The following is a 56,025-nucleotide window of genomic DNA, read 5'->3' as shown; positions in this document are numbered from 1 at the left end:
GGCCCGGCCGCAGCGCGCCCAGGTGGCGGCAGAGGAACACCCCCAGGCACCACGCCGGCAGCAGCATCAGCACGGCCGGCCCCATGAAGACCAGCACCACCAAGAGCAAGGGCCAGCGCCACCAGCCCCGCGCGTACACGAACACGCCGAACAGCGCGTAGTACCAGACCTCGTAGGCCAGCGACCAGTACGGCTCCATGCTGAAGGGCTGCCAGGAACCGAACCAGCCCTCACCCAGGAACAGCCAGTGGTACGGCGGCACCAGCGCCGCGTGGGGGTACTGCCAGGCATAGCCCGCGTAGGCCTCGGGCCCGATGCGCAGGCCGATGGAGTCCAGCAGCAGCGCCAGCAACACGGCGGGAATCGCCACGGAGTAAATGCGCGAGAGGCGCGCCAGCGCGTAGTGCCCGGCGCTGCCATGGCGCGAAAGCGTGCTGTAGGCGATGACGAAGCCCGAGATGACGAAAAAGGCGATCACCGCGTCATCGGCCGAGCGGTGCCAGGTGAGCGACAGCGCCTCGGGCGCCAGGCCCAGCACCACCGAATGGCCCACGTAGACCGCGAGCGCGGCCAGCACGCGGCACAGGTCGAGCCAGATCGACAGGGATGGGGAGAGCGTGGTGGCGGCGGCGGGTGGGCTGGCGGCAGACATGCGCTCAGTATCCACGCCAGCCAGCCCAGGTGCGCCAGGCTTTGGCTTTCAGCGCGTCGCGGCCGGGGTTCACGCCCACCGGGCCCGGGCCCATGCCCACGCGCCGCAGCACCTTGCGCGCCCGCTGGTTGAAGTTGAGCGCGTCGCGCCAGTCCACGGTCTGCGGTGTGTTGAAGATGATGGACATGGAGATCGACACGTCGTCGGGCCCGTTGTGCACGTGGTGGCCGGACACGAACGGGATGTGCAGCGCCTGCCCGGGCTCGAACCAGTAGCGCGTGCTGATGGCGTCCTTGTCGGGCGTCCAGGGCAGCTGCGTGCTCACGTAGGAGACGTAGTTCTCGCGGTCGGGCGAGGTCACCACACGCTCATCCCAGGGGTCGGACACGGTGACCCACTTGCTGCCGCGAAACTGCATCAGGAAGGTGGAATAGCGGTCGATGTGGAACGGCGTGACGCTGTTCGGCGATGCGATGAAGAGGTAGAGCTTGGGCGAGATGGCCTTGTCGCCCACACCGCGTTCCCACATGAGGGACTGCACGTCGTGGATGAGGTCCTGGTAGATCTCCGCGAAGCTCTCGTCCACCTGCGGCGAGTTGACCATGATGTAGCTGTCGGACTCGCGGATGGTCTCGATGGTTTCCGCGACCGAGCGGTCCAGCGGCCGCTGCTTGAAGGTCTTCTCGAAGTTGTCTTCGGTGGCCAGGCGCCGCGTGGCGTACATCACCTGCCCTGGCGGCAGCCGCGGCAGCACGCGGCACAGGCTCTCCAGCGACAGGGCCGGATGCCCCATCAGCTTGTGCCCGCAGACGAACGATCCGCGGTCGACGAGTGACGCGTCGACACTGTCATCGAAACAGCGCAGCATGCCGAATCCTCCTGCGGCCCGATGGCCACATTCCCCTCCAAGCCCTGGCTCCGTCGCATCCGCGCCTCTGTGGACGCGTGTTTTGCGGCATTCTGCTCGCCACCCCGGTGGCTGCCAAGGGGTACCGCCCCGGGTTCCCGCAGAATGCCGGGTTTCGCATCCTTCCAAGGCAGCGCGTGAACTCCACCCGCAAGAAATTCGGTTTCCAGCTGATCTTCAGCAACGCGGAAGTCGCCGGGCACCTGGTGCTGAGCATGGTGCTGGCCCGTCTGCTGGACCCGGACGACATCGGCGTCTATTCCATGAGCGCCGTGCTGGTGGCCGTGGCCCACCTGTTCCGGGACTTCGGCGTCACCGCCTTCATCAAGCGGCAGAAGGAACTGAGCGAGGACACCCTGCGCTCCGCCCTGGGCGTGGTGATGTGCACCTCATGGACCATGGCGCTGGTCATGTTCCTGAGCGCGCCGCTGTGGTCGGGGTTCTTTGGCGAGCCGCGCGTGGAAAACGTGGTGAAGGTGCTGGCCATGGGCTTCGTGCTCATCCCCTTCGGGGCCCTGCCCGGCGCCATCCTGGTGCGCAACATGGAGGTGGTGCGCACCGCCAAGGCCGGGATGATCGCGCTCAGCGTCTATTTCACCGTGTCCATCGTGCTCGCGCTCAAGGGCTTTGGCCACATGACCATGGCCTGGGCCAGCCTGATCAACATCGCCACCCACATCACCGCCGTGCGCCTGCTGTCGACCACGAAGACGCCCTGGATCCCGGGGTTCCACAACTGGGGCCGCGTGGCCAACTTCGGCGTCGGCGCCATGATCACCTCGGCCCTGACGGCGATCGACAACGCCATCCCCGACATCGCGCTGGGCCGACTCAGCACGCCCGCCAACGTGGGTTTCTTCAGCAAGGCCAACTCCACCATCAACATCGCCAGCAGCGGCGTGATGCCGGCGGTGAACTACTTCGCCCTGCCCTACATGGCGCGCCTGCACCACGGCCAGGGCGACGTGGCGGCCGAGGTCTGCCGCGTCACCTCCTACCTGGCCACGCTGCTGCTGCCGGCCATGGCCATGACGGCGCTGCTGGCCAACGAGGTGATCTACCTGCTCTATGGCGCCAAGTGGCTGCCCAGTGCCGTGGCCGTGCCGTGGCTGTGCATCTCGGCCGGCCTGGGGGTGCTGTTCTCCTTCGTGCCGGCGGCGCTCATGGGCATCGGCAAACCCTACGTGGCCGGCCTGCCCATGCTGCTGTTGCTGGGTCTCAAGGCCGTGTTCATCGTCCTGCTCTTCGACGGAACCCTGCAGAGCTTTGCGGAGGCGATGGTGGCGGCGCAGGTGCTCACCCTGCCCTTGGGCCTGTGGATCCAGTACCGCTACCTGGGCATCGCGCCCCGGCGCTGGCTGGCCATGGCCGCGCCGGTCGTGGGTCTGACGCTCACGCTGCTGATCAGCATGCTCGCGCTGAAATGGGCGCTGCCGCCCCTGCCGGCCTGGGCCATGCTGTTGGCGCTGGGCCTGCCGGCGGCGATCGGCTGGGCGCTGCTGCTGCGGCTGTTCGGCCTGCCGGTGTACGAGGAGCTGCGCACGCTGTATGTGCGCTGGCGCCAGAGCCGCGTCTGAGCGCCGCTCGCCGCTCCCCAGGCGCTCAGCTGCGCTCGATGGGGCTGGGCGCCGCGGTGACGCGGCGCAGGCGCTTGAGCTGGCTCAGCATCCAGAACGCAGCCGCCCGGTGCATCAGGCAGCCGCGACGGAAGGCTTGGGCGAACTCGCGCGCCGCGACGGCGGGGTCGCCCGACCAGTAGTGGGTGTAGCCATGGTCGAAATGCGCGCGGCCTAAGCGGTAGCGGTAGTGCAGCCGGGGCAGCCGGTGCCCGTCGGGGTCGCTCAGGCCCCAGCGTTCGCGGGCGCGCTCCAGCAGCTCGGCCAGGTGGTTGCGTTCGATCATCTTGTGCATCGCGCTGGCGGGGTGGATGCGGTAGATCGCCATCACGGCCGAGAAGCCCTGGATGCGCGCGTGGCGCGAGCAACGCAGCCAGAAATCGTAGTCCTCGCCGCGCTCCATGCTTTCGTCGAAGCCGCCGGCCGCCTGGTACACCTCGCGGCGCATCAGCGGCGTGATCATGCCCAGGGTGCAGCCCATCAGGATCTGCGTGTACATCCAGCCGTGCCAGTCCGGGTTGGGCCGCGCCAGGGTCTGCGCATCGGGAAAGTGCGCGGACGGGTCGGGCCAGGTGCCATCGGGGCCGGGTCGCCAGCGATGGATCTCACCGAACACGATGCCGAGGTCCGGGTGGGCCTCCAGGTACTCCACCTGCATCTGCAACTTGCCCGGCACCCACAGATCGTCGGCGTCGATGAAGGCGAAGTAACGCCCGCGCGCCTGCGCCATGCCGAGGTTGCGCGCGCGCGAGACGCCACCGCGCGCGCCCTCGATCACGCGCACGCGCGGGTCGATGCGCTCCAGCGCGGCGTAGTCACCGTCGCTGGAGCCGTCGTTGATGACGACGAGTTCCAGGTCCTCGTACGACTGCGAGAGCACGCTGTCGATGGCGGCGTGGATGTAGCGCATGGCGTTCCACGCCGGCATGATCACCGAGACCGTCGGCTCCCGCAGGGCAAGGCTCACGCGGCGCCCCCCACGTACGTGGCGCGACTGGCGCGGGCCTGCGCCCGCTCATGTTCGCTCAGGCGCTGGCGCAGGTGCACCTGCAGCACGGCCATCAGCATGACCATGAGGTAGGCCACCTCGAGGTAGGCCACGCTCACGGCAGCGCCGCCCACGAGGTACGCCATGACAGCGAGCATCAGCATGTCACCCAGGTCACGCGCCCAGACGAAGTCGGGGCCCAGGCGGGTCGCCATGCGCTTGACCGAGAAGCGGGCCAGCAGCGGCATGGAGAAGATCAGGAGGTAGAGGAACAGGCCGAGGAAGCCCAGGTCGCCCATGACTTCGAAGTACACGCTGTGGGCGGCCTTGGCCAGCACGAACTCGGGCGGCGGCATGTTGAGGAAGTCCAGCAGGCTGGGGGCGGTCTTGAACTGCTCCCACACGTACTGCACCTGCACGGCGTGAAAGCCTCCGCCGAAGAAGGGGTGCTCCAGCGCCAGTGCCGAGCTGATCTTCCAGGCGTGCACGCGGCCCATGAAGGAGTCGTCCTCGTTCGCCTCTCCGATGGTCTCCAGGCGGCTCACCACCGAATCGGGCACGAACTGCCACAGCAGCAGGCCCAGGGCGGCCACGATGAACAGCGTGCGCCAGCGGTGGCGCGAGGTGAGGATGAGCCAGAAGGCCACCACCGCCAGCGCCACGAAGCCACCACGCGAACCGCCGCCCATGATGGCCAGCACGATGATCACGAACAGCGCCAGGAAACCCCAGCGCGCGAAGCGGTGCACGGAGTGCAGGTAGAGGTAGTAGGCGATGGGCAGCACCATGGCCAGCGCCGTGGACAGGTGGTTGCGGTCGTACAGCATGCTGCCGGCCGGGCCATACATGTTGTGCGAGCCGCCCGAGACCACGGTCTTGAGCCCTTCGATCATGCCGTGCAGGCCCAGGCCGAAGACCACCACCAGCAGCATCATGTGCATGTGCATGCGCGACTGCACGAACATCGGCATCAGCATGCTGAAGATCAGCCCCTTCATGAGGATGTCGTAGTACTTGGCGTTGTTGCCGTTGCCACCGTAGCCCGTGAGCCAGGCGATGGTGGCGTGCAGCAGGAAGACCAGGTAGAGCGCGACCGCCCAGTTGAAGCGGTACTGGCTCCAGTCCACGCGCCGCAGCACCACCAGCAACAGCGTGATACCGGCAAAGATGAAGTTCACGCGCGCGCTGGCCATGAAGCCGAACAGAAAGCCCGTGGGGATCATCGCGGACGTCCAGCCCCAGAGCATGTAGGCGTTGAAGGGGCGCAGGAAGGCCAGCGGCACCAGGGCCAGCATGGCCAGGGCGAAGAACAGGTCACGCACCGGAACGCCCCTTGCGCGGTCCATTGCCTTTGCCCTGCGGCGGTTCGGCCGGGGCCTGGGCGTCGTGCACGCGGTACGGTACTGGAAATAGCCCAGGTCATCGGGCCTGGGGTGTTTGGGGTCGAGCTTGTAGACGCGCCAGCACAGGTAGGTCATGCAGGCCACGTCGAACATGAAGATGAGGGCTTCCATGCGGTGGTGCTTCAGTTGACGGTGATCGTGCGGTCGATCATCTTGAGTTCGATTTCCAGCGGCCGGGGGTTCGGGTTCACGGGGCCCTTGTTGCGCAGGATCACGAGTTCGGTCTCGTGGGCGCGGTGATTGGCGGGCGTAGGGATGCGCGCCACCTCTTCGAACTGCGGACCGGCCATGAGGTGCTCGAACCGGCGCATGGCCTCCAGGTCGGACCAGAAGCCGGGTTGCATCACGACATAGTGCACGCCTTGATCGTTGATCAGTTGGCCGAGTTCCGCCTCGTCCAGGGATTTTTCCTCGACGCCGAGTTCGCGCCGCACGGCCACGCGCAGCAGGATCTTGTCGGCACGCATCACGCTCAGGTCGCGTCGGTCCTCGCGCGCGCGCAGGTTGAAGATGAAGGAGCCATCGCGGTAGCCCGAGAACAGCACCACGCTGTGGCGCGGCGCCAGGCGAGCGATCTGGTCCACCACACGCGCGTAGCCGTCCACGTAGGGGACCGGGCGCCACCACAGGGTGATGGCGCCAGTGGACAGCACCAGCGCCGCCAGGGCCCCGTGGCCCGCCAGATGCGGCAGCGCGTCCTGCACAGCCCAGACGGCGACGAAGGCCACGGGCATGAGGAGGAAGACGCTGTGGCGCGCCTCCTTCAGGTCGATCAGCGAAAAAAACACGTAAGCCACCACGAACCAGCTCAGCCACAGGCCCCACCAGGCCAGCGCGGCGCGCTGGCGCCAGGCGTGCCAGGCGCCCCATCCCGCCGCCACCAGCAGGGGCCAGCCGATCTGCGCAGGCAACTGCTTCAGGTACCACAGCCAGCCCTCGACGCTCCAGCGCGGGGCCACGGCGTCGGCCACACCGGAGAGGGACTGCACGTTCGCCTGCCCGAATTTCAGGGTCATGACGATGACCGGGGCAAGGCCAATGAGCGTGAGCGCGGCGATGGACCAGTGGTGGCGGCTGCGCAGCAGACCCGGGCCCTGTTCCCGCGCCAGCACGAACAGGTACACCAGGCCCACGAAACCCACCGTGATCTTGGTGGTCATGGCCAGCACCAGCAGGGCCGCGGCCAGGTACAGCAGGCCGATGCGCCCGCTGCGCCGGTGCTCGACGAAAGCCACCGCGCTCCACACCAGGAAGGCGTAGGCCGGCACCTCGGTCATCACCTGTCGGCCCCACAGCGCGATCTCCGGCAGCAGCACCATGAGCAGCGCGAAGGCGAGCGCCGGCAGCGGATCGAGCCAGCAGCGTGCCAGGCGCCAGCAACCCAGGCCGAAGGCGAAGTAATGAAGGAAGACCACCCCCAGCGCCACCTCGTGCGAGACGCCGAACAGCGCGTAGAACGGCGCGGTCAGCAGGTACAGCAGCGGCGGGTAGAACAGGATGGTGAGCGCGGGGTATTGCGCGTAGTAACGATAGGCGTAGCCCGTCGGGTCCTGCCAGGGGAGATCGCGCAGCAGGTCGGTCACGAAGGCGGCGTTGAGCGCGTGGCGCGGGGCGTCGCTCCACCAGAAGGCCCCGCCGCGCGGCGACTGCCACCACAGCAGCGCCAGCACCGCGATCAGCACGGCGCTCGCGAGCACCCAGGAACTACGCGATTTCATGTCCTTGTCCTCGCGCCACGGGAGGTTCGTGCCTGATCACCGAGCGGAACAGATCGAGCTGCCCCTGGGTCGTCTCCTCCCAGGAGAACCGCTCCGCGTGCCGGCGCACCGCCTCACGCGCCGGCAGTGCCGCCATGAGCGCCTGCCACGCCTCGACCAGGGAGGCGGCGTCGCGCGCGCGCATCAGGCGGCCGGCGTCCGGCGTGCTCACCACCTCGGGCGTGCCCCAGATGTTCGTGGCGATCACGGGTGTACCGCAGGCCATGGCTTCAAGCAAGACGTTGGCCCAGCCCTCGCGGCTGCTGCACAGGGTCAGCACGTCGGCGGCGGCGTACCACCACTTCAGCTCGGCCTGCGGCACCACGCCGGCGAAGCGCACGCGCTCGGCCACGCCCAGTCGCGCGGCCAGGGCCTCCAGCTTCGCCCGGTCAGGGCCCGAGCCGGCAATCAGCAGCGTGACGCCGGGCAGTTGCGTGAGCGCCTCGATGGCGATGTGGTGGCCCTTGCGTTCGATCAGCAGGCCCACGGAGAGCAGGTAGCGCCCGTCCACCGGCAGGCCCAGGCGCTCGCGCGCGAGTTCGCGCGGCTCGGGCACGAAGCGCTCCAGGTCGACGCCATTGCGCAGCACGTGCAGCTTGGACGGCTCGCCGCCCAGATCGCGCAGCGAATCCATGAGCGCCTGGCAGACGCCGATGGAGCCGCTGGCGCGCGCGGCGGTGTCCAGGATCAGGCGGCGCGGGTAGGCGTATTGGGGGATGAGGTTGAGGTCGGTGCCGCGGGCCGTCACCACGAAGGGCTTGCCCAGCCACTTGGCCAGCAGGCCGGCGGCCACGCCGTCGGGGTAGTAGTAGTGGGCGTCGATGAGGTCGAAGTCAAAGCCCTCGCGCTGGATGCGCTTGAGCAGCGGCAGCGCCGCGAGCGCCATGGCCCAGGGCGCCAGGTTCATGCCCACCTTGGGCAGCAGCAGGTAGCGCGGGTGGAACACCTCCAGCCCGTTGCGCTGCTCATGCCGGGGGGTGGCGGCGAACTGCGCGTATTCGCCGAAGCGTTTGGCGGTGGACGGGAACCAGGGCACGGGCGCGACCACCTTGGCCTCGACCTGGCCGCTCTTCACCAGCTCGCGCAAGCGCGTCTCGACGAAGATGCCGTGAATGGGACGCACGCTGCTGGGAAACAGCGAGGAGAAGAGCAAGACCTTGATCGGCTTCATGCGACCGCCCTGCCCTGCGCCGTTCGGGCCGCCTGCGCCAGCGCCACCGCGCGCCGCGCGTTGCCCACCCAGGTGAGCTGCAGGCGCTCGATGGTGTGGGCCGAGCCCTCGCCCAGGCGCTCGCGCAGCGCGGCGTCGCGGCACACGCGGGTGAGCGCGGCCTCCAGCGCGCCTGCGCCCCGCTCTTCGAACAGCAGCGCGTTGAGTTCGTGCGTCAGCACTTCCATGAGGTTGGGCGTGGCCGGCGCCACCACGGCCTTGCCCAGGGCCAGGTACTCCATCAGTTTGAGGGGCGAGGCGTAGGACGTGACGGCGGGCTGCAGCGCGATGTCGAAGGCCGCCACGTGCGCGGGCACGGCGTCGCGGTGCACCACGCCGGTGAAGGTGACGCGGCTGGAGAGCCCGAGGCGCGCGGCCTGCGCCTCCAGCGCGCCGCGCACCGGGCCGTCGCCCACCATCAGCAGGTGGGACTCGGGCGGCGCGTCGGGCGTGGCCATCCAGTCGATGATGCGGTCCACGCCGTGCCATTCGCGCACGAAACCGGTGAAACCCAGCACCAGGCGGCCTTGCAGGTTCAGGCGGCGCTTGGCCTCGTCGCGCGCGGGCGCTTCGTCGAAGTGGGCGCGGTTGATGCCGTTGGGCACCACGTGGATGCGCTCGGCCGGTACGCCATAGGCCTTCACGTGGCCCGCGAGCACGGCCGTCACCGGCAGCACGGCGTCGGCCCCGCGCCAGGCGGTGCCCTCGGCCCAGCGCGCCAGGCGCTTGAGCGACAGGCCGCCGCTGTGCTGTTCGCGCTCGTATACCAGCGGGGCGTTCACCTCCAGCAGCAGCGGCAGGCCCAGTTTGCGCTTGGCCATGAGGCCGGCCAGCAGGAACAGGTTGTAGCGTTCGTAGATGACGTCGGGCCGGAACTCGCGCGCGGCGGCCACGAGCTTGCGGTAGGCCACCACGCTGTAGCCCAGTTCCATGAGCTCGTAGAGCGCGCGCGGCAGCACGGCCTTGAGGCGGTGCACCCAGCCCACATCGTCGCCCATGCGGCCTTCGTCGCCGCCGACCGCGGGGGCGACGATGCGCACCTCGTGGCCCAGGCCGCGCAGGGCCTCGATCATTTCCTCGATGTGCACGGCCTGGCCGTCCTTGCTGGCGGTGCGGTGGTGGTAGAGGATGCGCATGGGGCGTCGGGCGATCAGGCGATCTGCAGGCGCGGCGCCGCATCGCGCGCGAACAGCGCGGCGTAGGCGTCGACCATGCGGTCGATGGAATAGTGTTGCTCGGCGCGCTCGCGAGCGGCGCGGGCCAGCCGCTGGGCGAAGGCGCTGTCGTCGTGCAGGCGGCTCAGCGCGCTGGCCATGGCGCCCTCGTCGTCCGACGGCACCAGCAGGCCGCTCACGCCGTCGTCGAACACGTCGGGCGTGCCGCCCACGGCGGTGGCGAGCACGGGCTTGCCGCTGGCCATGGCCTCCTGCAGGGTGCAGGAGGTGCCTTCGGCCTGCGACGGCAAAACGAAGACATCCAACGCGCGCAGGATGTCGGCCACGTCGCTGCGCGCACCGGGCAACCAGGCCAGTTCGCGCAGGCCGGCCCCGTCGAGCTCGCGCTCGACCTCGGCGCGCAGGGGGCCCTCGCCCACGATCACCAGGCGCGCATGGGCGGCCAGCTCGGGCCGCTCGCGCAGCCAGCGCACGAAGGCGCGAGCCAGCAGCGGCTGGTTCTTCACGGTCATGAGGCGGCCCACGGTGCCCACCAGCCAGTGGCGGCCGGGCTCGAAGGGGCAGCCGTCGATGGCGGGGGCGGGACCGGGCGAAAAGCGCCGCGTATCCACGCCGTTGCCGACGAGCCGGCGTTTCGACGCCGGCACACCCACCGCCTCGCCCAGGTAGCGGTCCAGGTCGGCCGACACCGAGACGAAGCGGCTCACGAAGGGCGCGTAGGCGCGGCGCAGCCAGCGGTACTTGGGGTTGCGGCCTTGCGGGTCGTGCGCGTCCCAGCCGTGTTCGACGTGGATGCGCCAGGGCACGCCCGCGGCCCAGGCCACGGGCACCACCTCCAGCGGCGCCAGATTGCAGGTGTGCAGCACGTCGGGGCGGATCTCGCGCAGCAGGCGCCAGATCGCCGGGTACTGCCTGAGCGCGTGGCCGGGCGGTTTGTCGAGCGCGATGAAGCGCACGCCCTCGCGCTCCACGCGCTGGCGGAAGTCGCTCACCGTGGTCAGCGAGAGCACCACGTGCTCGAAGCGGTCGGCCGGCAGGCGGTTGATGAGCTGCACGATGACGTTCTCCAGTCCACCGATGTCGAAGCGGTAGACCACGTGAAGGACGCGCAAACGCTTCACACACTTACCTCATGCCGGCGCAGGAAGGCCTCGAACATCATCAGCATCCACAGCGGCGTGGCGTGGTCGCTGGTGCCGCGCTGGTGCTCGTCCACCAGGCGCTGCAGGCGGCCGGCCTCGAAGTAGCCGGCGTCGCGCAGGCGCTCGCCCAGCACGGCTTCCTTCACGCGGCCGGCCAGCGGGCCGCGCAGCCAGTCGGCCAGCGGCACCGAAAAGCCCATCTTCGGGCGGTACAGCACGTCGTGCGGCAGCATGGGCTCCATGGCGCGCTTGAGCAGGGCCTTGCCTTCGCTGCCATCGATCTTGAGGTGGCTGGGCAAGGTGGCCAGCCACTCGATGAGTTCGTGGTCCATCAGCGGCTCGCGCACCTCCAGCGAATGCGCCATGCTCGCGCGGTCCACCTTGGTGTTGATGTCGCCGACCAGCCAGGTCTTGTAGTCCAGGTACTGGATGAGCGCCAGCGGGTCGTCGGTCTGCGCGTGCTCGGCGTGGTGCGTGAAGACGTCGAGCGCGCTGTAGCCGTCGAGCTGGCGCTTGAAGCCCGCGTTGAAGAGCGCGCTGCGCTGATCGGCGCGCAGGTGCGACATGCTGTGGTGGTAGGCCTCCACACTGTCCATGGCCAGGGCCTGGAAGGTGGTCTTGGCGCGCAGCGGGCGCGGCGCCCAGTCGGCCTTGGGGTAGATCTGGCCGAGCGGGCCGAAGACCGGGCGGCGCAGGCCCAGCGGCAGGCGCCGGCGCAGGGCCTCTTCGCCCAGGTGCAGGCGGTAGCGGCGGTAGCCACCGAAGCTCTCGTCGCCACCGTCGCCCGACAGGGCCACGGTCACGTGCTTGCGGGCCATCTGGCACACGCGGTAGGTGGGAATGGCCGAGCTGTCGGCGAAGGGTTCGTCGTACAGCCAGGCCAGGGTGTCGATGAGGTCGAAGTCTTCGCTGCCCACCACGTCGAGCGTGTGGTCGGTGCGGTAGCGCTCGGCCACCATCTTCGCGAAGTCCGACTCGTTGAAGCGCGGGTCGTCGAAGCCGATGGCGCAGGTGTGCACCGGCGACTCGGACAGCCCGGCCATGCTGGCCACCACGGCACTCGAATCCACACCGCCCGAGAGGAAGGCGCCCAGCGGCACGTCGGCGATCATGCGCAGGCGCACCGATTCCTTCAGGCGTTCGCGCAGCTCGGCCTGGGCGTCGGCCTCGCTGATGGGGTTGTCGGTGGTGAAGCGCACGTCCCAGTACGGCTGGGGCTCGGGGCGCGCCGGGCCGCCGCGGCGCAGCGTGAGGGTGTGGGCCGAAGGCAGCTTGTGCACGCCCTGGTAGATGCAGCGCGGATCGGCCACGTAGCCGAGCGAGAAGTACTCCTCCACCGCCAGCGGGTCGATGCGGCGCTGGAAGGCGGGGTGCGAGGTGACGACCTTCAGTTCGGAGCCGAAGACGAAGCTGCCGTCGGGCAGCCAGGCGTAGTGCAGCGGCTTGACGCCCAGGCGGTCGCGCGCAAGGAAGAGCGTCTGCTGGTGCCGGTCCCACAGGGCAAAGGCGAACATGCCGCGCAGGCGCTGCACGCAGGCCGGGCCCCAGGCGCGCCAGGCGTTGACGATGACCTCGGTGTCGCTGCGGGTGCGGAACTTCAGACCCAGCGAGCGCAGCTCGGGCACGAGCTGCTGGTAGTTGTAGATCTCGCCGTTGAAGACGATGGCGACGCTGCCGTCTTCGCTGAACAGGGGCTGGTCGCCGGTGGACAGGTCGATCACCGCCAGGCGGCGGTGGCCGAAGGCCAGGCCGGGTTCCAGGTGCAGGCCGTCGCCGTCGGGCCCGCGGTGCGACTGCACGTCGTTGATGCGGCGCATCAGCGCGGGGTCGAAGGGGCGCAGACCCACGGGGTCGAACAGGCCGGCGATGCCGCACATATCAGTGTTTCTCCCCGGTGTTGGGCAGCCAGGCCGTCAAGCGGTCGAGGTTGGCCTGCCAGCTGAAGTGCTGGACGACGTGCTCGCGCGCCGCCGCCCCCAGGCGCTCGCGCCGCGCGGGATCGGCCAGCCAGGCGAGCACGCCCTGCACGAAGCAATCGGCCTCGTCGCAGCGCCACAGGCCCTGCTCGGCCGTGGCGCCGATGGGCTCGGCGCAGGAGGAGACCGTGATCACGGGCTGCCCCATGGCCATGGCCTCCAGGATCTTGTTCTGGATGCCCCGCGCCACGCGCAGCGGTGCGACCACGGCGGCGGCGTGCTGGAGGTAGGGCTCCACCTGGGGCACGGTGCCGGTGATGCGCACCGCGTCGCTGGCCAGCGCCTGCACGGCCGGCGTGGGGTTGCGGCCCACGATCCAGAAACTGGCGCGTGGCTCGCGCTCGCGGATGCGCGGCAGCACCTCGGTGGCGAACCACTGCACCGCGTCCACATTGGGCCAGTAGTCCATGGCGCCGGTGAAGACGATGGCGCGCTCGTCCGCGGCGAAAGGCGACGGCAGCGCCGGGTTCGGACGGAAGCGCTCGGCGTCCACGCCGTTGCCCGCGGCTTCCACGCGGCCGCGGCAGTCGGGCGCGAGCGAGTCGAAGAGATCCACCTCCTGCTGCGTGACGAGAAAGCTGCGGCGCGCGGCCAGGGCCATGGCGCGTTCGTGCGCGAGCAGGCGCCGGCCTTCGCGGCGAAACACCCAGGACATGGGCCAGCGGTGCGCGGGCGCGTACTGCGTCCACTTGGCCGAATCCACGTCCACCAGGTCGACCAGCATGGGCACCTGGGGCAGCAGTTCGTGCGCGTACGGCGCCATGGTGGAGGAGAACACCACGCTGGCGACGGGCCGGTGCTCGGCCGCCACCTGCCGCACCCAGCGGCGCAGGCCGGCGTGGTGGTAGTAGGCGAGCGACTGGGCCTCGCCCGTGAGCAGCGCGCGCGCGCTGGCCAGCTTGCGCCAGCGCGGGTTCAGGCGCGCGACGTAAAGGTCGGGGCACAGGGCGCGCAGGGCGTCCAGGTGCGCCTCGTCGGCGGGGTCGTCGATGAAGGTGGCCAGGAAGACGCGGTGCTTGCGCTGCAGGTGGCGCAGCAGGTGGTACGAGCGCACCTTGTCGCCCTTGTCGGGCGGGTACGGCATGCGGTGGACGAGGTACAGCAGCGGTGTCATCGCCCAGCCCTCATCCCAGACTTCTGACGATGTGCGGGCCGAGCCAATTGGCCACCGGCAGCGGCAGCCGGCGCCACGCCTCGATCATCAGCCGGTACTTCGGGTTCGCCGGGTTGTTCTGCGGGATGCCCTCACGCTTGTACAGGCGGTACTCGTAGTGCAGCGGCGTGGGCTCGAAGCCCCAGTTGCGCTTGAAGGCGTACGGGCCGGTGCCGACCTTGCTGCGGCCGTAGTCGAAGACCTTGAGGCCACGCGCGCAGGCGCGGCGCATGAGCTCCCAGTACTTGAAGTCGTTGGCGGCCAGGTCGCGCGCGGCCGGGTCGTCGCCGGCGAAGGTGGGCAGCACCTCGTCGCGGAAGTAGAAGCTCATCACGCTGGTCAGCGGCTGCCCCTCGGCAGAGGTGACGGTGAGCACCTCGCAGTCGTCGCCGAAGGTGTCGCGCAGGGCCTGGAAGTAGCGGCGCGAGAGCGCGGGCGTGCCGTGGCGGTGCACGTTGCTGGCGTAGAGCGCGAAGAAGCGGTCCACACCGGGGTCGATGTGCGAGACCAGCCCGAGCTTGATGCCCTTGCGCACCATGGCGCGCTGCTTGCGCGGAATGGCCTGCATGTTGGCCTCTTCCGTGGGCTCGATGGGCTTGCGGAAGGTGACGTAGAGCTGGTCCTGGGCGGGCCAGTCGGGGTGGCGCCGCTCGATGTGGCGCAACTCCAGGTGCTCCACGCCCAGGCGCTGGGCGATGGCCTGGGCCTCAGCCTCCAGCGCGGCGCGGGCTTCGTCGTCAATCGCGGCCACGCCCCCATAGGCGGCGAACGGCAGGCTGCACAGCGAGTGGCCGAACAGGCGGCTGTGCACGCGAGCCAGCGGCAGCACGCCGCGGGTCCGGCCATTCGACTCGGCGTAGAGAAAGTGCGTGTCGTGGCGCAGCACCTCGCGGGTGATGCGTTCCCAACCCGCGCGGTGGAAGAAGGTGGCCTCGGCACAAGCCGTGACGAAGGCGTCCCAGCGCGCCACCTCGTCGGCGCGGCTGCCGTCGAGGCGGTGGATCGTCAGCGCCGTCGCCTCAGGCAAGCGCCACCTCTGCCTGCCGGCGACCCAGGAAGATCTGGTCCATGCGGCCCCAGGGCAGGTCCTTCAGGAGCCGGCGCAGCTTGGCCTCGTTGCGCTCGATGTTCACGTAGTGGCGAAAGCGTGTCTTGAGGTCGATGCCGGGCACGCGGGGCTGCTCGGCGTCGATCTCCCAGGGGTGGAAGTAGAAGATGGCGGATTCGCCGTCGCGACGGTTCACCGATTCGATCATCCAGCGCGACAGGCTGTAGGGCAGCAGGCGGAAGTAGCCGCCACCGCTGGACGGCAGGTTGCGGCTGAACACCCGCAGCGTGGTGGGCGGCACCTCGATGAGGCCTTCGCGCACCGTGTGCATGAAGCGCGGCGCGTCGGGTGAGCCGTAGTGGTCGTGGCGCACAGGGTAGATGCTGGAGCTGTAGCGGTGGCCTGTGTCGGCCAGCACGTCCAGCGCCCAGAGGTTGCCGTCGCCAATGGAGAAACTGGGCGCGCGGTAGCCCAGCACCTCCACGCCACCGGTGTCTTCGAGCAAGCGCTTGGCGCGCACCACGTCGTCGCGGAAGTCGGTCGGGTCGAGATCGCTCACACGCTGGTGGCCGTAGCCGTGGCTGGCGAGTTCATGCCCCTGTTCGACGATGCGGCGCACCATGGCCGGGTAGCGCTCGGCCACCCAGCCCAGGGTGAAGAAGGTGGCCTGGGCGCCCTCCTCGGCCAGGATGGCGAGGATGCGGTCCACGTTGCGTTCGACGCGGCACTCGCAACTGTCCCAGTCGCTGCGGCGGATGTAAGGCGCCATCGCGGAGACCTGGAAGTAGTCTTCCACGTCGATGGTCAGCGCGTTCTTTCGATCGGTTTTCATCAACATGAGGGCCCTCCCTGACCTGCTCTCAACCCGGCGTCTCGCCGGACGGGCCGCTCGACGCACCGTTGCCGTTGCGCCCTTTTCGGGCACCCGCGACGATGCGCCGCAGCGAACTGAGGATTTCCAGGCTGATGCGTTCCTGCCGCAGCACGCTGCGCTCGATGCGCAGCAGCCGCGCGCTGAGCTGCTCCGCCGCCACCTGCGTGAGCTGCTCGGACATGCCCTCGACCGTGCTCGGGTCGATGTCGAGGTCCAGCGGCTCGACCTGGTCGGTGAGCGTGGGCGGCAGGCCGCGCGCAGGCCGCTCGGCCAAGGGTCCCCAGCGCTCGGTGTCGAGCGTGGTGCGCGTCGGCGAGGCGGCGGCTTCGGCCTGGGCCTCGTTGACGACATCGTTGAAGGCCTCGATGCTGAGGTGCGGCGTCTCGGCCAGGAAGCCCTGCAGCAGCAGCCGGTCCATCAGCAGGTTGATGCGGCGCGGGATGCCGCCGGTCTCGTGGTGCAGCTGCGCAAAGATGGCCTCGTCGAAGCTGGGCTTGTCGGTGGCGCCCGCGCATTTCAGGCGGTGCTCCACGTAGCCCCGCGTGTCTTCCTCGTCCAGCGGGCCCAGGTGGCAACGCGCGGTGACGCGCTGGCGCAGTTGCAGCATGCGCGGGCTCTGCAGGATGTCGCGGAACTCCGGCTGGCCGATCAGGAAGGTCTGCAGCAGGGCCTGGTCGCCGAACTGGAAGTTGGAGAGCATGCGCAGCTCTTCCACGGCCTGCGGCTGCAGGTTCTGCGCCTCGTCGACGATGAGCAGGCAGCGCTTGCCTTGCGAAACCTGGGTGATGAAGTAGGCCTCCAGGGCCATGAGCATGTCGGCCTTGCCATTGCTCTTGACCGACACGCCGAAGGCGCCGCACACGAGCTTGAGCGCGTCCTCGGCGCCCAGTTGGGTGCTCACCAGCTGCGCCGCCACCACCGAGCCGTTTTCCAGGCTGTCGAGCAGGTCGCGCACGATGGTGGTCTTGCCGGCACCGACCTCGCCGGTGATGACGATGAAGCCCTCGCCGCGCATCACGCCGTACACGAGGTACGAGCGCGCGCGCCGGTGGGGCTTGCCCGAGAAATAGAAACGCGGGTCGGGGTTGAGCTGGAACGGCTTGCTCTTGAGCCCGTAGAAGGCTTCGTACATGGGTCAGAACCGATGGGAAACCATGGCCTGGATGGCCGTTTCCCGGTAGGGGAAGGTTGCGTCGAAGGCCGAACGGCGCAGCAGCAGCACGCCGGTGGTGCGGGCGCTCAGGCGCGAGGTCAGCCCCAGGGTGATCGAATCGAGGCGGTTGCGCAGGTCGGTGCCCACGCCCTCGTTCTTCTGGCTCTGGTAGATGATGCTGGCCGCCGTGCGGGGCGAAAGGCGGTGCGCGTAGCCCACCATCCAGCCCGTCTCGAGGATCTCGCCGGCGAGGCCGAAGTCGTCGCTGGAGGCCAGGCCGGTGTTGAGCTGGTTCGAGCGCGTGCGGTTGATGGCCGCCGTGAGGGCGCCGCGGCTGAGCAGCATCACGAAGGACAGTTCCTGGGTGCGCTGCTCGGTGACGAAGGAGGTGAGGTAGCCCGGGAAATCGGTGAGGTCGCCAGGCAGGCCCAGGCGGTCGAGCTCGGACTGCACGCGCTGGGCGCGCTGCACGGGGTCGGGGATGGAGCCGCCGTACAGGGCGTCGAGCAGGCCCGACAGCGTGGTGTTCTCGTCGCCCAGGCCGAACTGGCTGGTGGAGATGTCGCGCGAGTCCGTGAAGCGCACGACCGAACGGCGCATCTGGTATTCCAGCTGCAGGTTGTGGTCGTGGCCGAAGAAGCGCTTGTTGGCCCCCAGGGCGATGCGTGCGTTCTGGGTAGGCCGCCAGTCGAAGCCGCCGCCCCAGGTGGAGTAGGACTCCATGTCGGTCGTGAGCAGGTCGTTGGATTCGCGGCCGCCCTGGGCAAAGACCAGCAGCGTCGGCGTCAGCGCGTAGTTCAACTGACCAATCACCTGTTGCAGCCGGACCTCGCGGCCCAGGCTGTAATCGAAGTCGCTGCGCGACGCCTCCAGCGCCCAGCCCAGGCGCGACAGCCCTTCGCTGCTGCCCAAGCGGGCCGAGACCGTGCTCTCGTCGATGTCGGAGCGGGTGTCGGCCTCGGTGCGGGAGGTGAAGCGGCTGTAGCGCAGTTCGTAGTCGACGGCGTCGTTGAAGCTGCCGCGCAGGTACGGCGACACGCGGAACTGCTTGGTCTCCGACAGGTTCGGGCGCTCGAAATCCCCGGCCGGCTGCACGTCGAACGCCGAGATGCGGCTGCGCCCGATGTTGCCGTTGAACTCGACGAAGGCGGTGTTGTTCCAGGCGTCGAGCAGCAGGTCGGCGGTGAGGCCCTGCAGGTGGTCCTCATCGCCCACGCCGCGCGCCTGGTACAGGGCACTGAGCGAGTAGTCCACGCTGCCGGTCAGGCGCGGCAGGTTGAACACGGCCATCACCGATGCGCCCAGTTCGGTGGTCCACTCGGACTGGCGGTCGGTCGGCGTGAGCAGGTAGTTGTCGGAATACCACTGGCGCGCGAACACACGCGGCTCGATCCACACACGCGGCGGCGGGCCTTGCGGCGTGATGGACTCCTGCCCTTCGGTGGTGGCCGGCACCTCCGCGGGCACTTGCGCACGTGCCATCGCCGCCAGCGCCAGGGCCGCCAGGGCCACGGCACTCAATCGCAGAGGCCGCCGGCGCAGGGTCGAGGAGCTCGTGGTCAGGCGCATGGTCTGTCTCGTGTCCGCTCAGGTGGTGGTGTCCGCCGCAGCCGCGGCCGGTTCGGCGCCGTAGCCGTATCCATAGCCGTAGGAGTTGCGCTCCTCTTCGCGGACCTGGTTGAGCACCATGAGCTTGATCGGGCAGTTCTCGATGGTCTCCAGCGCGTGGCGCACCTGGGCGCGCTGCGTCTGGCCGGCCTGTACCACCATCACGATCTGCCCCATGTGCGTGGCCAGCACGCGCGACTCGGTGGTCATCAGCAGCGGCGGCGAATCGAAAATGATGATGCGCTCAGGGTAGCGGCGGCCCATCTCTTCCACCAGCGCACTCATGGCGTCGCTGGCCAGCAGCTCGGTGGCGCGCGGGTGCGGCGTGCCGCTGGGCAGCAGGGTGAGTTTGTCGATGTTGGTGCGCAGCAGCGCGTCGGACATTTCGGTCTGGTTGGCCAGCAGCAGGTCGAGCAGACCCGGCCCCGAGGGCAGACCCAGCGTCTTCATGATCGATGGCCGCGAGACGTCGGCGTCGACCAGCAGCACCGTGTGGTCGAGCTCCATGGCCATGCTCATCGCCAGGTTGATGGCGGTGAAGGTCTTGCCCTCGCCGGCCATGGCGCTGGTGACCATGATGCGGTTGCCGTGGGTCACGGGCGCCGCGCCCTTGCCCATGGCGTTGGTCAGCAGCGGGCGCTTGATGACGCGGAACTGCTCGGCGGTGAGCGAGCGCTGGGCCTTGGGCGTCACGAAGCCGGCCTCGGTGAGCGCGTCGAGGTCGAGCTGGACCACCCGGGAGTTGCTCTGTGGGCGCTGGGGCTGAGCAGGCGGCCGCGGCGTGGCCACCGGCGCGCGTGCGGCACCCGCCGCCGATGCCGGCACGGCCTCGGGCATGTCGGGCACATCGGCCCCGGCCTGCCTCAGCTGCTCCAGCCGTTGTGCTGCTTTTTCGATCAGACTTGCCATCTGTTCACGCCCCGATCACACGGATGATTGGTGAATGGACAGGGCCACCATGCCCAGCCCGAACAGCAGCACCAGCGCGCCGATCGCGACGATCAGCCGCAGCATGCTGCGCCCCTGGCGGTGACGGATCACCTCGTTGCGCACCTGGGTGACCACGCCCAGCAAGGGCAGATCGACCGAGGTGCGCAGGCCTGCGGCGTCGAAGTACACCGGCCGCAGATTGCTCACCATGAGCGCCACCGCCACGCCGGCACCGAGCGCCAGCAACAGCACGCCAGGCAGCAGCACCACGCGGTTGGGCGCCACCGGGCGGCGCGACACCTGCGGAGGCTCCACCACCCGGAACTGGGCCACGTGCGAATCGCTCTGCAGCTCGTCGCTCAGTGCCACGGTTTCGCGGCGGGCCACGAGGTCTTCGTAGTTCTTGCGGTGCACGTCGTAGTCGCGGTTGAGCTGGGCCAGCTCGGCCTCCACCTGCGGCGCCACCTTGGCCTGCTCGCGCACGCGGGCCGCGCGGCCTTCGTACTCGGCCACCCGGGCGCGCAGCGAGGCCACCTGCACCTCGGTGGCCGCGAGGGTGCGCGACATCTCCTGCATCGCCGGGTTCGCGTCGGGCATGGGCCGCCCGCTGGCCTCGGCCTGCTGGGCGCGCTTGCGCAGAACCTCGACCTCGCGCGCCTTCTGCTGCTCGAGTTCGGCGATGAGCTTGCGCGTGTTCTGCACGTCCGGGTGCTGCTCGGTAAAGCGCTGCAGCAGGCCGTCGAGGCTGCGGCGCAGCACGTCGATGCGGGCGTCGATCTCGGGCGTGGCGAAGGTCTGGGCAGGCACCGTGGCGGCGGCGTTGCGGGCCGCCGAGCGCGCCTGTTCCAGTTGAAGGCGCGCCGCCTCGCGCGCGCTCTCGGCCTCGCGCAGCTCGAGCCTCGCCTGGCTGAGCACGGTGCTGATTTCGGCCATGCGCCCGGCCATGTCGATGCCGCCCTGGGTCTGCATCTCGATGTGGCGCAGGCGGAAATCCTTCAGGCGCGTTTCGGCCTCGGTCAGCTTGCTCTCGTAGTTCCGGATCTGCTCTTCGATGAACTTGCGGGCGTTCTGCGCGTCAGCGGTGTAGGCCCCCGCGCGCGAGGCGATGAAGGTTTTCATCAGCGCATCGACCACGTGCAGCGCGAGCTGCGGGTTCTCGTCGCGGTAGGAGATGGTGTAGAGGTTGTCGCGACCCGTGGAACGCAACTGGATGTTGCCCATGATGCGGCCGACCATCGCGTCGCGCTCGGCCTTGTTGGCCAGCGGCACGCCGAGGTCCTCGGTCTGCACCAGCTTCTCGATGGTCGGGCGGCTGATGAGCGTGCGGCCCAGCATGGCCACCTGCTGCTCCACGTCGGGCTGGATGGTGAGGCCCGCCATGAGCGGACGCAGGATCGATTGCGTATCGACGTACACCCGGGCCGACGCCTCGAAGCGGTCGGGGATGAACATCACGGCGGCGGCGCCCAGCAGGGCCACGGCCCAGGCCACGGCCACGCCGGTGCGGCGGTACAGCCACATGCCGCGCAGCGCGTTGGCGAGTTGGTGAATCAGTTCGTGCATGCGGATTCCGGGACGATCGAAGCGAGCGCGGTCACCGCCGGGGCGACGGTGACCAACCGGGCTGGCTCAATCAGAACCAACCTTGGGGAATGATCAACACGTCGCCGGGCAGCATCTCGACGTTGGCCGAGATGTCGCCGCGTTTGACGAGGTCGTCCAGGCGCACGCTGTAACGCTTGTTGCCTTCGGCGGCGCGCACGATGGTGGCCTTGTTGCCGCTGGCGTATTCCGTGAGGCCGCCGGAGGCGATGAGCACGTCCATCACGGTCATCTTGTGGCGGAACGGCAGGGCCTGGGGCTTGACCGCCTCGCCCACCACGCGCACCTGCTCGCTGTGCGAACCGACGAAGTTGGTGACGATGACGGTGACGACGGGGTCACGCACGTACTTGCCCAGTGCCTTCTCGACGTCGCGGGCGATTTCCTGCGATGTCTTGCCCTGCGCCACGAGCTCATCCACCAGCGGGGCCGAGACCTTGCCGTCCGGACGAACCGGCACCACGGCCGACAGCTCCGGGTTGCGCCAGACGCTGATGGACAGCGTGTCGCCCGGGCCGATGAGGTAGTTGTACGAGGCGGCGCTGGACGCCACCGGAGGCGCGGGGGGATACGAACCGCCGCTGGCGCAGCCGGCCAGGATGGCCGCTGCCGCCAACATGGCCACGCGGAAGCGGATGGACGTATGTTTTTGCATGCTCACGGCCTCCAAAGAAGGGACAAGTGTTAATAAAAGTAAACAGTCGGCGACTATACCCCAGCACCCTATGGCGAACCACCTTGACGCCTCTGTAAAGTCATTCAATCGGGGGACACCATGCAGTACTGCACGCGCAGTACATCATGAGGACCGAAAGCAAGTCAAAGGTCGACATGCGTCAAAGTCGCGACCCCCCCGGTCCAGCGGTGAGGTCGGGCCTAGAATTCCGGGTTTTCCACCCCCAACCACAGCCTCGACATGAGCCTCTTCTCCGCCGTTGAAATGGCCCCCCGCGACCCGATCCTGGGTCTGAACGAACAGTTTGCCGCCGACAGCAACCCCGACAAGGTGAACCTGGGGGTAGGGGTGTATTTCGACGAGAACGGCAAGCTCCCGCTGCTGCAGTGCGTGCAGGCCGCGGAGAAGGCCATGATGGACAAGCCCGCCGCGCGTGGTTACCTGCCCATCGATGGCATCGCCGCCTACGACAACGCCGTCAAGGGCCTGGTGTTCGGTGCCGACAGCGAACCGGTGAAGAGCGGCCGCGTGGCCACGGTTCAGGCCCTGGGCGGCACGGGCGGCCTCAAGATCGGCGCCGACTTCCTCAAGCGGCTGAACCCCGCAGCCAAGGTGCTGATCAGCGACCCGAGCTGGGAGAACCACCGCGCGCTGTTCACGCAAGCCGGCTTCGAGGTCGGCACGTACACCTACTACGACGCCGCCAGGCGCGGCGTGGACTTCGAGGGCATGCTGGCCAGCCTGAAGGCGGCCGCGCCCGGCACCATCGCCGTGCTGCACGCCTGCTGCCACAACCCCACGGGCTATGACATCACGCCCGAGCAATGGGACCGCGTGATCGAGGTGGTCAAAGCGGGCCGCCTCACGCCCTTCCTGGACATGGCCTACCAGGGCTTCGGCCACGGCATCGCCGAAGACGGCGCGGTGATCAGCAAGTTCGTGGCGGCCGGTCTGGTGTTCTTCGTCTCCACCTCGTTCTCCAAGAGCTTCAGCCTCTACGGTGAGCGCGTGGGCGCCCTGTCGGTTCTCTGCACCGACAAGGCCGAGGCCGACCGCGTGCTCTCGCAGCTCAAGATCATGGTCCGCACCAACTACTCCAACCCGCCCATCCATGGCGGCGCGGTGGTGGCCGCCGTGCTCACCAACCCCGAGTTGCGCGCCCTGTGGGAGAAGGAACTGGGCGAGATGCGCGTGCGCATCAAGGCCATGCGCCAGCAACTGGTGGACGGCCTGAAGGCCGCGGGCGTGAAGCAGGATATGGGCTTCATCACCGACCAGATCGGCATGTTCAGCTACTCCGGCCTCACCAAGGACCAGATGGTGCGCCTGCGCAGCGAGTTTGGCGTCTACGGCACTGACACCGGCCGCATGTGCGTGGCCGCGCTCAACGGCAAGAACATCGGGCACGTCTGCCGCTCCATTGCGGCGGTCCTCTGACCAGAGGCAGTACCCGAGGGCACCACGGAACCGGCTTTGCCGGGCCGTCGGTGCCGCCCCCTGTCAGGGGGTCGCGCGAAGCGCGGCGGGGGTCATCCCCAGATCACTGAGCGCATGGATATCGCGGCGGCCTGGAAGCCCTCGTTGAAGAACTCGACGTGCTCGTCCGGGTCCGCCGCGCCAGCCGCGTACAGCAGCGGCAGGTAGTGGTCCCAGCTGGGCTGCGACAGCTTCGCCATCTCGCCCTGCGACTGGAAGTCGGCCAGGGCGTCCGCGTCGCCCGCCTGGATGAGCCCGGCAATGTGGGTGTCGAAGTCCACCGCCCAGTCGTAGGCCTGGTTGTCGGGCACGTCGCGGCGCATGACGCGCAGGTTGTGCACGATGTTGCCGCTGGCCACGATCAGCACGCCGCGCGAGCGCCAGTCCTTGAGCTGGCGGCCGATGGCCAGGTGCTCGGCGGGCGGGCGACCATAGTCCATGCTGAGCTGCACCACGGGGATGTCGGCCTCGGGAAACAGGGGCTTGAGCACCGACCAGGCGCCATGGTCGAGGCCCCATTCGCCCTCGTCGATGCCGACCTCGCCCTGCTGCTCGGGCAGCGTCAGTGACTGGGCGATCTCCCGCGCCAGCCCGGGCGCGCCGGGCGCGGGGTACTGCTGGTCGAACAGCTCCTGCGGGAAGCCGCCGAAATCGTGGATGGTGCGCGGCCGGTCCATGCCCGTGAGCCACCAGCCATGGGTGAGCCAGTGGGCCGACACGCACAGGATCAGGCGCACACCGGGCGCGCGCTGGCGCAATTGCGGCCCCAGCGCCTGCCAGGTGCGGCGCCAGTGGTTGTCCTCGATCGCGTTCATGGGGCTGCCGTGGCCGACGAAAAGCACCGGCAAGCGATGGGGGGTGTTCATGGCAGGAATTGTCGGTCAGGGGGGTTCACAAAGGCGACAGCTAGGGTCTTTACCTGCGTGTTCTCCCCACATCGGGGTCATTGGCATCCTGCTACATTGCACCGCAACATTTCACGGAAGTGTGAATCATGCTGTACCAACTTTACGAATCCCAGCGCTCGATCATGGAGCCCTTCGCCGATCTGGCCGAAGTCGCCTCGCGCATGTTCAGCAACCCCCAACTGCCCTTCGCCCAATTGCCCATGGCGCAGCGCATCTCGGCCGGCTACGACCTGCTGCACCGCCTGGGCAAGGACTACGAAAAACCCGAGTTCGGCATCCGCACCGTCGACGTGGACGGTGTCAACGTGGCCATCCACGAGCGCGTGGACATCGACAAGCCTTTCTGCGAGTTGCGCCGTTTCAAGCGCTTCACCGACGACCCGAACACCCTGACCAAGCTCAAGGGCCAGCCCGTGGTGCTGGTGGTCGCGCCGCTGTCGGGCCACTACGCCACGCTGCTGCGCGACACGGTGCGCACCCTGCTCAAGGACCACAAGGTCTACATCACCGACTGGAAGAACGCGCGTCTGGTGCCCCTGTCCGAAGGCGAGTTCCGACTGGACGACTACATCAACTACGTGCAGGAGTTCATCGGCCACGTGCAGGGCATCTACGGCAACTGCCACGTGATGAGCGTGTGCCAGCCCACGGTGCCGGTGCTGGCGGCGGTGTCGCTGATGGCCAGCCGGGGTGAGAAGGTTCCCCTGTCCATGACGATGATGGGCGGCCCGATCGACGCCCGCAAATCGCCCACGGCCGTGAACAACCTGGCCATGCAGCGCAGCTACGAATGGTTCGAGAACAACGTCATCTACCGCGTGCCGGACAAGTTCCCGGGCGCCGGGCGGCGCGTGTACCCGGGCTTCCTGCAGCACAGTGGCTTCGTGGCCATGAACCCTGATCGCCACGCCTCCAGCCACTACGACTACTTCCAGGACCTGGTCAAAGGCGACAACGACAGCGTCGAGGCGCACCGCAAGTTCTACGACGAGTACAACGCCGTGCTCGACATGGACGCGGACTATTACCTCGACACGATCAAGACCGTGTTCCAGGACTTCGAACTCGTCAAGGGCACCTGGGACGTGCGCAACGAACACGGCAAGCTCGAGCGCGTGCGCCCTCAGGACATCACCAACTGCGGCCTGCTGACCATCGAGGGCGAACTCGACGACATCTCCGGCGCCGGCCAGACGGCCGCGGCGCACGCGCTGTGCACCGGCATCCCGAAAGCGCACCAGATGCACTACGAGGCCAAGGGCGCGGGCCACTACGGCATCTTCAGCGGCCGGCGCTGGCGCGAGATGGTGTACCCGACGGTGAAGGCCTTCATCGCGGCGCACCAGGTGCGGCCGGCGGCGAAGGCACCTGCCCGGCCCGCTGCAAAGGCCCCCGCCCGGCCCGCGGCCAAGGCCCGCGCCAGGAGCGCATGAACGAGCTCGCCCGGCGCATCGACGACGCCCTGCCGCAGACGCAGTGCCAGCGCTGCGGCTACCCCGATTGCGCCAGTTACGCGCAGGCCGTGGCCGAGGGCGAGGCCGGCATTCACCAGTGCCCGCCCGGCGGCGCCGAGGGCATCGCCCGCCTCGCGGCCATCACCGGGCGCCCCGTGCTGCCATTGAGCCGCGAGCACGGCATCGAGGGCCCCGTCACCGTGGCCGTCATCGATGAGGACTGGTGCATCGGTTGCACGCTGTGCATCAAGGCCTGCCCCACCGACGCGATCGCCGGCGCCAACAAGCGCATGCACACCGTGATCGAGCCGTACTGCACCGGTTGCGAGCTGTGCATCCCCGTGTGCCCGGTCGATTGCATCTCGCTGGAGAACGTCAGTGGCGAGCGCACGGGCTGGGCCGGCTGGTCGCGCGCGCAGGCGGCCATGGGCAAGGCGCGCTACGGCGCGCGGCGCGAGCGCCTGGCGCGCGAGGCGGTCGAGCACGGCGCTCGCCTGGAGGCCAAGGCCGAAGCCAAGCTCGCCGATCTGGCAGCGGCCTCGGCCATCACCGACCCCAGGACGCTGGACAGCAAACGCGCGGTGATCGAAGCCGCGCTGGCCCGCGCGCGGGCCAAGCGCCAGACCGGCGGCTGATCCGGCGGCCCGGCGTCAGCGCGCCGCCGCCGTCTTGTACACGCCGCAGCCCAGGTACAGCGCGTCCACTTTCACCACGTAGGACATCTTGGCCTGCACCGCACCGCTGGCCGGGTTCACGATGTCGTACTCCACCCAGCCGGGGCCCTGTTCGGCCTGGCTCACGATGGCCGCCAACAGCGCGGCGCCGTCCACGCCCGCGATGTCGTGCACGCGGCTGCCCAGCTTCTCCGGCTTGCCACCGAAGGCGCGGTAGACGCCCGCGGCGTCCAGCGCGAAGACATACATGTCGCGGTCATGAAAGCCGCGCGCCGGCTCCGTCAGGTCGCGCACGAAGGCGTCGGCAGAGACCTGGCGGCGATGCGCCAGGGCCTTGTCCACCAGTGCCATGGCCTCTTCGGCCGTGCCCTGCTGCAACACGAAACGGCTCACCGCCTGCGACAGGTGCGCCGCGCGCTGCTCCAGCCGGTTGGCCTGCTGCACGGCCAACTCCACCATCTGTGCGTTGCGCTGGGTGATCTGATCGAGCTGGCTCACGGCGGTGCTGATCTCGGACAGGCCGGTGCTCTGCTCGGCGCTGGAGGCCGAGATCGACGAGAGATTGGCGGCCACGCCGCGCACGCCCTCGACGATGCGGCTCATGCTCTGGCCCGCGTCGCGGATCTGCGAGGCGCCGCTTTCCACCTGGGCGCGCGAGGCCTCGATCAGCCCGCGGATCTCGCGCGCCGACGCCGCCGATCGCTGGGCCAGCGAGCGCACCTCGCCCGCCACCACCGCGAAGCCACGGCCCTGCTCACCCGCACGGGCGGCCTCCACGGCGGCGTTGAGCGCCAGGATGTTGGTCTGGAAAGCCAGGCTGTCGATGACGCCGATGATCTCGTTCATCTGGGCGGCGCCCTTCTGGATGCCCTCCACCGTCTGCACGGCCTGCTGCATCGAGCCCGCGCCGCGCTCGGCCACGTCGCGCACCTGCGCGGCCTGGCGGTCGGAGTCGCCCGCGGTCTGCGCGTTCTGCGCCACCGCGCCGGTGAGCTGCTGCACGCTGGCCGCGGTTTGTTCGAGGTTGGCGGCCTGCTGCTCGGTGCGCTCGGCCAGGTCGCGGTTGCCCACGGCCAGGCTGCGTCCGGCATGCGCCACCAGCGCCGAGTTGCTGCGCACCTCGGCCACCATGGCCGAAAGGCTGCCGATCATGCGGTCCAGCAGGCGCGCGAGGTCGGCCAGTTCGTCGTGGCCGTCCACGCTGAGATGTGCGCGCAGGTTGCCGCCGGCCGTGTGGGCCATGGCGTCGTGCACGCGCTGGAAGTCGCCCAGGAACGCCGATCGGAACGCCAGCAGCAGGTAGATCAGCAGGGCCAGGCCGACCACGGTGACAGGAGCGATCGCGAGGGCCGCGTCCGCCGCGGACAAGGCCATGGCGGCCAGGAGCGGCCACGCCGAGGCCAGGGCCAGGCAGGCCAGCCGCCCGCCCAGGCGCCATCGGCGCATGAGCCACACGCCCGGGCGCAACAGCGGATTCGACGATGGATTCATGGGTGCTTCGCTCCTCTACCGGTCAAGCCCAAGGGGGCTTGCTCGCCAATGTAGGGGCGTCCCGACCCTTGCAATGGACAAAACAGCGGCGCGAAAACCGCCCAATTGCCCTTGATGGGCCGCGCGGGCGCGGCCGGGGCCCTCAGGCGGGCGTGGCGGTGGCCAGCGCGTCGAAGGCGCTCACCACCTCCGGTGGCGCCTGAACCAGCTCGATGAGCACGCCCTCGCCCGCGATGGGAAATTCCTCGCTGGCCTTGGGGTGCAGGAAGGTGATGTCGAACCCCGCCGCACCCTTGCGGATGCCGCCCGGCGCGAAGCGCACGCCCTGCGCCGTGAGCCACGCCACCGCCTTGGGCAGGTCGTCGATCCACAAGCCGATGTGGTTGAGCGGCGTGGCGTGCACGGCGGGCTTTTTCTCCGGGTCCAGCGGCTGCATCAGATCGACCTCGACCTTGAACGGCCCGTTGCCGATGGCGCAGATGTCCTCGTCCACGTTCTCGCGTTCGCTGCGGAAGGTGCCCGTCACCTCCAGGCCCAGCATGTCGACCCACAGGGTCTGCAGGCGCTGTTTGTCGGGACCGCCGATGGCGATCTGCTGCACACCGAGCACGCGAAAGGGACGGGAAGACGCGGTCATGGTCAGTGAATGCCTTGGGTGGGGTGGGCCGCCGGCTCCAGCGACCAGACGGTCGCCGGTGGCAGATTGGCCCAGACGGTGGTGACGCGCCGCCAACGCCAGCCAGGCGGCAGCTGATCGAACGGACGCACGTGGCGCGCCGCGTAGGTGTACTGGAGCAGCCGCGCATTGGGCGTGCGCTCCATCAGGGTGAGCATGGACTGCACGCAGCGCCGCGCCTCTTCGCGTGGCATGGACATCAGCGGCAGCGAGGACACCAGCATGAGCGAAGCGGCTGGCGGCAGGGGCAGCGCCTCCAGCCCCGTCGCGCAGGCGTGCAACACCTCGGCACGGGGAAAACGGTGGTGCAGGTGGCGCACCAGACCCGGGTCGCGTTCGACGACGAAGAAGCGGTCGGGCGGCGGCCCCAGATCGGCCAGCGCCTGGGTGATGGCACCCGTGCCCGCGCCGATCTCCAGCAGCAGTTCGGGTCCCACGCGGGCGACCTCCCGCGCAATGGCCTGTGCCAGCGCCCGAGACGCCGGCGCAATCGCCCCCACCCGACGCGGGTCGCGCACCCAGGCCAACGCGAATGCCAAACCGCCCAGACCTTGTCCGCGTTCATCCGCCATGTTCCGTGCTCCAGGAAGCCGTGGAGCACGCAGGGTAACCGAGCGCGGGCGGCTTGTCGCGTCATCAAACGAAACAGCCGCCACGGGCATTACTCGAACTCGACGATGGGCTGGTCGACCGCGAGCGACTCGCCCTGCTTCGCCAGCACCTTGCCCACCGTGCCATCGGCCGAGGCGAACAGCACGTTCTCCATCTTCATGGCCTCGATGACGGCCACGCGCTCACCGGCCTGCACCTTCTGGCCCGGTTGCACGGCCACCTGCACCAGCAGGCCCGGCATGGGCGACAGGACGTACTTGCTCATGTCCGGCGGCGCCTTGAAGGGCATGAGCGCGTGCAACTCGGCCATGCGCGGCGAGACCACCATGGCCTCGATGCGCGTGCCGTTGTGCTGCACCACCAGGGCCAGCGGGTTGCGCGGCGTGCCGCGCTCCAGTTGCGCCGTGAAGGGCTGGCCGTTGCACGTGCCCACGGTGCACACATCGTTCAGGCGCGACGGGCTCTGGAACGCGTAGCGCTTCTCGCCCACCATCACCACGGCCGCGCCCACCTGGCCCAGCACCTCGTCCACGTGCACCTTCACGTGCCGGTGCGCACCGGCCTTGTCGAGCACGATCACGGTGTAGTCCAGGCCGACCTTCACGCCGTAGCCAGGCAACTGGCCCGACAGACCGGCCGCGCGCTCGCGGCTCTTGCGGCGCACGAAGGCCGCCAGCGCCACGAGGAAGTCGGGGTCGTCGTGCGGCACGTCTTCCGCGCGGAAGCCCTGGCCGTAGTGCTCGGCAATGAAGCCGGTATTGAAATCGCCCGCCACGAACTTCGGGTGCGCCAGCAGCGCGGCCTGGAAAGGGATGTTGCTCTGCACGCCGCGGATGACGAAGCCGTTGAGCGCCTCGCGCATCTTCGCGATGGCCTCGAGCCGGTCCTTGCCGTGCACGATGAGCTTGGCGATCATCGAGTCGTAGTACATCGGGATCTCGCCGCCGTCCTGCACGCCGGTGTCCACCCGCACGCCGAAGCGGTGTTCGGTGTCGGCCTGCCACATGCTCAGCGGCGGCGCCGCGAAGCGCACCAGCCGCCCCGTGCTGGGCAGGAAGTTGCGGAACGGATCCTCCGCATTGATGCGGCACTCGATGGCCCAGCCCTCGCGCTTCACGTCGGCCTGCCGCAGGGGCAGCTTCTCGCCGGCCGCCACGCGAATCATCAGTTCCACCAGGTCCAGCCCGGTGATGCACTCGGTGACCGGGTGCTCCACCTGCAGGCGGGTGTTCATCTCCAGGAAGTAGAAGTCCTGGTCCTTGTCGACCACGAACTCCACCGTGCCCGCACTCTGGTACTTCACCGCCTTGGCCAGGGCCACGGCCTGCTCGCCCATGGCCTGGCGCGTGGCCTCGCTGATGAAGGGCGACGGCGCTTCCTCGATCACCTTCTGGTGGCGGCGCTGGATCGAGCACTCGCGCTCGTACAGGTGGATCACGTTGCCGTGCGCGTCGGCCAGCACCTGGATCTCGATGTGGCGCGGCTCCTCGACGAACTTCTCGATGAACACGCGGTCGTCGCCGAAGCTGTTGCGCGCCTCGTTGCGGCAACTGGTAAAGCCGTCGTGGCAGTCCTTGTCGTTGAAGGCCACGCGCAGGCCCTTGCCGCCTCCGCCGGCACTGGCCTTGATCATCACCGGGTAGCCGATCTTCTGCGCGATGGCCACCGCCTCTTCCGGCGACTGGATGGGTTCGTTGTGTCCGGGGATGGTGCTGACCCTGGCCTCGTTCGCGAGCCTCTTGGAGGCGATCTTGTCGCCCATGGCCGCGATGGAGTAGTGCTTGGGGCCGATGAAGACCAGGCCCTCTTCCTCGACCTTGCGCGCGAAGTCCTCGTTCTCGGACAGGAAACCATAGCCGGGGTGGATGGCCTCGGCGCCCGTCTGCTTCGCGGCGGCGATGATGGCATCGCCCAGCAGGTAGCTCTCGCGCGAGGGCGGCGGGCCCAGGCGCACGGCTTCGTCGGCGAGTTGCACGTGGCGCGCTTCCTTGTCGGCGTCGGAATACACCGCCACGGTGGCGATGCCCAGCTGCTTGGCCGTGGCGATGACGCGGCAGGCGATCTCGCCGCGGTTGGCGATCAGGATCTTCTTGAACATCTTGTCTTCTCCTCGGGCCGTCACAGCGGGATGTTGCCGTGCTTGCGCCACGGGTTCTCCAGCTTCTTGTCTTTCAGCATCGCCAGCGACCGGCAGATGCGCTTGCGTGTCTCGTGCGGCAGGATCACGTCGTCGATGAAGCCGCGCGCGCCAGCCACGAAGGGGTTGGCGAAGCGGGCCTTGTACTCGGCTTCGCGCTGCGCGAGCTTGGCCGGGTCCTTCTTCTCCTCGCGGAAGATGATCTCCACCGCACCCTTGGCGCCCATCACCGCGATCTCGGCATTCGGCCAGGCGAAGTTCACGTCGCCGCGCAGGTGCTTGGAGGCCATCACGTCGTAGGCACCACCGTAGGCCTTGCGCGTGATGACCGTGATCTTGGGCACCGTGCCTTCCGCGTAGGCGTAGAGCAGCTTGGCGCCGTGCTTGATGATCCCGCCGTACTCCTGGCCGGTGCCGGGCAGGAAGCCGGGCACGTCCACGAAGGTGACGATGGGGATGTTGAAGCAGTCGCAGAAGCGCACGAAGCGCGCGGCCTTGATGGAGCTCTTGATGTCCAGGCAGCCCGCCAGCACCAGGGGCTGGTTGGCCACGATGCCCACGGTCTGCCCGTCCATGCGGGCGAAGCCGATGACGATGTTCTTGGCGTAGTCGGGCTGCAGCTCGAAGAAGTCGCCGTCGTCGACGACCTTGAGGATCAGCTCCTTCATGTCGTAGGGCTTGTTGGGGTTGTCGGGCACCAGCGTGTCCAGGCTCAGCTCCATGCGGTCCATCGGGTCGCCGCTGGGCCGCACCGGGGCCTTCTCCCGGTTGTTGAGCGGCAGGTAGTTGAACAGCCGGCGCAGCATCAGCAGCGCCTCCACGTCGTTGTCGAAGGCGAGATCGGCCACGCCGCTGCGCGTGGTGTGGGTGACCGCACCGCCCAGCTCCTCGGCCGTCACCTCTTCATGCGTCACGGTCTTCACCACGTCGGGGCCGGTGACGAACATGTACGACGAGTCCTTCACCATGAAGATGAAGTCCGTCATGGCCGGCGAGTACACCGCGCCGCCCGCGCAGGGGCCCATGATCATGCTGATCTGCGGCACCACGCCGGAGGCCAGCACGTTGCGCTGGAACACGTCGGCGTAGCCGCCGAGCGAGGCCACGCCTTCCTGGATGCGCGCCCCGCCGGAGTCGTTCAGGCCGATGACGGGCGCGCCGACCTTCATGGCCTGGTCCATCACCTTGCAGATCTTCTCGGCGTGCGCTTCGCTGAGCGCGCCGCCGAAGACGGTGAAGTCCTGGCTGAAGACGAAGACCAGGCGGCCGTTGATCGTGCCGTAGCCCGTGACCACGCCGTCGCCGGGGATCTTGTTGTCCTCCATGCCGAAGTCGGTGCAGCGGTGCTCGACGAACATGTCCCACTCTTCGAAGGTGCCTTCGTCGAGCAGCACCTCCAGGCGCTCGCGCGCGGTGAGCTTGCCCTTGGCGTGCTGGGCCTCGATGCGCTTGGTGCCGCCGCCCAGTCGCGCGCGGGCGCGCTTGTCTTCGAGCTGTTGCAGGATGTCTTGCATGGTTCTTCTCCGGAGGAATCAGTCGAACAGCGCGAGCAGTTGCCGCGCCGCCGTGCTGGCGGGCAGTTGCCCTGCGAGCACTCGTGAGGTGGTCTCGGCCAGCGCGCCACGCACCGCCGGGTGCTCGCGAAAGCGCTGCTTGAGGCCGGCGTCGATGCGCTCCCACATCCAGGCCCTGGCCTGGCGCTGGCGGCGCGCGGCGAATTCGCCGTTGGCGGTCTGCAGGGCGCGAAAGCGTTCGATCTCGGCCCAGAAGGCGTCGATGCCCTGTGCCTTGAGCGCCGAGAGCTGCATCACCGTGGGGTGCCAGTGCGTGGTGTCGTGCGCCGCGTGATCGGGCCGGCCGTGCTGGCCCAGCAGGCGCAGCGACGAGGTGATCATGGCGCGCGCCCGCGTCGCGGCGTCGGGGTCGATGTCGGCCTTGTTGATGACCACGAGGTCGGCGATCTCCATCACGCCCTTCTTGATGGCCTGCAGGTCGTCGCCCGCATTGGGCAGTTGCAGCAGCGCGAAACAATCCGTCATGCCGGCCACGGCCGTCTCGCTCTGGCCCACGCCGACGGTCTCGACGATCACCACGTCGTAGCCCGCGGCCTCGCACACCAGCAGGGCTTCGCGCGTCTTCTCGGCCACGCCGCCCAAGGTGCCGCCGCTGGGGCTGGGGCGGATGAAGGCGCGCTCGTCCATGGAGAGCTGCTCCATGCGCGTCTTGTCACCCAGGATGGAGCCGCCCGAGACGGTGCTCGACGGATCGACCGTGAGCACCGCAACGCGGTGGCCTTGCCGGATGAGGTGCAGGCCCAGGGCCTCGATGAAGGTGCTCTTGCCCACGCCCGGCACGCCCGAGAGGCCCAGGCGAAAGGCCTTGCCCGTGTGCGGCAGCAGCGCGGTGAGCAGCTCGTCACCCTGCGCGCGGTGCTCGGCCCGGGTGGACTCGAGCAGCGTGATGGCCTTGGCCATGGCGCGGCGCTGCACCATGCCCTCCCCCTGGGTGAGGGCGCGCACGCTGTCGTCGAGGAGGAACGGCGAAGCACTCACAGAATGTCGAAGCCTCGTCCGTCGGGCAGGCGGTAGCGCGAAAAGTCGCGCACGTCGGTGGTCATGATGGTGGTGACACCAGTGTCGGCAGCGAGCCAGACCAGCGAGGCATCGGCCAGGTCCATCTCGGTGCGCGGGGCTTCTGTGTAGCGGTGCATCAGGCCCGCGAAGTCCTCCAGCGCGTCCTGCTGGAACGGGAACACCGCCAGCGCGCCCGCCGCCACCCACCGCATGAAGGTATAGCGCTGCGGCGGCGCCAGCAAGTAGCTGGCCTCCACCACGCAGGGCCAGGTGGTGGAGAGCGACCAGTGCTGCTCCGACGCGGTCTTGAACAGGTCGAGGTAGTGCCGCGCGCGGGGCTGGCGGGTCCCGAACAGCGCCACCATCGGCCCCGCGTCAACCAGCGCGGCCGCCATGCTTGGCCTTGAGCTTCTTCACGATGGCGGCGCGCGAGCGCGAGGTGTCGTAAGGCTTTTCCTCGCCCTCGAAGGCTTTGCCCACCGCCTTGTACTCGGCGGACTTCTCCTCCAGCTTCAAGGCCATCAGCAGCTCGTAGGGGTTCTTGCGGCCGAGCGCACGCTCCACCGCGTCCACGATGAACTGGGACTTGGTGATGCCCTGGCGGCGAGCCGCCAGTTCGAGTTCTTTTTCGAGCAAAGGGTCCATGCGGACGGAAACAGCCATGGCGCACTCCGGATGAAAGACCGTATTACGGTATCACATTCACACCGACAGCGCCCGCTTGATCTGCTCCAGCACGTCCTTCGCGCTGGCCGGGATCGGCGTGCCCGGGCCATAGATGCCCTTGACGCCGGCCTCATAAAGGAAGTCGTAGTCCTGGCGGGGAATGACGCCGCCGACGAAGACCACGATGTCGTCCGCGCCCTGCTTCTTCAGCTCCTGAATGATCGCGGGCACCAGGGTCTTGTGGCCGGCGGCCAGGGTGCTCACGCCCACGGCGTGCACGTCGTTCTCGATCGCCTGGCGCGCGCCTTCCTCGGGGGTCTGGAAGAGCGGGCCCACGTCGACGTCGAAGCCGAGGTCGGCGAAGGCCGTGGCGATCACCTTGGCGCCGCGGTCGTGGCCGTCCTGGCCGAGCTTGGCGACCAGCATGCGCGGGCGGCGGCCCTGCTGTTCGCCGAACTCGGCGATCTCTTTCTGCAGTTGCGCCCAACCCTCGGCGCTGTCGTAGGCGGCGGCGTACACGCCGGTCACCTTCTGGGTGTCGGCCCGGTGGCGGCCGAAGGCGGTTTCAAGCGCATCGCTGATCTCCCCGACGGTGGCGCGCAGACGCACGGCGCGGATGGACAGGTCGAGCAGGTTGCCCTGCTTCGATTCGGCGGCCTCGCTCAGCGCAGCGAGCGCGGCACGCACGGCCGCATCATCGCGCGCCGCCCGCACCTGCTTCAAGCGCGCGATCTGCGCGTCGCGCACCTTCACGTTGTCGATGTCGAGGATCTCGACCGGGTCCTCGTTCTTCAACTTGTACTTGTTGACGCCGACGATCACGTCCTTGCCCGAGTCGATGCGGGCCTGCTTCTCGGCCGCCGCCGCCTCGATCTTGAGCTTGGCCCAGCCGCTGTCCACCGCCTTGGTCATGCCGCCCATGGCGTCAACCTCTTCGATGATGGCCCAGGCCGCGTCCGCCATCTGCTGGGTCAGCGTCTCCATCATGTAGGAGCCGGCCCAGGGGTCCACCACCTGGGTGATGTGGGTCTCTTCCTGAATGATGAGCTGGGTGTTGCGCGCGATGCGCGCGCTGAACTCGGTGGGCAGCGCGATGGCTTCGTCCAGCGCGTTGGTGTGCAGGCTCTGGGTGCCGCCGAAGACCGCGGCCATGGCCTCGATGGTGGTGCGCACCACGTTGTTGTACGGGTCCTGCTCGGTCAGGCTCCAGCCCGAGGTCTGGCAGTGGGTGCGCAGCATCAGGCTCTTGGGGTTCTTCGCGCCGAAGCCCTTCATGATGCGGCACCACAGCAGGCGGGCCGCCCGCATCTTGGCGATCTCCAGGTAGAAGTTCATGCCGATCGCCCAGAAGAAGGACAGGCGCCCGGCGAAGGCGTCCACGTCCAGGCCCTTGGCCATGGCGGTCTTCACGTACTCCTTGCCGTCGGCCAGGGTGAAGGCGAGTTCCAGCGCCTGGTTGGCGCCGGCTTCCTGCATGTGGTAGCCGGAGATGGAGATCGAGTTGAACTTCGGCATGTGCCTGGCCGTGTACTCGATGATGTCGGCGACGATCCGCATGCTCGGCTCGGGCGGGTAGATGTAGGTGTTGCGGACCATGAACTCCTTCAGGATGTCGTTCTGGATGGTCCCGGTGAGCTGGTCCTGTGCCACGCCCTGCTCTTCCGCCGCGACGATGTAGCCCGCCAGCACCGGCAGCACGGCGCCGTTCATGGTCATGGACACGCTGACCTGGTCGAGCGGAATGCCGTCGAACAGGATCTTCATGTCCTCCACGGTGTCGATGGCCACGCCGGCCTTGCCCACGTCGCCCGTCACGCGCGGGTGGTCGCTGTCGTAGCCGCGGTGGGTGGCCAGATCGAAGGCCACCGACACACCCTGCTGGCCGGCCGCCAGGGCCTTGCGGTAGAAGGCGTTCGATTCCTCGGCGGTGGAGAAGCCCGCGTACTGACGGATCGTCCAGGGCCGCACCGCGTACATGGTGGCCTGCGGGCCACGGATGAAAGGCTCGAAACCCGGCAGCGTGTCGGTGTACTGCAGGCCCTGCAGGTCTGCCGCGGTGTACAGCGGCTTGACCGCAATGCCGTCCGGCGTGGTCCAGGTCAGCGCGTCGAGCTGGCCACCGGGGGCGGATTTGGCGGCGGCCCGGGTCCAGTCGGACAAGGTGGCGCGCGCGAAGGCGTCAGGGGTTGGGCTCATGGCAGCGGAATCGGAAACGCCGGCGTGGGACGCGCCAACGGAATGCGGCAGGGAAACCACGGGGAGTGTACATCATTCATAATTATTGATGCAGAATTTCCGTCAGCCCTTAGAATCGGCCCCTGCATGGACACCGACACCGCCGCCCCCTCCGCCCCGTCGCTGGCGCCACGCGCGCTCTACGAGGAGGTGGCCGAGCTGCTGCGCCAGCGCATCTTCAAACGTGAGCTGCAGCCCGGCAGCTGGATCGACGAATTGAAGATCGCCGAGGAGTACGGCATCAGCCGCACCCCCTTGCGCGAGGCCCTGAAGGTGCTGGCGGCCGAAGGCCTGGTGACCATGAAGGTGCGCCGGGGCGCCTACGTCACCGAAGTGTCCGAGAAGGACCTGCGCGACGTCTACCACCTGCTGTCGCTGCTCGAATCCGACGCCGCGGGCGAGGTGGCGGCCCAGGGCCAGGCCGCCGCGCTGGCCGAACTCGGCGCGCTGCACGAGGAGCTGGAAGCCGCCGTGCACGACCGCGACCGCTTCTTCGCCGTCAACGAACGCTTTCACCTGCGCCTGCTGGAACTGGCCGACAACCGCTGGCGGCTGCAGATGGTGAGCGACCTGCGCAAGGTAATGAAGCTCAACCGCCACCACTCGCTGTTCAAGGCCGGGCGCATCGAAGGGTCGCTGGCCGAGCACCGCGCCGTGATGGAGGCCCTGCGCGCGCGCGACGGCGCCCTGGCCATGCGGCGCATGCGGGAACACTTCGCCAGCGGCCTCGAAGCAGCGACCTGAGCGCGGCCGGCCCGATTCAGCCCTCGCCGATTTCCCGCGCGATGGCGCGCCGCGTCTCCAGCAGCGCCGGCGCCACCTTCTCCAGCAGCCACTCCCGCGGCAGCTTGTAGGCCGGCCCGCCCACGCTCACGCCGTACAGCTCGCCCTCGATGCCGCGCAGGCTGAAACCCAGGGCGTGGATGTCGGGGTGCCACTCGCCGAAGGAGCTGCAGAAGCCCAGCCGGCCGTGCTCCTCCATGGCCTGGGCCAGCCGCGCGGCCACCTCGGGCCAGGCGCCCTCGCCCACGGACGCGCGGATGTCCTCGTACGCGGCGTCGCGTTGCGCCAGCGGCAGCGCTGCCAGGTAGGCGCGCCCGGCCGCCGAGGTGGCCATGGTCATGCGCGAGCCCACGTCCATGCGCGAGAGGATCAGCGCCGAGCGTGGCCGCAGCGTGTCGATCAGCAGCATGTCCAGCCCGTCGCGCACCGTCAGGTGCACGTTGGCGCCGGCCGTCTCGGCCAGTTCCGCCAGGTGCAGGCGCGCCGTCTGCCGGAAATCGAAGGTGCGCAGGTAAGCGTTGCCCAGTTGCAGCGTGGCCGAGCCCAGGCTGTAGCGCTCGCTGCCGGGCGCCTGCCGCAGGTAGCCGGCGGACAGCAGCGTGGCCACCAGGCGCGACACGGTGGCCTTGGGAATGCCGGTGCCATCGGCCAGTTCGCGGTTCGACAGCGGCTGGTCGGCATCGGCCACCGCCTTCAGCACCGTCAGGCCCCGTGCCAGGGCGCTGACCTCGTCCTTCCCCTGCGTGAGCGGTTCATCGGCCATGGCAATCACCTCTGATTTTTTGAGACGTCGTTCCATTTTTCTGTGATCGTCATATAATTTCGAGACACCGTTCCATTTTAAAGACGCAACCGGAGACACACCTTGAACTGGATCAAGAACACCGCACTCGCCCTCGCGCTCGGACTGACGGCGCTGGCGCCCGCCAGCGCGCAGGATTTTCCCAAGGGCCCGGTCAAGCTCATCGTGCCCTTCCCGCCCGGCGGCCCCACCGATACCGTGGCCCGCCTGCTGGGTCAGAAACTGCAGGAGACCTGGGGCCAGCCCGTGATCGTGGACTACAAGCCGGGTGCCGGCACGGTGATCGGTGCCGACTTCGTGGCCAAGTCGGCACCGGACGGCCAGACCATTGGCATGGTGAACTCCTCGCTCGCGGTCAACCCCACCCTGCGCAAAAAGCTGCCTTACGACACGCAGAAGGACCTGTCCGGCGTCACGCAGCTCTTCAACATGCAACTGGCCATCGTGGCCCACCCCGACGCGCCCTTCAACAACCTGCGCGAACTCATCGACTACGCCAAGAAGCACCCCGGCAAGCTGAACTACGGCACGCCCGGCGCCGGCAGCACCACGCACCTGGGCGCCGAGCTGCTCAAACGCGAGGCCGGCTTCGAGATGCAGCACATCGCCATGAAGGGCAGCGCGCCCGCGCACACCGAACTCATGGGCGGCCGGCTCGACCTGGTGGTCGACCCCTTCCTGTCCATCCTGCCCTACGTTCAGGGCGGGCGCATGAAGCTCATCGCCACCATGGGCGACAAGCGCGTGGCCGGGCACAACTACCCCACCGTGGCCGAGACCATTCCCGGCTTCAACGTGGGCGCGCTGCTGGGCTTCGTCGCGCCCGCGGGCACGCCCAAGCCGGTGCTGCAGAAGATCCAGGCCGACACGGCCAAGGCCCTGGCCACACCGGACGTGCAAAAGCGCGCGCAGGAATTCGGCCTGCAGGTGGTGGGTTCCACGCCCGATCAGTTCGATGCCTTCATCGCGTCCGAAATGAAGCGCTGGGGCCGCATCGTCACCGAAGCCAACATCCAACAGGAATGACCCGGAAGGACATCGCACCGTGAGCCTGCAACTCAAACCCTTGCACCCCGTCTTCGGCGCCGAGGCCAGCGGCCTCGATCTCACCCGGCCGCTGTCGGAAGCCGACGTGCGCGCCGTCAATGCCGCCATGAACGAGCATGCGGTGCTCGTCTTTCGCGGCCAGCCGCTGACGGCGCAGCAGCAGCTCGACTTCGCCAGACACTTCGGCCCGCTGGACATCGGCCTCAAGCGTGTCTTCAAACGGCCCGAGCGGCTGGAGGACGAACGCCTGATCGACATCTCCAACGTCGACGCGCAGGGCAACATCGCGCGCCGCGACTCGCCCAAGAACCTGTCCAACTTCGCCAACCAGCTCTGGCACAGCGACAGCTCCTTCATGAACCCGCGCGCGGCCTACTCCATGCTGCATTGCGTGATCAAGCCGAGCTGGGGCGGCAACACCGAGTTCGCCGACCTGCGCCACGCCTACGACACGCTGGACGAGCGCACCAAGGCCGAAATCCAGGACCTCAAGGCCGAGCATTTCGCGCTGCACACCCGCATCCTGCTGGGTGACGACGCCTACACCGACGACCAGAAGAAGGAAATCCCGCCCGCCGTCTGGCCCCTGGCCGACACGCACCCGGGCTCGGGCCGCAAGGTGCTGTTCGTGGGCGTGCACGCGCGCGAGATCCTCGGCTGGCCGGTGGCCGAGGCCCGCATGTACCTCAGCGACCTGCTGGAGCACGCCACGCGGCGAGAGAACGTGTACGTGCACGAATGGACGCCCGGCGACCTGGTGATCTGGGACAACCGCAGCACCCTGCACCGCGGCCGCCGCTACGACATCGCCGAACGGCGCGAGCTGCGGCGCACCACCATCAACGACACGCCCGAGGCGATGCTGCTGGCGGCCTGAGCGCAGGGCGCAGACGAGGGCCGCGCGTGACGCGGCCCTTTTTCTTTTCAGGCCTCTTCAGGCGACCAGCGACTCGGCTTCGTCGCTCACGTGTGCGCGGGCCATGCGCCACACCTCGCGTGGCGGCAGCGGCTTCAGGCGGTGGTCGCTCCACACCTGGCGCCACTTGCGCGCCCCACGCAGCCCGTGCCGCAGGCCCAGCATGTGGCGCGCGATGGCGTACCAAGGGCAGCCGTCCTCGGCGTGCGCGCGCTCCATGTAGCGCACCATGTCGTCTTCCACCGCGTCGCGGTCCACGGTGCTTGGGGATGCGCCGAAGAAGGCTTCGTCCCAGGTGGTGAGCACCCAGGGGTGGTGGTAGGCCTCGCGGCCCAGCATCACGCCGTCCACGTGTTGCAGGTGCTCGACGATCTGCTCATTGGTGGTGAAGCCACCATTGACGGCGATCGTCAGCCGCGGGAAATCCTGCTTGAGCCGGTGCGCCAACTCGTAGCGCAGCGGCGGCACCTCGCGGTTCTCCTTGGGGCTCAGCCCCTGCAGCCAGGCCTTGCGCGCGTGCACGATGAACACCTCGCAGCCCGCGTCGGCCACGGTGCCCACGAAGTCGCGCACGAACCCATAGCTTTCGGTCTTGTCGATGCCGATGCGGTGCTTCACCGTGACCGGAATCGACACCGCGTCGCGCATGGCCTTCACGCCATCGGCCACGGTCTGCGGCTCGGCCATCAGGCAGGCGCCGAAGGCCCCGCGCTGCACGCGCTCGCTGGGGCAACCGCAGTTCAGGTTGATCTCGTCGTAGCCCCACTCCTCACCCATTCGCGCGGCCTTCGCCAGCTCGTCGGGCTCGCTGCCGCCCAGTTGCAGGGCCACCGGGTGTTCTTCGGCGTTGAAGCGCAGGTGGCGCTGCACGCTGCCGTGCATCAAGGCGCCGGTCGTCACCATCTCGGTGTAAAGCAGCGTGTGCTTCGTCAGCAGGCGATGCAGGAAGCGGCAGTGGCGATCCGTCCAGTCCATCATCGGCGCGACGGACAGGCGCCAGGGGGACGGTGGGGTGGTCAGGGGCATCCCGGGATTATCCCAGCCGCTTCCAGGGAAAGCGCCCCGGGCGGGCCAAAGCCCCGCGCTCAGCAGCGCGCGATCAGCCGTTCCACGTTGACGATGACCTTCACCTCGCCCGGCGGCAGGCTGGCCTTCACCGCCCAGGCCGGGTCGGCCGTGTCGCGCAGCACCGGCTCGCCCAGCGGCAGGCCCTGGCGGCCCACCAGCGCGAACACCTTGGGTTCGTTGGCCTTGGCGCCCCGGCGCACCACCACGCCCAGCTCGTCGCTGGCCAGACGCACGTAGCTGCCCGGCGGGTAGAAGCCCACGCTCTTGACGAACAGCGCGCCCAACTGGTCGGGCGCGCGGTGGCCGCCCATGTAGAGCTCCCGCGCCACCTGTTGCGACAGCAGCGCGCCCCGGCTTTTGCGCGGGCTGATGCAGGCCACGTACACGTCGGCCATCTGCAGCAGGCGGTGCGTGATGCGGTCGACGCGCTCGCCTTTGGGGTAGCCCGTGCCGTCGGGTTTCTCGTGGTGTTGCGCCACCAGGCGGATCCATTCGGTGTCCATCACGCCCAGTTGGCGCAACAGGGCCACGCTCTGCTGCGGGTGCTCGCGCACCACCTTGCGCTGGGGCGAACTGAGCGGCCCGGGCTGGCGCGCCATCTGGTCGTGCTCGCGGGTCATGCCCATGTTCATGGTCAGCGCCGCCAGCACCAGCGCGCGCCGCTGCTTCTCGTCCATGCCCGCCAACGGAGCCACCAGGGCACACAGGCCGGCGGCCAGCAGCGCGTGCGTGGCGCTGTAGGACACGCGCGTGTCGAAGAGCAGTTGCACCAGCACCAGCAGGCTGTTGTCGGGCTGGTCGTCCCACAGTTGATCGCCGCGCGCCTGCACCTTCAGCAGTCGTTCCATGAACTGATGCGCCTCGGGCCCCTGGTGCAGCACCGCCGCCAGCGAGGCGTGCAAGTCGGCCCAGGCCTCCGGCGCGGACGTCCCTTCCTCGACCCCGTAGGCCACGGCGGCCGATGACGACAGCGCGCTCAGCTCCGCAATGCGTTGCAGCGACTGGTTGCCGCGCACCATGCGGTCCAGCGAGCTGGTGTAGCCGTAGTTCAGCGCCTGCCAGTCGGCGGCCAGCACCAGCGGCGCATGCAGCATGAGCACGCCGCGGTGCTGCTCCGAGGTGATCGCCTCGCCCTTGCGCAGCAACAGCACGCCCTTGGCGTCCCAGATGTTGACCGGGACGGGCTCATGCAAGGCGAAGGAATCCAGAGGCAGTGGCCGATACATAGCCCCCGACTCTAGGCGCGAAGCGTGTCGGCCAATCGGTCGAAAACCGCCGGAAAACCGCCGCAGAACGGCCCACGGCAGATCAGCCTGTTCACCCCCGCGCCACCGGCAGCGTGACGCTCACCACCAGCCCCGGCTGCGCGTTGCGGATCTCGCAGCGCCCGCCGTGCGCCTGCGCCACCAGGCGGCACAGGTACAGCCCCAGCCCCACCCCGCCCGCGTTCCGGGTGCGGGCGCTGTCGGGGCGGTAGAAGGCCTGGGCCAGCTGCGCGATCTGGTCTTCGGGCACGCCCGGCCCGTGGTCGCGCACCACGAAGCGCACCCCCTCCTCGCCCGCGTTCTCCACCCGCAGTTCGGGCGGCGTGGTCGCCTCCGCGCCGTGGCGCAGCGCGTTGTCCAGCAGGTTGCGCAGCAGCAAACGGATGCGCACGCGGTCGAGCGAGACCGAGGGCAGCGCTTCGTCCACATGCAGCGCGATCCGACGCGCCTCGGGACGCGCAGCCGCGAGTTCGTCGATCACCTCGCGCGCCAGCGTGACGGGCTCGGTGGCCTCGCGGTTGAGCGCGGCGTGGCGGCTGGCCAGGCGCTCGCTCTCCAGCAGGTCGCTGATGAGGCGCGCCATTTCGTTCAGGTCGCGCAGCAGCGCCTCGCGCTGCGGATGGACCTCGGTCGATTCGGGCAGCAACTCGGTGTTCAGGCGCGCACGCGTGAGCGGACTGCGCAGCTCATGGCTGATGGCCAGCAGCAGCGCGCGCTGGGCCTGCAGCATCTGCTCGATGTCGTGGCCCATGGTGTTCACCGTCTCGGCGAGCTGCCCCAGCTCGTCGCAGTGGTGGGTGCGCACCCGGATGGGCTGCGAGAAATCGCCCGAGCCGAAGCGCATGGCGCCCGCGCGAATGGCGTCCAGCGGGCGCAGCAGGCGGCGCACGTACCAGAAGGCCAGCGTGGTGACCAGCAGCAGCGCCACCAGCGCGAACAGGAACATGCGCGGGCGGCGCTCGACGGCGGCGTCGTTCAGACCGAACTCGATCACGTGCCCGTCGGCCGTGCGCCGCTGCACCAGCGCGCGCCAGTTCTCGTCGTCGCCCCAGTCGTCGGCACCCGGCTCCTGCCGCCAGTGCGGGCGCGGCGTGTCGGGGTGCGAGCGCCACTGCACCGCCGGCCCGGTGATGTCGATGGTGATGATGGGCAGGCGCTCCACCAGCTCGCGGGCCTTGTCGACGTCGGGCCGGCCCTGGGGCGCGATGTCGCTGGCCAGGCGGCTGACGTAATCCATCAGCAACGGGCGCCCGGCCTCCTTCCAGCCCAGGGTGAAGGCCTTCTGCGCGCCACCAATGAAGATGAAGGCCACCAGAAAGGCCAAGACCAGGAACACGCCGAGCAGGCGCAGCTTCAGCGAGTGCCGCCAGCGCGGGCGGGGGTCGGCGGGCTTCTTCATGGTCGCGGCGACGGCGCTCGGCGCAGCGCGAGGGAATAGCCCGCGTTGCGCAGCGTCTTGATGCAGTCCAGCGGCTCGAGCTTGCGGCGCAGGCGGCTCACCACGATGTCCACCGCGCGCGTCAGCAGCTCGGCCTCGTGCCCGCGCAGGTGGTTGAGGATGTCGTCGCGGCTGAGCACGCGCCCGGCCTCGCGCGCCAGCAGGTGCAGCAGTTCGAACTCGGTGCCGGTGAGTTCCACCGCCTCGCCCTGGCGCAGCACCTGGCGCCGCGCGGGGTCGATGCTCAGGCCCTCGAAGGCCAGCACGCCGGGGTCGGCCGGGGCCAAGGGTGCGCGGCGACGCAGCACGGTCTGCACGCGTGCCACCAGCTCGCGCGGCTCGAAGGGCTTGGGCAGGTAATCGTCGGCGCCCAGCTCCAGCCCCACCACACGGTCCATGACGTCGCCGCGCGCGGTGAGCATCACGATGGGGATGTCGCTGTCCTTGCGGATGGTGCGGCACAGCTCGAAGCCGTCCATCTCGGGGAGCATGACGTCCAGGATGGCGGCGTCGAAACCGCCCCGGCGCAGCCACTCCAGGCCCTCGCTGGGCTTGTGGGCGTGGACCAGCGTGAGGTCGAAGCGCTGGAAGTAGCTCGCCAGAGGGGCGCCCAACTGGGTGTCGTCGTCGATCAGCAGGATGCGGGGCATTCGCGCATTCTCACACCGCCACCGCGCCGGTCAGCGCGCGGTGGCGCAGGATCAGCCGGCGCACACGTCGCTGGTCGCTGCCGTCGAGCGCGTCGAATCGCTCGGCCGCGTTCATGAGTGCGGGCAGTACCGGCACGGCCTGCTGCGGCGCGCGCCGCGACAGGCGCGACCACAGCCACATGGCGTGCTCGCGGTCGAAGCGCGGGCCCCACACCAGGGCCAGCATTTCGTCGTGCGGGTCGTTCACCTCGGCGAGCAGCGCGGGGCCGTGCTCACGCAAGGGGCGGGCGAGACCTTGCAGCGCGGGGGACATGGTGGACCCCATCAGCCGCGACGAAACCAGCCGCGGCGCTTCTCGAGGAACTCGCGCACCTCGGCCTGCTGGGCGGGGTTGAGGCTGTCGTAGAAATCGGCCAGGGCGGTGATGACCTCGGGCGTGCTCATCTGCAGCACGCGGGTCTTCTCGTCGAGCAGGTTCAGGGCGCGCGCACGGTCGAACTTCTCGCCGGCCACCAGGGCCTTCATCTCGGTGCGCGGGCCCTGGCTCTGGCCGATCATGGCGGCGCGCTGCGCGATCAGCTTGTCCGCCAGCACCTCGAACTTCTGGCGCTGCTCGGCCGTGAGGTCGAGTTTGCGGGTGACGCGGTCCACGGCCTTGCCGCGCCACTCGGCCACTTGCTCGGCCGAGGCCGGGCCCTGCGCGTGCTGGCCACGGTGGCCACAGGCCGCCAAGCCGCCCGCCAGCACGGTGACGCTGGTGAGGCCGATGAGGGTTCGCTTGATCCAGGGGTTCATGACGGAGACCTTTCACAGGGGTGGAACATGGCCGTGATGGTGCGCGGCGGGCGCCGACACCGGGTCTCGCGGCGGTATCGCTTCTTGTCGTTTTGTTTCGACGGAGAATGCCGCTTCGCCTCGACCCGATTCGCTTCACCAGGAAGGACCACCCCATGCGCCGTCTCGCCCCCCTGCTCTGCCTGTGCCTGGCCGCTCTGGCAAGCGGCGCAGCCGCGCAAACGGCCGACGAGCTGCCCAAGGACTGCGCCAAGGCCGAGACCCAGCGCCAGCTCACCGCCTGCGCCTACCGGGACTTCGAGCACGCCCAGGCGGCTTACACGGCGGTGTTCCGCGAGCTGTTCAATGGGCTGGACACCGCGCGCCGCACCCTGCTGCGCACCGCGCAGAAGGACTGGCTGGCATACCGCACCTCGACCTGCGAGTTCGAGTCCAGCGCGGTGCGCGGCGGCAGCGCCGAGCCCATGACGCGCCTGCAATGCCAGACGCGCGTGACGCGCGAGCGCACCAACGAACTGCGCCGCCAGCTCAACTGCCCGGAGGGCGACCTGACCTGCCTGCGCCCGGTGCGGCCATGAGCGCGGGAAGATGCGGGAACGGCGCCGCTCAGGCGCTGAACACCTCGGTGTCCACCTCGCGGTTGGACTGCTCGCTGTAGCGGTTGCCGCTCACGGTGTTCTGGTTGATCAGGGCGTCCAGGCGCTGCATCACGTCCGCGCTCAGCTTCACGCCGTCGGCGCCGTTGTTCTCGCGCAGGTGGTCCACGTTGCCGGTGCCAGGCAGCGGCAGGATGTGCGGCGCCTTGTGCAGCAGCCAGGCGATGGACAACTGCGCGGGCGTGCAGCCCACCTCCGCCGCGATGGCGCGGTAGCCGGGCAGCAGGCGCTGGTTGGCCGCCCAATGCGGCGGCGCGAAGCGCGGCATGGCGCGGCGGATGTCCTTGGCGTCGAAGGCCTCGGGGTCCAGGTCGATCGCGAGGAAGCCGCGCGCCGTGGGACTGAAGGCCACGAAGGCGGCGCCGATCTCGCGGCAGGCATCCAGCACCGCGATCTCCGGGTTGCGCGTCCACAGCGAGTACTCGGTCTGCACCGCGCTGATGGGGTGCTCGGCGTGCGCCTTGCGCAGGGTGGCAGCCGACACCTCCGACAGGCCGACCGCGCGGATCTTGCCCGCACGCACCAGGTCGCCCAGGGCGCCCACGCTCTCCTCCACCGGCACCTGCTTGTCCCAGCGGTGCAGGTAGTACAGGTCGATCACATCGGTGCGCAGGCGGCGCAGCGAGGCCTCGCAGGTCGCGCGCAGCGTGTCGGGCCGGCCGTCGATCACGCGCACGAGCTGGCCATCGCCCTTCACGTCCACGCCCTGCATGCCGCACTTGCTGGCCAGGGTGAAGCGGCTGCGGTGCTTGGCCAGCACCTTGCCGACGATGGTCTCGCTGGCGCCAAAGCCATAGAGCGCCGCGGTGTCGAAGTGGGTCACGCCCTCGTCGAGCGCGGTGAGCAGCAGGCGCTCGGCCTGTGCCTCGGGCACGGGCGGGCCGTAGGCGTGGCAGATGTTCATGCAGCCCAGGCCGATGGCCGAGACTTTGAAGGGGCCGAGTTGACGTTGTTGCATGGCTGGTTTCCTCGTTGCAGCGCCAATGGGGTCAGAGCACATCGCCGCGAGCGGCGAGTGATCTGACCCCATTGGCTGTTGGTGCTCGCCCCGGCCGATCAGCCCTGGGCGTTGAGCTTCTGTTCCAGATCGTGCAGCACCTGGTAGCAGGCGAACACGCGGCCCACGCTGGCGTTGGGCTCGCGGCCTTCGCGGATGGCGGCGAAGAACTCGCGGTCCTGCAGCTCGATGCCGTTCATGCTCACGTCCACTTTCGAGACGTCGATCTTCTCTTCCTTGCCGTTGAACAGGTCGTCGTAGCGCGCGATGTAGGTCGCCGTGTCGCCGATGTAGCGGAAGAAGGTGCCGAGCGGCCCGTCGTTGTTGAACGAGAGCGAGAGCGTGCAGATGGCGCCGTTGGCGGCCTTGAGCTGGATGCTCATGTCCATGGCGATGCCCAGGGTCGGGTGGATCGGGCCCTGGATGGCGTTGGCCTGCACGATGGGGCTGTTGGCCTGGTAGGCGAACAGGTCCACGGTGTGCGCGGCGTGGTGCCACAGCAGGTGGTCCGTCCAGCTGCGGGCCTGGCCCAGCGCGTTGGTGTTGGTGCGGCGGAAGAAATAGGTCTGCACGTCCATCTGCTGGATGTTGAACTCGCCGGCCTGGATCTTCTGGTGCACGAACTGGTGGCTGGGGTTGAAGCGGCGCGTGTGGCCGCACATGGCCACCAGGCCGGTCTGCTTCTGCAGGTCCACCACCGACTGCGCGCCCTTGAGGCTGTCGGCCAGGGGAATCTCCACCTGCACGTGCTTGCCGGCCTTCAGGCAGGCCACGCTCTGCTCGGCGTGCATCTGCGTGGGCGTGCACAGGATGACGGCGTCGAGCTCCTTGATGGCCAGGGACTCGTTGAGGTCGGTGGTGACGTGGCCGATGCCGTACTTGCCGGCCACTTCCTGCGTCTTGTCGAGCTCACGCCCGATCAGCGAGATGACCTCGACACCGTCGATGTTCTTGATGCCGTCCAGGTGCTTGACGCCGAAAGCGCCGGCGCCGGCCAGTGCGACCTTGATGGTTTTCGTATTGCTCATTTCAGTTTTCTCCAACATTCCATGCACGAGAGGGTCCGGCCCAGTGGCACCGCGGAACCGGCTTTGCCGGGCCGCAGGTGCCGCCCCCTTGAGGGGGTCGCGCGAAGCGCGGCGGGGGTGGTCAATGGTCTTCCAGGATCAGGTGGCCCACGGCGGTGTTGCTCGCGGGCACGTGGAAGAAGCGGTGCGCCACCTTGGGGCGCGGCCCGCCGGCGGCGTCGGCCATGGCGCCGCGCGCGATCAGCCACATCACGAGTTCGATGCCCTCACTGCCGGCCTCGCGCACGTAGTCGATGTGGGGAATGGCGGCGGCCGCCTCGGGATCGGTCTCCAGCAGGTCGAGGAAGCGGTTGTCGAAGTCCTTGTTGATGAGGCCGGCGCGCGGGCCCTGCAACTGGTGGCTCATGCCGCCCGTGCCCCAGATGTGCACCTTGAGGTCTTCGTCGTAGCTCTCCACCGCCTTGCGGATGGCCTTGCCCAGGTTGTAGCAGCGCTGGCCGCTGGGCACGGGGTACTGCACCACGTTCACGGCGAAGGGGATCACCGGGACGGGCCATTCCTTGGGCTGCCCGCACATCAGCGACAGCGGCACCGTGAGACCGTGGTCCACGTCCATCTTGTTGACGATGGTCAGGTCGAAGTCCTGCTGGATCACGCTTTGCGCGATGTGCGAGGCCAGCTCCGGGTGGCCCTTGACCACGGGCACGGGGCGCGGGCCCCAGCCCTCGTCGGCGGGCTGGAACTCGGCCGCGGTGCCGATGGCGAAGGTGGGAATGAAGTCCAGGCTGAAGGCGGTGGCGTGGTCGTTGTAGACCAGGAACACCACGTCGGGCTGGTTGTCCTTCATCCACTGCTTGGAAAACTCGTAGCCCTTGAAGAGCGGCTGCCAGTAGGCCTCGCCGGTCTTGCCGAGGTCGAGCGCCGCGCCGATGGCGGGCACGTGCGAGGTGTAGACGGATGCGGTGATGCGTGCCATGTCAATTGTCCTCCTGCCGGGCCGCCCCAAAGGAGGACAGCGCCCCCTCGGGGGGCAGCGAATACACGAAGTGATGAGCGTGGGGGTTCATGTACTTTTCCCTTGTTTGGCTTGCGAACCCTGGGGTTGGCGGTGCGCCTGCGCGTCGCCGTCTTCGCCGATGCGGCGGTTGCCTTCGACCGAGCGGCCGCCGCCCACCATCATGTTGCGGTACTCCTCCTCGGTCATGCCGGTCATGGAGCCCGCCATCTGCTGGAAGCTCTTGCCGTCGGTGGCGCCGATCTTGGCCAGGAAGTAGATGTTGCCGCCCAGGCGGATGCACCAGTTGAGGTCGCGCGCCAGCACGGCCTGCTTCTGCTCTTCCGTCATGGCCCACTCGTCGAGGTAGGCGCGCTCGTCCTTCTTGAAGCGCTCGCGGTTCTCGGCCTTCATCAGGCTCATGCAGAACTGGTTGAGCCAGTAGCCCTTGCGGCTCTGCTCGGCGTCGAAGATGGTCGTGCCGGGCACGTCCTTGTAGGGTTTATCGAGTGCCATAGGTACTCCTTGTTGAAGATTGAATCGCCGCCGGGCCGCCCCAAGGCGATTCGCTCCCCCTCGGGGGGCAGCGACCCGCGCAGCGGCGGAGCGTGGGGGTCAACATTCTTCGGGCCAATACAGACGCATGGGGTTGTCGACCAGGAGCTTCTTCTGCAGTTCCGCGGTCGGCGCGATGTGGGGGATGAAGTCGACCAGCAGGCCGTCATCGGGCATGTGGTCCTTCAGGTTGGGGTGCGGCCAGTCGGTGCCCCAGAGCACGCGGTCGGGGAAGGTTTCCACGACCTTGCGCGCGAAGGGCATCACGTCGCGGTACGCCGCCTGTTCGCCATTCAGGGCCTTGGGGCCGGTCACGCTCAGGCGCTCGGGGCAGCTCACCTTGCTCCACACGTTCTCATGCTCGCGCATGAACTTCAGGAAGAGCTGGAACTCGGGGCCGTCGATGGGCTTGCTCACGTCGGGGCGGCCCATGTGGTCCACCACCACGGTGGTGGGCAGCGCGGTGAAGAAGTCCCACAGCTCGGGCAGGTCCACCGCCTCGAAGTAGATGACCACGTGCCAGCCCAGGGCCTTGATGCGGCCGGCGATCTCCATCAGCTCGTCCTTGGGCGTGAAGTCCACCAGGCGCTTGACGAAGTTGAAGCGCACGCCGCGCACGCCGCTGGCGTGCAGGTCCTGCAGCTCCTGGTCCGTCACGCTGCGCTTGACGGTGGCCACGCCACGCGCCTTGCCGCCGCTGCTGCGGCAGGCGTCGGCCATGGCGCGGTTGTCGGCGCCGTGGCAGGTGGCCTGCACGATCACGTTGCGCGAGAAGCCCAGGTGGTCGCGCAGGGCGAACAGCTGCTGCTTGCTGGCGTCGCAGGGCGTGTACTTGCGCTCGGGCGCGTAGGGGAATTCGGCGCCGGGGCCGAAGACGTGGCAGTGCGCGTCCACGCTGCCCGGGGGCAGCTGGAAGCGCGGCTTGCTCGGGCCGTCGAACCAGTCGAGCCAGCCGGCGGTCTTGGTGAAGTCTCCTGAGGTGGGTTTGCTCATCGTGGGATCTCAGTCGATGTATTTCAGGCCGGCGGCGGCCAGGGGCTCGCGCATCTTGTACATGTCCAGGCCCAGCACGCCGCTGGCCAGTTTCGCGCGCTTCTCGCCTTCGAAGCTCTCGCGCTTGCGCGCGGCTTCCAGCGTTTCGGCGGCGCGCGCGGCGGGCACACAGACCACACCATCGTCGTCGGCCACGATCACGTCACCCGGCGTCACCAGCATGCCGGCGCAGACGATGGGGATGTTGACCGAGCCCAGGGTGGCCTTGATGGTGCCCTTGCTGCTGATCGCCTTGCTCCACACGGGAAAGTTCATCTCCTGCAGCGTTTTCACGTCGCGCACGCCGGCGTCGATGATGAGCGCGCGCGCGCCGCGGGCCTGGAAGGACGTGGCCAGCAGGTCGCCGAAGTAGCCATCGGTGCACTCGGCAGTGACGGCGGCCACCACGATATCGCCCGGTTGGATCTGCTCGGCCGCGACGTGCATCATCCAGTTGTCACCCGGCTGCAGCAGCACCGTGACGGCCGTGCCGCTCACCTGCTGGCCCGCATAGATCGGACGCATGTAGGGTTTCAACAGACCCACGCGGCCCATGGCCTCGTGCACCGTGGCCGAGCCCAGCGCGGCCAGGCCGTCGGCGGCCGTGCGGTCGGCCCTCTTGATGTTGCGGTAGACGACGCCCAGTTCGTACATGTGTGTGCTCCTCGTTGTCTGTGGAATTACAGGCCCTTGGCCTTCAGGCGCGCGTCCAGGCGGGTGAACACGCGGCGCGTATTGCCTTCGTAGATGGCGTGCTTGTCCTCGGCCGACAGGATCTTCGACGCCTCGATGTAGCGCTTGGTGTCGTCGTAGTAGTGGCCGGTCGTCGGGTCGATGCCGCGCACCGCGCCGACCATCTCCGAGGCGAACAGCACGTTCTTGACCGGGATCACGGTATTGAGCAGGTCGATGCCCGGCTGGTGGTACACGCAGGTGTCGAAGAACACGTTGTTCATCAGGTGCGTGTCCAGCAGGGGCTTCTTCATCTCCTGCGCCAGGCCACGGAAACGGCCCCAGTGGTAGGGCACGGCGCCGCCACCGTGCGGGATCAGGAACTTCAGCGTGGGAAAGTCCTTGAACAGGTCGCCCTGGATGAGCTGCATGAAGGCCGTGGTGTCGGCGTTGAGGTAGTGCGCGCCCGTGGTGTGGAAGCAGGCGTTGCAGCTCGTGCTCACGTGGATCATGGCCGGCAGGTCGTGCTCCACCATCTTTTCGTAGATGGGGTACCAGTGCTTGTCGGTCAGCGGCGGGCTGGTCCAGTGGCCGCCCGACGGATCGGGGTTGAGGTTGATGCCGACCGCGCCGTATTCCTTGACGCACTTCTCCAGTTCGGGGATGCAGGTGGCCGGGTCCACGCCGGGGCTCTGCGGCAGCATGGCCACCGGCACGAAGTGCTCGGGGAACAGCGTGGACACGCGGTAGCAAAGCTCGTTGCAGATGGCGGCCCAGGTGCTGGACACGTTGAAATCACCGATGTGGTGGGCCATGAAGCTGGCGCGCGGGCTGAACAGCGTGATGTCGCTGCCGCGCTCCTTCATCAGCTTGAGCTGGTTGGTCTCGATGGACTCGCGCAGTTCGTCGTCGCTGATCTTGAGGTCCGCCACTTTCGGCATGACCGACGGGTCCTTGATGCCCGCGATCTGGGCGTTGCGCCAGTTCTCCAGCGCCTTGGGCGCCGTGGTGTAGTGGCCGTGGCAATCGATGATCAAAGACATGCGTTCTCCTCTCGGGTGTTCTTGGGGAATGAATGGGTCTCAGGCCGGCTCCATGCCCTGGCGCTGCTTGGCCTCGGCGGCCTCGGGCGAGGCCATGAAGGACAGCAGGGCGCGCACGGCTTCGGCGCGCGGCGCGTTCACCGGAATGCCGGCGCTGAACACGGTGACGATCTGAATGGGCTCGGGCAAACCGCCCACGATGGTGATGCCCTGGACGTGCAGCAGCTCGCTCAACTGCTGGAAGCCCAGCGCGACCTCACCCTTGGCCACCAGCGAGGCCACGGGCACACCCGGGGGCGCCTGCACGGTCCTGGCGGCCATGGTCTCGGCAATGCCCCAGCGCTCGAAGCGCTTCTGCAGGGCCACGCCGCTGGGGCCGGTGGAGTAGCTGATCTTGTCGGCCGCGAGCACGGCCGCTTTCACCGAGGCCTCGCTGGAGAGGTCGGGCAGCGGCGCGCCTTCGCGCACGCAGGCGGCCACGCCGCTGCGCACCAAGTCCACCCGGCCCGGCTGCAGGTGGCCGGCGGCGATGAGTTTGTCGATCGCGTCGGACGCCAGGATCACCACGTCGAATGCCTCGCCGGCCGCCACGCGCCTGGCGGCGTCCACACCGCCCACCGATTCGATGGCCACGGCCTGGCCGGTGCGCGCGGTGTAGGCGGTGGTGAGCTCGGCCAGCACCTGGCGGGTGGCCATGGAGGAAATGCCGGTCAGGGGGGCGGTCATGGGCGGTCGCGTCGGCCTGTCTCTTGGCCGTCTCTGATGGGAAGCAAGCATTGTGGGCACCCCGACGCTGTACGAAAACCCACACAACCGGCTAGCAGCTAGAACAAAATCACATACCTGCCGCCCAACCCGGCGCCGCCTTCTTGCCCAACATGGACCTCAAGCAACTCGAATACTTCGTGCGCGTGGCCGAACTCGGCAGCTTCACGCGCGCCGCGATCGCGCTGGACATCGCCCAGCCCGCGCTGTCGCGCCAGGTGCGCCTGCTGGAGGTGGAGCTGCGCCAGAACCTGCTGGTGCGCAACGGCCGCGGCGCCACGCCCACCGAGGCCGGCAAGCTGCTGCTGGCGCACGGGCGCGGCATCCTCCACCAGGTGGAGCGCGCGCGGGAGGAACTGGGCCGCGTGCGCGGCGCCCTGGCCGGGCGCGTGGCGATCGGTCTGCCGCCCACGCTGGCGCGCACCTTGTCCGTGCCGCTGACGCGGGCCTTTCGCCAGCAGTTGCCCGAGGCCTCGCTGTCCATCACCGAAGGCCTGTCGGCCACCATGCAGGAATGGCTGCTCACCGGTCGGCTGGACATCGCGGTGCTCTACAACGCCCAGCCCGTGCCCGAACTGGAGATCCAGCCCCTGGCGGAGGAAGACCTGTGGCTGGTGCAGCCGCGCCCGCCCGGCCTGCCGGAAGACCCGCCGCCCGCGCCGATCGCGCTGCGCGAACTGGCCGAGTTCCCGCTGATCATTCCCAGCCGCCCCAACGCCATCCGCATGCAGGTGGAGCACGAGCTGGCGGCCATCGGCCTGCGCCCGAGGGTGGCGCTGGAGATCGACGGCGTCTCCGCCATCCTGGACCTGGTGGCCGACGGCGCGGGCGCCGCCCTGCTCTCGCGCAACGCGGTGGCCAGCTCCATCCGCCCCTCGGCCTACCGGCTGCGGGGCATCACGCCGCCGCTGCGCACGCGCCTGAGCCTGGCCACCAGCGCGCAGCGGCCGACCACGCTGACGCAGCAGTCGACGCTGGAGCTGATCCGGCAGACGCTGGCGGCGACGGCGCCGCGGTGAGCGGCGTCACGAGCGCTCAACGCTCCCAGTCCCGCTCCGGCTTCGCCCCGCGCGCCTTCATCGCCGCCATGTACTGCGTCAGCAGCGGCTTGGCCTGCACGCCGCGGCCTTCGTTGTTCTTCACCCATTCCTGCGCCAGGTTGGGCATGCCGTCGATCCACTTGCGGCGCTCGGACTCGGGCAGCGGCGTCACCGTCACCGGCGGGTTCTGGCCCTTGCCCAGCTCCACCATGCGGTTCATGGCGGTCTGGTGGCGCTGCACCAGGTCCTCGCCGTGGCGGCGAGAGTACTCGGCGCCCGCCTCTCGCATGGCCTGCTGCACTTCGGGCGGCAGCTTGGCCCAGCTGTCCTTGTTGATGGCGACGCCTCCCGAGAACACCACGCCCATGTTCACCTTGGTCACGTAGGGCGCCACCTCGTAGACCTTGGCCGGGAGGATGCCCGTGGCCAGCGAAACCACGCCCTCGCTCACGCCGGTCTGGATGTCGGTGTAGTAGGTGGTCAGCGCGCCGTCCACCGGCGTGGCCCCCACGCCGCGCAGCCACAGGCCCAGAATGCCTGGCGCCGAGAGCTTGCGGCCTTTCAGATCGTCCACCGTCTTCACCGGGAACTTCGTCCAGATGTCGTAGGTGTCGGAACCCGTGGCGCCCAGGAAGACGATGTTGTACTTGTCCCATTCGGCCTTGAAGGCGGGGTTCTTCTCGATCATCTCCGTCATCGCGCCGAGCACGATGCGCGGGTCGCTCGTCGTGAACGGCGTGTGCGCCGAGAGCTGGGACAGCGGCATCTTGGCCGGCTCCAGGTAGCTGAACACCCAGCCGATGTCGGTGATGCCCTGCTCCACGCTGGTGAGCGTGGCGTTGGCCTTGTAGAGCTGGCCGCCGAAGGCCTCTTTCCACTGCACCTTGTACTTGCCGCCGGCCGCGAGGCGCTTGTCCACCTCGGGCATGAACACGTCCTTGATGAAGCCGACCCAGGGGATGGTGGTGGGGTGGCTGGACGCCACCGTGAGGTTGATGACCTGCTGGGCCGAGGCGGCCAGTGGCAGGGTCAGGGACGCCGAGGCGGCCATGGCGATGGCCGAGAGGCGGACGAAGGTCGAACGTTTCATGCTTGTCTCCTGTTGTGAATGTCTGGACACGAAAACGACGGGGAACTCTCAGTCGACCTGCGCGCCCGACTGGCGCACCAGCGCGGCCCACTTGGCCACCTCGCTGCGGGCGAAGGCGTCCATGGCGTCCGGGCCCAGCGGGCGCTGTTCGACACCTTGCGCGGCGAGCTTGCCGGCCGTCTCGGCCTTGGCCAGGGTGGCGGCCGTGGCCTGGCGCAGTCGCGCCAGCACCGCAGCCGGCGTGGCGGCCGGCGCATACAACATGAACCAGGCCACGAGGTCGAAGTCGCTGCCGGTCTGCTCGGCGATGGTGGGCAGGTCGCGCGCGGCGGCGCTGCGCTGCGCGCTGGATGCGCCCAGCGCCCGCAGCTTGCCGCCCTGCATGTGCGGCAGCACGGCGGCCGGGTGATAGAACATGAAATCGGCCCGGCCGGTCATCACGTCGTTCATGGCCATGCCGCCCTCCTTGTAGGGCACATGCAGCATCTGGCCGCCCAGGCGGGCCTTGAGCAGTTCGCCCGCCAGGTGGCCCGAGGTGCCGTTGCCCGCCGAGGCGAAGGTGACGCCCTGCCCCTGCGCGGCCTTGGCCTTCAGGTCGGCCAGGGTCTTCAAGGGGC

General features: G+C 68.8%; 53 protein-coding genes (2 of these 53 only partly in view). 9 read left to right on the top strand and 44 right to left on the bottom strand.

What is annotated here, in order from left to right; genetic code table 11:
- Together GTO19_RS09305 and GTO19_RS09300 are read right to left on the bottom strand one after the other, a co-directional pair.
- Positions 1-652, bottom strand: the 5' portion of a protein-coding gene (locus GTO19_RS09305) for an acyltransferase (protein ID WP_291020815.1). Its footprint begins 509 nt before the window's first position; 652 of the gene's 1,161 nt are visible here — the first part of the coding sequence; the start codon lies at positions 650-652; its stop codon lies beyond the left edge, outside the window.
- A 4-nt stretch (positions 653-656) separates the two neighbouring features.
- Positions 657-1,520 (bottom strand): cupin-like domain-containing protein, encoded by an 864-nt coding sequence (locus tag GTO19_RS09300; RefSeq protein ID WP_291020814.1) that lies wholly within the window; start codon positions 1,518-1,520, stop codon positions 657-659.
- A 176-nt stretch (positions 1,521-1,696) separates the two neighbouring features.
- Between GTO19_RS09300 and GTO19_RS09295 the strand changes: the two genes are divergently transcribed.
- Positions 1,697-3,136 (top strand): oligosaccharide flippase family protein, encoded by a 1,440-nt coding sequence (locus GTO19_RS09295; protein ID WP_291020813.1) that lies wholly within the window; start codon positions 1,697-1,699, stop codon positions 3,134-3,136.
- 25 nt (positions 3,137-3,161) lie between these two features.
- Here GTO19_RS09295 and GTO19_RS09290 read toward each other — a convergent pair whose 3' ends face one another.
- The 15 genes from GTO19_RS09290 to GTO19_RS09220 all read right to left on the bottom strand — a co-directional run bounded on the left by GTO19_RS09290 (position 3,162) and on the right by GTO19_RS09220 (position 21,849).
- Positions 3,162-4,142 carry a glycosyltransferase family A protein gene (locus GTO19_RS09290; RefSeq protein ID WP_291020812.1) on the bottom strand — a complete coding sequence of 327 codons (981 nt, stop codon included), beginning with the start codon at positions 4,140-4,142 and terminating at the stop codon, positions 3,162-3,164.
- Positions 4,139-5,677, bottom strand: a complete 1,539-nt coding sequence (locus GTO19_RS09285) for a putative O-glycosylation ligase, exosortase A system-associated (protein ID WP_291020811.1) — start codon at positions 5,675-5,677, stop codon at positions 4,139-4,141. Before GTO19_RS09285 ends, GTO19_RS09290 begins: the two co-directional genes overlap by 4 nt.
- 11 nt (positions 5,678-5,688) lie before the next feature.
- Positions 5,689-7,284, bottom strand: a complete 1,596-nt coding sequence (locus tag GTO19_RS09280; RefSeq protein ID WP_291020810.1) for a glycosyltransferase family 39 protein — start codon at positions 7,282-7,284, stop codon at positions 5,689-5,691.
- Positions 7,271-8,494 carry a glycosyltransferase family 4 protein gene (locus tag GTO19_RS09275; RefSeq protein WP_291020809.1) on the bottom strand — a complete coding sequence of 408 codons (1,224 nt, stop codon included), beginning with the start codon at positions 8,492-8,494 and terminating at the stop codon, positions 7,271-7,273. The genes GTO19_RS09280 and GTO19_RS09275 overlap by 14 nt, the downstream gene beginning before the upstream one ends.
- Positions 8,491-9,669 (bottom strand): glycosyltransferase family 4 protein, encoded by a 1,179-nt coding sequence (locus GTO19_RS09270; protein ID WP_291020808.1) that lies wholly within the window; start codon positions 9,667-9,669, stop codon positions 8,491-8,493. The genes GTO19_RS09275 and GTO19_RS09270 overlap by 4 nt, the downstream gene beginning before the upstream one ends.
- A 14-nt stretch (positions 9,670-9,683) precedes the next feature.
- Entirely contained in the window at positions 9,684-10,829 is a 1,146-nt protein-coding gene (locus GTO19_RS09265; protein ID WP_291020807.1) for a TIGR03088 family PEP-CTERM/XrtA system glycosyltransferase, read from the bottom strand.
- Positions 10,826-12,727: an XrtA/PEP-CTERM system amidotransferase gene (locus GTO19_RS09260; RefSeq protein ID WP_291020806.1), complete on the bottom strand. Its 1,902-nt coding sequence runs from the start codon at positions 12,725-12,727 to the stop codon at positions 10,826-10,828. The genes GTO19_RS09265 and GTO19_RS09260 overlap by 4 nt, the downstream gene beginning before the upstream one ends.
- A gap of 1 nt (position 12,728) precedes the next feature.
- On the bottom strand, positions 12,729-13,940 hold the full coding sequence (locus GTO19_RS09255; RefSeq protein ID WP_291020805.1) for a TIGR03087 family PEP-CTERM/XrtA system glycosyltransferase: 1,212 nt from the start codon (positions 13,938-13,940) through the stop codon (positions 12,729-12,731).
- Positions 13,941-13,950: 10 nt separating this feature from the next.
- Positions 13,951-15,006, bottom strand: a complete 1,056-nt coding sequence (locus GTO19_RS09250) for a FemAB family XrtA/PEP-CTERM system-associated protein (RefSeq protein ID WP_291020804.1) — start codon at positions 15,004-15,006, stop codon at positions 13,951-13,953.
- Positions 14,999-15,865: an XrtA system polysaccharide deacetylase gene (locus GTO19_RS09245; RefSeq protein WP_291020803.1), complete on the bottom strand. Its 867-nt coding sequence runs from the start codon at positions 15,863-15,865 to the stop codon at positions 14,999-15,001. Before GTO19_RS09245 ends, GTO19_RS09250 begins: the two co-directional genes overlap by 8 nt.
- A gap of 22 nt (positions 15,866-15,887) precedes the next feature.
- Positions 15,888-17,033 carry an XrtA/PEP-CTERM system-associated ATPase gene (locus GTO19_RS09240; protein WP_291020802.1) on the bottom strand — a complete coding sequence of 382 codons (1,146 nt, stop codon included), beginning with the start codon at positions 17,031-17,033 and terminating at the stop codon, positions 15,888-15,890.
- A gap of 3 nt (positions 17,034-17,036) precedes the next feature.
- Positions 17,037-18,623 carry a TIGR03016 family PEP-CTERM system-associated outer membrane protein gene (locus GTO19_RS09235; protein ID WP_291020801.1) on the bottom strand — a complete coding sequence of 529 codons (1,587 nt, stop codon included), beginning with the start codon at positions 18,621-18,623 and terminating at the stop codon, positions 17,037-17,039.
- 18 nt (positions 18,624-18,641) lie between these two features.
- Positions 18,642-19,571: an XrtA-associated tyrosine autokinase gene (locus GTO19_RS09230; RefSeq protein ID WP_291020800.1), complete on the bottom strand. Its 930-nt coding sequence runs from the start codon at positions 19,569-19,571 to the stop codon at positions 18,642-18,644.
- Between the two features lie 15 nt (positions 19,572-19,586).
- Entirely contained in the window at positions 19,587-21,155 is a 1,569-nt protein-coding gene (locus tag GTO19_RS09225; RefSeq protein WP_291020799.1) for an XrtA system polysaccharide chain length determinant, read from the bottom strand.
- Positions 21,156-21,225: 70 nt separating this feature from the next.
- Positions 21,226-21,849, bottom strand: coding sequence for an XrtA/PEP-CTERM system exopolysaccharide export protein (locus tag GTO19_RS09220; protein WP_291020798.1), 624 nt, complete (start codon positions 21,847-21,849; stop codon positions 21,226-21,228).
- Between the two features lie 261 nt (positions 21,850-22,110).
- Here GTO19_RS09220 and GTO19_RS09215 point away from each other — a divergent pair, with 261 nt between their 5' ends.
- Positions 22,111-23,307: an amino acid aminotransferase gene (locus GTO19_RS09215; protein WP_291020797.1), complete on the top strand. Its 1,197-nt coding sequence runs from the start codon at positions 22,111-22,113 to the stop codon at positions 23,305-23,307.
- A 92-nt stretch (positions 23,308-23,399) separates the two neighbouring features.
- On the opposite strand, the gene ygiD is transcribed toward GTO19_RS09215, so the two are convergent.
- Complete coding sequence (ygiD, locus tag GTO19_RS09210; RefSeq protein WP_291020796.1) at positions 23,400-24,212, bottom strand: 4,5-DOPA dioxygenase extradiol; 813 nt, start codon at positions 24,210-24,212, stop codon at positions 23,400-23,402.
- Between the two features lie 128 nt (positions 24,213-24,340).
- On the opposite strand from ygiD, the gene GTO19_RS09205 reads away from it, so the two are divergent.
- Together GTO19_RS09205 and rsxB are read left to right on the top strand one after the other, a co-directional pair.
- Positions 24,341-25,687, top strand: coding sequence for a polyhydroxyalkanoate depolymerase (locus tag GTO19_RS09205; RefSeq protein ID WP_291020795.1), 1,347 nt, complete (start codon positions 24,341-24,343; stop codon positions 25,685-25,687).
- Positions 25,684-26,343 carry an electron transport complex subunit RsxB gene (gene rsxB, locus GTO19_RS09200; protein WP_291020794.1) on the top strand — a complete coding sequence of 220 codons (660 nt, stop codon included), beginning with the start codon at positions 25,684-25,686 and terminating at the stop codon, positions 26,341-26,343. The genes GTO19_RS09205 and rsxB overlap by 4 nt, the downstream gene beginning before the upstream one ends.
- 15 nt (positions 26,344-26,358) lie before the next feature.
- Here the strand turns inward: rsxB and GTO19_RS09195 are convergent, their stop codons facing one another.
- From GTO19_RS09195 to scpA, 9 genes are all read right to left on the bottom strand, one after another.
- On the bottom strand, positions 26,359-27,873 hold the full coding sequence (locus GTO19_RS09195; protein ID WP_291020793.1) for a methyl-accepting chemotaxis protein: 1,515 nt from the start codon (positions 27,871-27,873) through the stop codon (positions 26,359-26,361).
- A 142-nt stretch (positions 27,874-28,015) separates the two neighbouring features.
- A complete protein-coding gene (locus GTO19_RS09190) occupies positions 28,016-28,510 on the bottom strand; it encodes a VOC family protein (RefSeq protein ID WP_291020792.1) in 495 nt (164 codons plus the stop codon).
- A 2-nt stretch (positions 28,511-28,512) separates the two neighbouring features.
- The gene (locus GTO19_RS09185) at positions 28,513-28,986 is read right to left on the bottom strand and encodes a methyltransferase domain-containing protein (protein WP_291020791.1); all 474 of its coding nucleotides are present in this window, start codon (positions 28,984-28,986) and stop codon (positions 28,513-28,515) included.
- A 224-nt stretch (positions 28,987-29,210) separates the two neighbouring features.
- Positions 29,211-31,259 carry an acetyl/propionyl/methylcrotonyl-CoA carboxylase subunit alpha gene (locus GTO19_RS09180; RefSeq protein ID WP_291020790.1) on the bottom strand — a complete coding sequence of 683 codons (2,049 nt, stop codon included), beginning with the start codon at positions 31,257-31,259 and terminating at the stop codon, positions 29,211-29,213.
- Between the two features lie 20 nt (positions 31,260-31,279).
- Positions 31,280-32,812 (bottom strand): acyl-CoA carboxylase subunit beta, encoded by a 1,533-nt coding sequence (locus tag GTO19_RS09175; protein WP_291020789.1) that lies wholly within the window; start codon positions 32,810-32,812, stop codon positions 31,280-31,282.
- 18 nt (positions 32,813-32,830) lie between these two features.
- Positions 32,831-33,817: a methylmalonyl Co-A mutase-associated GTPase MeaB gene (gene meaB / locus GTO19_RS09170; RefSeq protein WP_291020849.1), complete on the bottom strand. Its 987-nt coding sequence runs from the start codon at positions 33,815-33,817 to the stop codon at positions 32,831-32,833.
- Between the two features lie 29 nt (positions 33,818-33,846).
- Entirely contained in the window at positions 33,847-34,266 is a 420-nt protein-coding gene (locus GTO19_RS09165; RefSeq protein WP_291020788.1) for a hypothetical protein, read from the bottom strand.
- Entirely contained in the window at positions 34,247-34,534 is a 288-nt protein-coding gene (locus GTO19_RS09160) for a hypothetical protein (protein WP_291020787.1), read from the bottom strand. The genes GTO19_RS09165 and GTO19_RS09160 overlap by 20 nt, the downstream gene beginning before the upstream one ends.
- Before the next feature lie 39 nt (positions 34,535-34,573).
- Positions 34,574-36,733 (bottom strand): methylmalonyl-CoA mutase, encoded by a 2,160-nt coding sequence (scpA, locus tag GTO19_RS09155; RefSeq protein WP_291020786.1) that lies wholly within the window; start codon positions 36,731-36,733, stop codon positions 34,574-34,576.
- Between the two features lie 126 nt (positions 36,734-36,859).
- Between scpA and GTO19_RS09150 the strand changes: the two genes are divergently transcribed.
- Positions 36,860-37,516 carry a GntR family transcriptional regulator gene (locus tag GTO19_RS09150; RefSeq protein ID WP_291020785.1) on the top strand — a complete coding sequence of 219 codons (657 nt, stop codon included), beginning with the start codon at positions 36,860-36,862 and terminating at the stop codon, positions 37,514-37,516.
- 16 nt (positions 37,517-37,532) lie between these two features.
- On the opposite strand, the gene GTO19_RS09145 is transcribed toward GTO19_RS09150, so the two are convergent.
- A complete protein-coding gene (locus GTO19_RS09145; RefSeq protein WP_291020784.1) occupies positions 37,533-38,318 on the bottom strand; it encodes an IclR family transcriptional regulator in 786 nt (261 codons plus the stop codon).
- Between the two features lie 102 nt (positions 38,319-38,420).
- Here GTO19_RS09145 and GTO19_RS09140 point away from each other — a divergent pair, with 102 nt between their 5' ends.
- Entirely contained in the window at positions 38,421-39,383 is a 963-nt protein-coding gene (locus GTO19_RS09140) for a tripartite tricarboxylate transporter substrate binding protein (RefSeq protein ID WP_291020783.1), read from the top strand.
- 19 nt (positions 39,384-39,402) lie between these two features.
- Positions 39,403-40,281: a TauD/TfdA family dioxygenase gene (locus GTO19_RS09135; protein ID WP_291020782.1), complete on the top strand. Its 879-nt coding sequence runs from the start codon at positions 39,403-39,405 to the stop codon at positions 40,279-40,281.
- Between the two features lie 57 nt (positions 40,282-40,338).
- Here GTO19_RS09135 and dusA read toward each other — a convergent pair whose 3' ends face one another.
- The 6 genes from dusA to GTO19_RS09105 all read right to left on the bottom strand — a co-directional run bounded on the left by dusA (position 40,339) and on the right by GTO19_RS09105 (position 45,536).
- A complete protein-coding gene (gene dusA / locus GTO19_RS09130) occupies positions 40,339-41,346 on the bottom strand; it encodes a tRNA dihydrouridine(20/20a) synthase DusA (protein ID WP_291020781.1) in 1,008 nt (335 codons plus the stop codon).
- A 59-nt stretch (positions 41,347-41,405) separates the two neighbouring features.
- Positions 41,406-42,581 (bottom strand): HD domain-containing phosphohydrolase, encoded by a 1,176-nt coding sequence (locus GTO19_RS09125; RefSeq protein ID WP_291020780.1) that lies wholly within the window; start codon positions 42,579-42,581, stop codon positions 41,406-41,408.
- A 124-nt stretch (positions 42,582-42,705) separates the two neighbouring features.
- A complete protein-coding gene (locus GTO19_RS09120; protein WP_291020779.1) occupies positions 42,706-44,052 on the bottom strand; it encodes a HAMP domain-containing sensor histidine kinase in 1,347 nt (448 codons plus the stop codon).
- Entirely contained in the window at positions 44,049-44,741 is a 693-nt protein-coding gene (locus GTO19_RS09115; protein ID WP_291020778.1) for a response regulator transcription factor, read from the bottom strand. The genes GTO19_RS09120 and GTO19_RS09115 overlap by 4 nt, the downstream gene beginning before the upstream one ends.
- A 10-nt stretch (positions 44,742-44,751) precedes the next feature.
- Positions 44,752-45,054 (bottom strand): hypothetical protein, encoded by a 303-nt coding sequence (locus GTO19_RS09110; RefSeq protein ID WP_291020777.1) that lies wholly within the window; start codon positions 45,052-45,054, stop codon positions 44,752-44,754.
- A gap of 11 nt (positions 45,055-45,065) precedes the next feature.
- Positions 45,066-45,536 (bottom strand): Spy/CpxP family protein refolding chaperone, encoded by a 471-nt coding sequence (locus GTO19_RS09105; RefSeq protein WP_291020776.1) that lies wholly within the window; start codon positions 45,534-45,536, stop codon positions 45,066-45,068.
- A gap of 155 nt (positions 45,537-45,691) precedes the next feature.
- Here GTO19_RS09105 and GTO19_RS09100 point away from each other — a divergent pair, with 155 nt between their 5' ends.
- Positions 45,692-46,114, top strand: a complete 423-nt coding sequence (locus tag GTO19_RS09100; RefSeq protein WP_291020775.1) for a lysozyme inhibitor LprI family protein — start codon at positions 45,692-45,694, stop codon at positions 46,112-46,114.
- 28 nt (positions 46,115-46,142) lie between these two features.
- Here GTO19_RS09100 and GTO19_RS09095 read toward each other — a convergent pair whose 3' ends face one another.
- The 8 genes from GTO19_RS09095 to GTO19_RS09060 form a co-directional block, all read right to left on the bottom strand.
- Positions 46,143-47,150: an aldo/keto reductase gene (locus tag GTO19_RS09095; RefSeq protein ID WP_291020774.1), complete on the bottom strand. Its 1,008-nt coding sequence runs from the start codon at positions 47,148-47,150 to the stop codon at positions 46,143-46,145.
- Between the two features lie 98 nt (positions 47,151-47,248).
- Positions 47,249-48,217 (bottom strand): Gfo/Idh/MocA family oxidoreductase, encoded by a 969-nt coding sequence (locus tag GTO19_RS09090; RefSeq protein ID WP_291020773.1) that lies wholly within the window; start codon positions 48,215-48,217, stop codon positions 47,249-47,251.
- 121 nt (positions 48,218-48,338) lie between these two features.
- Positions 48,339-49,193 carry a class III extradiol dioxygenase subunit beta gene (locus tag GTO19_RS09085; RefSeq protein ID WP_291020772.1) on the bottom strand — a complete coding sequence of 285 codons (855 nt, stop codon included), beginning with the start codon at positions 49,191-49,193 and terminating at the stop codon, positions 48,339-48,341.
- 87 nt (positions 49,194-49,280) lie between these two features.
- Complete coding sequence (ligA, locus tag GTO19_RS09080) at positions 49,281-49,727, bottom strand: protocatechuate 4,5-dioxygenase subunit alpha (RefSeq protein ID WP_291020771.1); 447 nt, start codon at positions 49,725-49,727, stop codon at positions 49,281-49,283.
- Positions 49,728-49,826: 99 nt separating this feature from the next.
- On the bottom strand, positions 49,827-50,759 hold the full coding sequence (locus GTO19_RS09075; RefSeq protein ID WP_291020770.1) for an amidohydrolase family protein: 933 nt from the start codon (positions 50,757-50,759) through the stop codon (positions 49,827-49,829).
- A gap of 9 nt (positions 50,760-50,768) precedes the next feature.
- Positions 50,769-51,452, bottom strand: a complete 684-nt coding sequence (ligK, locus tag GTO19_RS09070; protein WP_291020769.1) for a 4-carboxy-4-hydroxy-2-oxoadipate aldolase/oxaloacetate decarboxylase — start codon at positions 51,450-51,452, stop codon at positions 50,769-50,771.
- Between the two features lie 26 nt (positions 51,453-51,478).
- Positions 51,479-52,513 carry an amidohydrolase family protein gene (locus tag GTO19_RS09065; protein WP_291020768.1) on the bottom strand — a complete coding sequence of 345 codons (1,035 nt, stop codon included), beginning with the start codon at positions 52,511-52,513 and terminating at the stop codon, positions 51,479-51,481.
- Positions 52,514-52,552: 39 nt separating this feature from the next.
- Positions 52,553-53,239 carry a substrate-binding domain-containing protein gene (locus tag GTO19_RS09060; protein ID WP_291020767.1) on the bottom strand — a complete coding sequence of 229 codons (687 nt, stop codon included), beginning with the start codon at positions 53,237-53,239 and terminating at the stop codon, positions 52,553-52,555.
- A 152-nt stretch (positions 53,240-53,391) separates the two neighbouring features.
- On the opposite strand from GTO19_RS09060, the gene GTO19_RS09055 reads away from it, so the two are divergent.
- Entirely contained in the window at positions 53,392-54,297 is a 906-nt protein-coding gene (locus GTO19_RS09055) for a LysR substrate-binding domain-containing protein (RefSeq protein ID WP_291020848.1), read from the top strand.
- Positions 54,298-54,313: 16 nt separating this feature from the next.
- Here GTO19_RS09055 and GTO19_RS09050 read toward each other — a convergent pair whose 3' ends face one another.
- Positions 54,314-55,408 carry a C4-dicarboxylate TRAP transporter substrate-binding protein gene (locus GTO19_RS09050; RefSeq protein WP_291020766.1) on the bottom strand — a complete coding sequence of 365 codons (1,095 nt, stop codon included), beginning with the start codon at positions 55,406-55,408 and terminating at the stop codon, positions 54,314-54,316.
- A 48-nt stretch (positions 55,409-55,456) separates the two neighbouring features.
- Positions 55,457-56,025 carry the 3' portion of a tripartite tricarboxylate transporter substrate binding protein gene (locus GTO19_RS09045; protein ID WP_291020765.1) on the bottom strand. It continues 415 nt past the right edge of the window, so 569 of the gene's 984 nt are visible here — the last part of the coding sequence; its start codon lies off the right edge, out of view — the gene reads right to left on this strand; the stop codon is at positions 55,457-55,459.

This window comes from Hydrogenophaga sp. (genome assembly GCF_011772445.1).
Classification (GTDB): domain Bacteria; phylum Pseudomonadota; class Gammaproteobacteria; order Burkholderiales; family Burkholderiaceae_C; genus Hydrogenophaga.
This window is presented reverse-complemented; position numbering and strand designations above follow the sequence as displayed.

Coding starts and splice junctions, on each gene's coding strand:
- GTO19_RS09180 (WP_291020790.1), bottom strand. CDS start 31,259: ATGTTCAAGAAGATCCTGATCGCCAACCGCGGCGAGATCGCCTGCCGC.
- GTO19_RS09190 (WP_291020792.1), bottom strand. CDS start 28,510: ATGACCGCGTCTTCCCGTCCCTTTCGCGTGCTCGGTGTGCAGCAGATC.
- GTO19_RS09275 (WP_291020809.1), bottom strand. CDS start 8,494: ATGAAGCCGATCAAGGTCTTGCTCTTCTCCTCGCTGTTTCCCAGCAGC.
- ygiD (WP_291020796.1), bottom strand. CDS start 24,212: ATGAACACCCCCCATCGCTTGCCGGTGCTTTTCGTCGGCCACGGCAGC.
- GTO19_RS09165 (WP_291020788.1), bottom strand. CDS start 34,266: ATGGCGGCCGCGCTGGTTGACGCGGGGCCGATGGTGGCGCTGTTCGGG.
- GTO19_RS09110 (WP_291020777.1), bottom strand. CDS start 45,054: ATGTCCCCCGCGCTGCAAGGTCTCGCCCGCCCCTTGCGTGAGCACGGC.
- GTO19_RS09065 (WP_291020768.1), bottom strand. CDS start 52,513: ATGTCTTTGATCATCGATTGCCACGGCCACTACACCACGGCGCCCAAG.
- ligA (WP_291020771.1), bottom strand. CDS start 49,727: ATGGCACTCGATAAACCCTACAAGGACGTGCCCGGCACGACCATCTTC.
- GTO19_RS09280 (WP_291020810.1), bottom strand. CDS start 7,284: ATGAAATCGCGTAGTTCCTGGGTGCTCGCGAGCGCCGTGCTGATCGCG.
- GTO19_RS09100 (WP_291020775.1), top strand. CDS start 45,692: ATGCGCCGTCTCGCCCCCCTGCTCTGCCTGTGCCTGGCCGCTCTGGCA.
- GTO19_RS09300 (WP_291020814.1), bottom strand. CDS start 1,520: ATGCTGCGCTGTTTCGATGACAGTGTCGACGCGTCACTCGTCGACCGC.
- GTO19_RS09160 (WP_291020787.1), bottom strand. CDS start 34,534: ATGGCTGTTTCCGTCCGCATGGACCCTTTGCTCGAAAAAGAACTCGAA.
- GTO19_RS09260 (WP_291020806.1), bottom strand. CDS start 12,727: ATGTGCGGCATCGCCGGCCTGTTCGACCCCGTGGGTCTGCGCCCCTTC.
- GTO19_RS09220 (WP_291020798.1), bottom strand. CDS start 21,849: ATGCAAAAACATACGTCCATCCGCTTCCGCGTGGCCATGTTGGCGGCA.
- GTO19_RS09105 (WP_291020776.1), bottom strand. CDS start 45,536: ATGAACCCCTGGATCAAGCGAACCCTCATCGGCCTCACCAGCGTCACC.
- GTO19_RS09050 (WP_291020766.1), bottom strand. CDS start 55,408: ATGAAACGTTCGACCTTCGTCCGCCTCTCGGCCATCGCCATGGCCGCC.
- GTO19_RS09270 (WP_291020808.1), bottom strand. CDS start 9,669: ATGCGCATCCTCTACCACCACCGCACCGCCAGCAAGGACGGCCAGGCC.
- GTO19_RS09150 (WP_291020785.1), top strand. CDS start 36,860: ATGGACACCGACACCGCCGCCCCCTCCGCCCCGTCGCTGGCGCCACGC.
- GTO19_RS09195 (WP_291020793.1), bottom strand. CDS start 27,873: ATGAATCCATCGTCGAATCCGCTGTTGCGCCCGGGCGTGTGGCTCATG.
- GTO19_RS09285 (WP_291020811.1), bottom strand. CDS start 5,677: ATGGAAGCCCTCATCTTCATGTTCGACGTGGCCTGCATGACCTACCTG.
- GTO19_RS09115 (WP_291020778.1), bottom strand. CDS start 44,741: ATGCCCCGCATCCTGCTGATCGACGACGACACCCAGTTGGGCGCCCCT.
- GTO19_RS09205 (WP_291020795.1), top strand. CDS start 24,341: ATGCTGTACCAACTTTACGAATCCCAGCGCTCGATCATGGAGCCCTTC.
- GTO19_RS09055 (WP_291020848.1), top strand. CDS start 53,392: ATGGACCTCAAGCAACTCGAATACTTCGTGCGCGTGGCCGAACTCGGC.
- GTO19_RS09175 (WP_291020789.1), bottom strand. CDS start 32,812: ATGCAAGACATCCTGCAACAGCTCGAAGACAAGCGCGCCCGCGCGCGA.
- GTO19_RS09255 (WP_291020805.1), bottom strand. CDS start 13,940: ATGACACCGCTGCTGTACCTCGTCCACCGCATGCCGTACCCGCCCGAC.
- ligK (WP_291020769.1), bottom strand. CDS start 51,452: ATGTACGAACTGGGCGTCGTCTACCGCAACATCAAGAGGGCCGACCGC.
- GTO19_RS09245 (WP_291020803.1), bottom strand. CDS start 15,865: ATGTTGATGAAAACCGATCGAAAGAACGCGCTGACCATCGACGTGGAA.
- GTO19_RS09060 (WP_291020767.1), bottom strand. CDS start 53,239: ATGACCGCCCCCCTGACCGGCATTTCCTCCATGGCCACCCGCCAGGTG.
- GTO19_RS09095 (WP_291020774.1), bottom strand. CDS start 47,150: ATGCAACAACGTCAACTCGGCCCCTTCAAAGTCTCGGCCATCGGCCTG.
- rsxB (WP_291020794.1), top strand. CDS start 25,684: ATGAACGAGCTCGCCCGGCGCATCGACGACGCCCTGCCGCAGACGCAG.
- GTO19_RS09075 (WP_291020770.1), bottom strand. CDS start 50,759: ATGAGCAAACCCACCTCAGGAGACTTCACCAAGACCGCCGGCTGGCTC.
- GTO19_RS09085 (WP_291020772.1), bottom strand. CDS start 49,193: ATGGCACGCATCACCGCATCCGTCTACACCTCGCACGTGCCCGCCATC.
- GTO19_RS09120 (WP_291020779.1), bottom strand. CDS start 44,052: ATGAAGAAGCCCGCCGACCCCCGCCCGCGCTGGCGGCACTCGCTGAAG.
- GTO19_RS09235 (WP_291020801.1), bottom strand. CDS start 18,623: ATGCGCCTGACCACGAGCTCCTCGACCCTGCGCCGGCGGCCTCTGCGA.
- dusA (WP_291020781.1), bottom strand. CDS start 41,346: ATGCCCCTGACCACCCCACCGTCCCCCTGGCGCCTGTCCGTCGCGCCG.
- GTO19_RS09230 (WP_291020800.1), bottom strand. CDS start 19,571: ATGGCAAGTCTGATCGAAAAAGCAGCACAACGGCTGGAGCAGCTGAGG.
- GTO19_RS09145 (WP_291020784.1), bottom strand. CDS start 38,318: ATGGCCGATGAACCGCTCACGCAGGGGAAGGACGAGGTCAGCGCCCTG.
- GTO19_RS09090 (WP_291020773.1), bottom strand. CDS start 48,217: ATGAGCAATACGAAAACCATCAAGGTCGCACTGGCCGGCGCCGGCGCT.
- GTO19_RS09225 (WP_291020799.1), bottom strand. CDS start 21,155: ATGCACGAACTGATTCACCAACTCGCCAACGCGCTGCGCGGCATGTGG.
- GTO19_RS09215 (WP_291020797.1), top strand. CDS start 22,111: ATGAGCCTCTTCTCCGCCGTTGAAATGGCCCCCCGCGACCCGATCCTG.
- scpA (WP_291020786.1), bottom strand. CDS start 36,733: ATGAGCCCAACCCCTGACGCCTTCGCGCGCGCCACCTTGTCCGACTGG.
- GTO19_RS09240 (WP_291020802.1), bottom strand. CDS start 17,033: ATGTACGAAGCCTTCTACGGGCTCAAGAGCAAGCCGTTCCAGCTCAAC.